Here is a 57,671-nt window from a genome sequence, read left to right as displayed (position 1 = left end):
TGAACAGCATCCGCGTGGCCGCGTACATGCCCGAATTGCCGGCCGACAGCACCGAGGTCAGGATCACCGCGTTCATGATGGTGGCCGCCGACAGCAGCCCGGCGTGCTGGAACACCAGCGTGAAGGGGCTGACGGCGATGTCCTCGACCTCGTTGCGCAGCAGCTGCGGGTCGGTATAGGGAATCAGCAGGCCGATGATCAGGATCGCCAGCACGTAGAACAGCAGGATGCGCCAGAACACATGGTTGATGGCGCGCGGCACGTTGCGGCGCGGGTTCTCGGATTCGCCGGCGGCCACGCCCACCAGTTCGGTGCCCTGGAACGAATAGGCCACCACCATGGCCACCCCGACCCAGGTGGCGACGTTGCCGACGAACGGCGCCTCGCCCACGGTCCAGTTGCGCACGCCGACCGGCGCGTCGCTGTGGATGATGCCCACCAGCATCGCCAGGCCCAGCACGATGAAGCACAGCACCGCCACCACCTTGATGATGGCGAACCAGTATTCGGCCTCGCCGAAGCTGCGCGCCGAGAAGGCGTTCAGACCGAAGGTCAGCGCCAGGAAGGCGACGCTCCAGATCCAGCCGGGGGTATCGGGGAACCAGTACGCCATCACCAGTTGGGCGGCCACCACGTCCACCGCCACCACCGTGGCCCAGCTGAGCCAGAAGTTCCAGCCCAGCGCGAAGCCGAAGCCGCCGTCCACGTAGCGCGAGGCGTAGGTGCAGAACGAGCCCGACACGGGCATGAAGGTGGCCAGTTCGCCCAGGCTGGTCATGATGAAATAGACCATCAGGCCGATCAGCAGGTAGACCGTGAGCGCGCCGCCCGGGCCGGCCTGGGCGATGGCCGCGCCCGAGGCGATGAACAGGCCGGTGCCGATGGCGCCGCCCAGGGCGATCATGGTCAGGTGGCGCGCCTTGAGCACGCGATGCAACTGGTTCTTGCCGGCCGGCGGGGTTCCCGAGTCTGTCGTCGGTGTTTTCATGGAATGCACAGGTTGATGCAAAGCCCCGCGCCGACCGCGAACGCCCCTGGGCGCCTTGTGGACACCGGGGGCAGGAGCCGGCCCGGGGGGCGCTTTGCCTAGGATTGCGTATGACGGGCATTTTACAATGGCGCTATCCAGTGCCTGTCCGGAGCCGTAGCATGGCCACTTCTTCCCCCGCATCCCCCCACGAAATCGAATTCCTGCCCGAACCCGGCATCGAGGTGCGGCAGCTGTTCATCCTGCTGCATGGCGTGGGCGGCACGCCCGACAACCTGGTGCCGCTGGCCGAGGCGGTGCGCGCAGCCTTTCCCGCGTCGGCGGTGCTGATCCCCGAGGGCTTCGAGCCCTTCGACGGCGGCGGCGCGGGCCGCCAATGGTTCTCGGTGCGCGGCGTGTCGGAGGACAACCGGCCCGAGCGCGTGGCCCAGGCCCTGCCGCCGCTGGAGGCCTACGTGAAGGCGGCCCAGGCCCGCTTCGGCCTGTTGCAGTCCGACACCGCGCTGGCCGGTTTTTCGCAGGGCGCCATCATGGCGCTGGAACTGGTGCAGGCGCACGACGGCATGGCCGGCCGCGTGATCGCCTTTTCGGGCCGCTATGCGCAGCTGCCCAAGGCCGCGCCGCAGTACACCACGCTGCACCTGCTGCATGGCGCCGACGACCCGGTCATGCCGGTGGCCTTGATCCAGGCGGCGCAGGCGCGCCTGGACGAGCTGCACGGCGATTCCACCATTGACGTGGCCACGCACGTCGGTCACGAACTGCATCCGGCCCTGATCCAGCGCGCCATCGTGCGCCTGCAGACTTGCGTGCCGCTGCGCAGTTGGGAGGCGGCGCTGGGCCTGAACCAGTCGCCGCCCGATGGCACCACGGTGCATTGAAGGCGCGCCGGTGAGTCCCGCCAAATCCTCCGCCGCCGCGCGCGACGCCGATCCGGTCGGCGGCGCGCAGAGCATCTTCCGCGTGCTGCGCATCCTCAAGTACGTGGGGGCCGCGCCCGCGCGCGGGGTCGGCCTGACCGACGTGGCGCGCGACCTGGGCCTGACGCCGCCCACCGCGCACCGCATGCTGTCGGCCCTGCTGCAGGAGGGCTTCCTGGCGCTCAATCCCAAGCTCAAGACCTACAGCCTGGGGCGGGAGTCGTACATCCTGGGGCTGGCGGCCGAAAGCCGCCATGGCATCAAGGCGATCGCCGAATCGGCGGTGCTGCGGCTGGCGCAATCGACCGGCGACACCAGCTTCCTGTCAGTGCGTTCGGGCCACGAGGCGGTCTGCGTCGACCGCAAGACGGGCGATTTCCCCATCAAGATCCTGACGCTGGAGGTCGGCCACCGCCGCCCGCTGGGCGTGGGGGCGGGCAGCCTGGCGCTGCTGGCGTTCCTGCCCAATGACGATATCGAGCGGGTGCTGGCGCGCTACGACGCCTCGGCCGCGCCCGACCTGCCGTCCACCGCGATGCTGCGCGAGGACATCGCCGCGGCCCGCAAGAATGGCTATGCGCTGAACCCGGGCCGCATCATCCCGGACATGCTGGGGGTGGGCGTGCCGGTGTACGACCGCGAGCAGCATGTGGTGGCCGCGCTCAGCGTGGCCGCGATCCGCTCGCGGCTGTCGGGGGCGCGATTGCAGGAAGTGGTCGCGGCGCTGCAGCGCGCCGCCACGGAACTGGGCGCGGAGCTGGCGCCGCGTCCGGCCTGACGCGCGGCGCCGGCCGGCCCGCTATGCCGGCTATCGCCCCGCGCAGGACTTGCCGCCGTCCACCGGCAGGCACACGCCGGTGATGTACTTCGCTTCGTCGCTCGCCAGGAACAGCGCCGCGTGCGCCACGTCCCAGGCGTCGCCCATGCGGCCCATCGGACTGGCGGCGTTGCGGCGCCGGCGCATTTCCTCCACGTCCTCGAACTGGCCCGCGATCTGCGTGTAGATCAGCGGCGTGTCCATCACGCCCGGCAGCACCGCGTTGACGCGGATGTTGTCGGGCGCATAGCGCACCGCCAGGGCGCGGGTCAGGTGGTTCAAGCCGGCCTTGGCGGCGTAGTACGAGGTATACGGGTAGGTGTTGACCTGGATCGAGGCCAGCGACGAGATGTTGACGATGCTGCCGCCGCCCTGGGCCAGCATCACCGGCAGCACGTGCTTGCAGGTCAGGAACACGCCGGTCAGGTTGGTGTCCATGACGCGGTGCCAGCTCTCCTCGCTGGCTTCGATCGGGTCGCCCATCTCGGTGATGCCGACGTTGTTGTGCAGCACGTCGATGCGGCCAGCCTCGGCCTGCATGGCCCGCACCGCCGCCAGGATCTGCGCGCTGTCGGTCACGTCGGCCGCCAGCGCGGTGCAGCGGCCGCCTTCCTCGGCGATGATGCGGCGGGTTTCCTCGGCCGATTCCACCCGCAGGTCCACCGCGAACACGTGGGCGCCTTCGCGGGCATAGAGCGCGGCGGCGGCGCGGCCGTTGCTCCAGCCCGGTCCGGACGAGCCCGCGCCGAACACCAGCGCGGTCTTGCCTTGCATGCGCTGGCCCATGTCAGTCCACCGAGATGTGCGCGAACTCGGCCACCTTCTTCCACTTGGCCACGTCTTCCTTGATCATCGCGGCGAAGGCTTCCGGCTTGTCGGCCACCACGTAGGCGCCCACGCCGGCGTACTTGGCCTGCACCTCGGGGTCGGCCAGCGCGCGGCGCGAGGCCTCGCCCAGCTTGGCCAGGATCGGCGCGGGCAGCCCGGCCGGCGCCAGCAGGCCGTTCCACATCTCCGCGTCGTAATCAGGCAGCCCGACTTCGGCGAAGGTGGGCACGTCGGGCAGTTGCGGCAGGCGCTTGCACGCGGCCACCACGATGGCGCGCAGGCTGCCGGACTGGATGTGCGCCATCGACGAGGCCGCCGTGTCCCACAGGATCGGCACCTGGCCGGCGATGACGTCATTGAGCGCCGGGCCGGTGCCGCGATACGGCACGTGCATCATGTCCAGCCCCGACAGCGATTTGTAGTATTCCATCGCCATGTGGGTGGCGCCGCCGTTGCCCGACGAGGCATACGAGTACTTGCCCGGCGCACCCTTGATCAGCGCCACGAACGAGGCGTAGTCCTTGGCCGGGAAGTCCTTGTTGACCACGATCACGCCCGGCACGCGGATGATCTGCGTGACCGGGGTGAAGTCCTTGACCGCGTCGTACGGCAGGTTCTTGTACACGGCCGAGTTGGTGCCGTTGGTGCTGGAGGTGCCCAGCAGCAGCGTGTAGCCGTCGGCCGGCGCGCTGGCCACCGCGCGCGAGCCGACCGTGCCGCCGGCGCCCCCGCGGTTTTCCACCACCACGGGCTGGCCGATCTGCTTGCCCAGCGCCTCGGCGAAGATGCGGCCGACCACGTCGGAGGTGCCGCCGGGCGGGAAGGGCACGATCAGGCGGATCGGGCGGTCGGGGTAGTTGCTCTGGGCGCCGGCGGACGGCGCCAGCACGGTGGCCAGGGCGGCGGCGGCCACGGTCAGCCAGGTACGGATCTTCATGGGGTTGTCTCCTCGCTTGGAATGTCTGTGTTGTTATTCAGGCTCAGGCGATGCGGTCGCCCGGCTTGATCTTGGCGGCGCGGCTGTCCACGCCGGGCAGCATGTGCGCGGGGTCGCGCGTGACCACCACGTCCAGCACGGTGGGGCGGTCCTTGCAGGCGTAGGCGGCGGCCAGCGCGGCGGGAATCTCGGCCGGGTCCTCCACCCGGATGCCGTTGCAGCCCAGCGCCCGCGCCACGTTGGCGTAGTTGGTCTCGGCCAGGTCGGACGACTGGTAGCTGCCGCTGCCGTACATCAGGTGCTGCAAGGCCTTGATATAGCCCGAGGCGGCATTGTTGACCACCACCAGGGTGAAGGCCAGGCCCATGCGCACGGCGGTTTCCAGTTCGCCCAGCGACATGTTGCAGCCGCCGTCGCCGGTCAGGCTGACCACCTGCCGGCCGGGGGCGGCGGCGGCCGCGCCGATGGCGCCGGGGATGCCGTAGCCGATGGACGCGAAGCCCCGGTCCGGCACGAAGCCGCGCCCGGCGCGCTTGGTGTCGAACAGCAGGCCGCCCCAGTGCGCGGCGAAGCCGCCGTCGGCCACCAGCACGCCGTCTGCGGGCAGGCTGGCGTTGATCTCGTGCATCAGGCGCGCCATGCCGATGGGCCGGTCGGCCGAGGTCAGCTTGGCGCGCACCGATTCGCGCCAGGTATGCATGGCCTGGCCGACTTCGGCGGCGTAGCCTTGCCGGCGGGCGCCGCCGTTGTCGGGCTGGGCGGCCAGGGCCTGGTCCAGCTCGGCCAGCGTGGCGCGGGCGTCGCCCCACAGCCGCAGCGTCGGCGTGGTGGTGCGGTCGAATTCCTCGGCCACGATGTCCAGGTGGATGATGGGCGCGCCGGTGGCCAGCAGGTCGTAGCGGCGCGTGGCCACTTCGCCCAGCTTGCAGCCGACCACGAACAGGCAGTCGGACTTGGCGATCAGGTCGTTGGCGATGCGGCTGTAGCGGCCGAACAGCCCCGCGTTCAGCGGATCGCCGCAGGCGATGGCGCCCTTGCCGCTCATGGTGTGGGCCACCGGGATGTTGTAGCGCCGCGCGAAATCCTGCACCGCTTCGGCGGCCTCGCTGATGTGCACGCCGCCGCCGCACAGCATCAGCGGGCGGTCGGCGCCGGCCAGCATGGCGGCGGCCTGCGCCAGCGCGTCGGCATCCGGGCGGCAGCGCAGCGCGGGCGCGCGACGGTAGGTCTCGCTGGCGTGGAAGGCATCGGCGTCGAAGGCGTGGACTTCATGCGCGATGTCCTCGGGCACGTCCAGCACCACCGGGCCGGGCCGGCCGCTGGTGGCGACCGCGAAGGCGCGCCGCACCAGTTCGGGAATGCGCTCGATCTTCTCGACCCGCAGCACGTCCTTGACCACCGGGCGCAGCACTTCCAGCTGGCGCGCTTCCTGCGTCATGTTCTTCCACGAATGCATGCGGTGCGAGTCGCCCACCAGCGCCACCATGGCGGTGCCGGCGTTGTAGGCTTCGGCCAGGCCGGTGACCAGGTTGGTGGCGCCGGGGCCGAGCGTGGCGTCGCACACGGCGGGGCGGCCGCTGACCTTGGTGTAGGCGTCGGCGGCGAACACCGCGCAGCGTTCGTCGTTGATCAGGTTGTGGTTCAGCTTCAGGCGCCGCACCGCGTCGTAGAACGGCAGCAGCTGGAAGCCGCCCATGCCGAACATCAGGCCGACGTCATGCGCGGCGAACATGCGGGCGATGGCTTCGCCGCCGGTGATTTCAAGGGTTTCCGACATGCGGAGAATGCTCCAGGTGGGTTGCGCGCCCCGCCAGCAGGGCGTCGATGAAGGATTTCAGGGGAGAGCCGACGCGGCAGCCGAGTTCGCGGGCCTGGGCGTTGGCGCACGACACCACGCCGTCCTCGTAGCAGGAGCGGGCATCGCCGATGCGGGCGCTGTGGGCCGACACCGTCAGCGCCGCGATGCCGCGCTGCTGCAACAGGGGCAGGCGGCCGATGCCGGCGCTGTCCTTGCCGATGCCGGCGTCGTTGAAGGTCACCAGCCAGGGGCGGGGGCGCACGCCGTCGGTGGCCAGGCCGGCCAGCCGTTCGCCGTGCGAGGCGGTGACGGCGATCAGGCCGTCGTCGGCCGCTTCCAGCAGCGACACCGAATCGGCGCCGATCACCCGCGGCGCGCCGTCGGCGCCTGCGGCCAGGACCGTGCGCGCTTCGTGGCGCGGCGCCGGCCAGGTCGGCGCCATGTCGGCCGCGGCCAGCCGCTGCGCGGCCTGCGCCACGGCCATGCCGGGGCGGCAGCCAAGCGCGTAGGCCAGATCGTTGACGTGGCTGATGATGCCGTGGCGCGCCATGTCGGCGCCGTCGCCGATGCGGCAGCTGCGGTAGTCGGCGGTGGCGGCGGCCACGCCCCATTGCTGCAGTTCGTCCAGCCCGGCGATGCCGGCCTGCTGCCAGCCGACGCCCGCGTCGTTCAGCACCACCGCGCGCACCCGGCCGCGGGCGGCGCAATAGGCGGCGTAGCTGCCGCCATGGGAGCCGGCGATCACCACGCGGCCGGCGTCTTCGGCGCGCAGCTTGGTGATGCTGTCCATGACGCGGGCGGGTTCGGGGTTGTTCTGTTCTTCCATATTATGGATGTTTGTCTTGATTCCTGGTGGCGCGACGGGAGGTCGCCGGGAAATCGATCTGTCTCTGCTTGAATTGGAATTATGGTGTGAGGCTGATTCTAAGAGGCCATGGGCGGCGCCAACAATCCTGCATCCATATTGTGGAAATTATTTGAAAATGAGGGGGCGGAATCCATCGGGGAGGCAGGCGCGCCGACGCGGGGCAAAGGCGCGTGGCACGGCCGCGCATCGCGGGCGCGGCGCGATCCATGCGAAGGAGGGAGGGGGAAGGGCGCGCAGCCCGGGGAAACGGGCGCGTTTGCCCCGTTCGGGGAGGTCGGCGCCACGCGCCGGAGGGAAACACAAGGCGGGCGGCGACCTGGCCGCCCGAGTATGGCCCGCCGCGCCTACTTTTCCCAGCCGCCGCCCAGCGCCAGGAACACGGCGATCTGGTCGTTGCTGAGTTCGGCCTGGCCGGCGGCCAGCGCGCTTTCATTGCTGGCCAGCGTGCGCTCGGCGTCCAGCACCGTCAGGTAATCGGTCTTGCCGTACTGGAACAACTGGCGCGCCTGCGAGGCGGCCTGCGCCGCCTGGTCGCGCGCCGCTTGCAGCGCGGCCTGGCGATCGAGCTGGCGCGCATACACCACCAGCGCGCTCTCGGTTTCCCGCAGCGCGTTCAGCACCGAGGCGTCAAAGCGCGCCACGGCGGCCTTGGTGTTGGCCTCGGCCTCGGCGATGCGCGCCTGCACCGCGCCGGTGTTGGGCAGCGTCCACGAGATCAGCGGACCGACGCTCCAGCTGAAGGTGCCGCGGTCGCCGAACATGGCGGCCGGGCCGCCCGAGGCGCCCGACAGGCCCAGCGTGATCTTCGGATACAGGTCAGCCGTGGCCACGCCGATGCGCGCGGTGGCGGCGGCCAGCGCGCGTTCGGCCTGGCGGATGTCGGGACGGCGGCGCAGCAGCGCGGCGCCGTCGCCCACCGGAATGGTTTCGCTCAATTGCGGCGCGGCGGCGCATTGCAGCAGCGTGGTCGGAATCTCGGCGGGGGTCTGGCCGGTGAGCGCCGCCAGGCGGTACAGCGCGGTGCGCTGCTGCGCCTGGAACGGCGGCAGGCCGGCGCGCAATTGCTCCAGCTGGCTGCGGGCGCGGGTGACGTCCAGCGCGGTGCCGCGGCCGGCGCGTTGCAGACGGCTGACGGCGTCCAGCGATTCCTGCTGCACCTTCACCGAATGCTCGGCCGAGGCCAGCTGCATGCCGGCCGAGCACAGGTTGGCGTAGGCGCGGGCGGTTTCGGCCGCCACCGTGACGCGGGTGGCGTCGTAGGCGGCCTGGGCCGCCTGGGCGTCGGCGCCGGCCGCTTCCACGGCGCGCCGGATCTGGCCGAACAGGTCTACCTGGTACGACATGCTGGCGCCGGCCGAGTACGACCAGCGATTGGGCGGGTCGATGCCCGGCGCCATCTCCTGCAGGCCGGAGACGTGGCCGAAGGTGGGCGAGGCATTCACGCCCAGGCTGGGCTGCTGCTGCGCCTCGGTCTCGCGCACGGCGGCCTGGGCGCGTTCGAGGTTGGCGCTGGCCACGCGCAGGTCGGTGTTGGCGGCCAGGGCCTTTTCCACCAGGCCGTCCAGCACCGGATCGTTGTACAGCCGCCACCAGTGGCCGGGCACCTGGTCGCGCTGGAACACGCCCTCCCGCGCCTCGGCGAATGGCGCCTGCGCGCCTGGCCGGGCGGCGGCCGCGTCGGCGGGCACCTGGTAGTCAGGGCCCACGGCGGCGCAGCCGGCCAGCACGGCGGACAGCATCAGCGGCAGGAAGAATCTGGTGTTCATGGCGGTTACGGCTTGGCGTTGTCTAAGAGGTTGGCGGGTTGGTGAAAGCGCGCGCTCAAGAGGGCTGGCGCGCGTCGGTCCGCGTCTGCGCGGGCGCGGCGGCGGCGCCGACCGCCACGGTGGCGGTCTGGCCGGCCACCAGGCGCACGCCGGCGGGCACCTCGTCGATCTTCACGCGCACCGGGATGCGTTGCGCCAGGCGCACCCAGTTGAAGGTCGGGTTGACGTTGGGCAGCAGGTTGGCGCCGGTGCTGCGGTCGCGGTCGGCGATGCCCAGCGCGATGCTCTCGACATGGCCGCGGATCTGGCGGTTGTCGCCCATCAGCGTGACGGTGGCCGGGTCGCCCTCGTGGATGCCGGGCAGCTTGGTTTCCTCGAAGTAGCCTTCGACGTAGAACGAGCTGGCGTCGACCAGCGCCATCACGCCGCGGCCGGCGCTGGCGTACGAGCCGGCGCGCAGGTCGAGGTTGGTGACGCGGCCGTCGGTCACGGCCAGCACGCGGCTGCGTTCCAGGTTCAGGCGGGCGGTGTTCAATTGCACCTCGGCCTGGGCCAGCGCGGCCTCGGTCTGTTGCAGCTTGGTCTGGCTCTGTTCCAGCGCCTCGGCGGCCACCAGCTGGCCCAGCGAGCGGTTGCGCTTGGCGTCGCGCAGCGCCTGTTCGCGCGCCACCTGTTGCGAACGGACCGAGGCCTGGGCCTGGTCGTAGGCCAGCTGGAAGCGGGCGCGGTCGATCTCGAACAGCACGTCGCCGGCCTTCACGTCCTGGTTGTCGTGCACCGGCACGGCGGTGACCAGTCCGGACACGTCGGGCGCCACCTGCACCACGTAGGCCTTGACGCGGCCATCGCGGGTCCAGGGTTCGACTTCATAGTGCACCCATAGTTGCCAGCCGGCGTAGACGGCGGCCGCGACCACGGCGGCGGTCAGCGCGAATTTGCCGATGGCGGCGGGGCGCAGGGCATTGGGAAGTTTCATACCTATCTCTGCAGAAAATAAGGGGAAATCAGGGAGACGCCATACAGCAGCACGATGAACAGCGCCAGGTCGAACAGCGCCGGGTGCCACACCAGGCGATACAGCCCGGCGCGCGCCAGCACGCGGCGCACGGCCCAGGCCACGCCCAGGGTGACCACGCCCAGCACCAGCAGCCAGGGGAAGTAGATGCCATAGAGGTTGAATTCGCCGATCATGGTGTTTCCAGCGTGGGATGGGCGGGTTGGTAATCGGCCGCCTCGGGGAAGAAGGCGCGGCGCAGGCCGACCAGGGCCACCACGGCGCGATCGCGCGCGGCGACGGTGCCGGGCGTGGCGCTGACGCTGGCCAGGGCGCGATCGATCTGCGCCAGCATCTCCGGCGCCTTGTCGCCGCCGCGCCAGTTCGAGCGCTCGCGGAAGAAACGCGCCAGGCTGTCGAGCACGGGCACGATGGTGGCGTCGGCCATGGGCAGGTGGCGGCGGGCGCGTTGCAGTTCGGTGATGTCGCGGCCCACGCGCAGGTCCTTGAGCGCGTCGGCGGCGACCAGGTCGTCGGGGCGCTTGGCCATCGCCAGGCGCGGTTGCAGCAGGCCGATGCGGTCTAGCATGCGGGCGGCGTAGGTGTGGCGGGCCGGGGCGCGCGGCGAACTGGCCAGCGTGGCCAGTTCGTTCCAGTTGGCGGCCTGGATGCGGCGCGCGCTCCAGTCGGCGCTGACGGTGCGGAAGATGGCGGCGATGATGGCGGCGGTGGCCACGCCCATGCATTGCGCCACCTGCGTGTCGATGAACGACACCAGGTCGGCGGTATGGGTGTCCTGCAGCGCCATGGTGCCCAGGAAGCCGAACAGCACCGCCATGGCCTTGCCGGTGGACGCCGGCCGCGCGATGAAGATGCCGAGCACGAAGGCGGTGGGCAGCATCGCCAGCGCCAGCATCTCGAACGAATGGATGGCCGGCATGATGCCCAGCAGGTACAGCGCCGACAGCGGGATCGAATACACCGTGTAGGTCAGGAACTGCATGATGCCCGGCACCGGGTTGTCCTGCGAGGCGAAGAAGCAGCTGAAGATGGCGGCCATCAGGGCGGCGGTGGCGCCGTTGCTCCAGGCCGTGCCGATCCAGAACAGGCAGACGACCGAGATGGCGACGCCGGCGGCGGCGGCCGACAGCAGCGCCATGCCGCGGTCGCGGTGCAGGGCGCGGTTGGGCGCGGTGCGGGCGGGAGCGCGCGTGGTGCGCAGCGGCGCGCCGGCCAGGCCGGCGCGGATCTCGCGGCGCAGCGCCAGGCATTCGTCATAGGTGTCGATCAGTTCGCGCAGCCGCGTCATCAGGCTGGCCAGCAGCGCGTCGCGCCAGCCGGAATGGCTGTCGATGGCGGGCGTCAGGCGGGAAACGGCGGCGCGCAGGTGCACGGCGGTTTCATGGGTGGCCTGGGCGCCCGCGTTGATCCATTCGGAGATGTCGGCCAGCACCTGCGAGACAGGCTCGGGCAGCGTCTGGCCGTCGGCCTGCAATGCGCGCATGCGGTCTTCGACGGCGGACACGGCGGGCGTGAGCGCGGCGATCTGGTCCTGCATGGCGCGCACCGCGCCGGCGGTCCAGCGCAGGTTGCCGGTATCGAACGGCACGTGGGTCGACAGCAGGCGCAGCTGGGTGATGTCGTTGGCCAGTTCGCGGCGGTCGCGGTCTTTCTGTTCGGCGGTCTTGCCGCTCAGGGTGTCGTGGATCCAGAGCTTGGCGTCGCGCACCGCCTTGTCCAGCTGCAGCGTCAGCGCCGGCGCCAGGCCGCGCGGCAGCACGATGCTGTGGACCAGCGTGGCGCAGACGATGCCCAGGCTGATTTCCTCGACCCGCGCCAGCGCGGTGTCGAACACCTGCGACGGGTCGGTGACGCTGGGAAAGCCGATCATGGCGGCGGTGTAGCCGGCCAGCATGAACAGGTATGAGCGCGGCGTGCGGTCCAGCACCGACAGGTACAGGCAGAAGCCGACCCAGGCCACCATGGCGGCGGTCATGACGACGGGCGAATTGGACAGGCGCGGCACCATGTAGACGGTCATGGCCGAGCCGCAGAAGGTGCCGACCAGGCGGTATAGCGCCTTGGAGCGCACCGCGCCCGACCAGGGCTGGGCCACGATGTAGGCGGTGGTCATGGCCCAGAACGGGCGTGGCAGGCCGATGCTGTACGAAAGATAGAGCGCCATGATGGCGCTCAGGTAGCTCTTGAGGGAGAAGATCGTCTCGCGGACGTTGGGCAGTTTCATGGCCGCGGGTCCTCCTGGGCCCCGGCGGCGCTGCGGCCCAGCGCGGCCTTGAGCGCATCGAACACCCGCAGGCAGGCTTGCAGGTCGGCTTCGCTGACGCCGTCGAACAGGCGCCGGCGCAGTTCCACCAGCACGTCCTCGACCTGCTTGCGCAGGGCGTGGCCGGCGTCGGTCAGGTGCAGGGTCTTGGCGCGGCGGTCGTGCGGGTCTTCGCGCCGTTCCATCAGGCCGGCGGCGACCAACTGGTCCAGCACGCGCACCAGCGACGGACCTTCGACCCCCAGGGCCTCGGCCAGCGCGCCCTGGCGCACGCCGTCGCCCAGCCGGCCGGCCAGGATCACGGGCCAGGCGGTGGCTTGCGACAGGCCGTAGTCGGCCAGGGCCTTGTCGGCGGCGCCGCGATAGGCGCGCGACAGCACCATCAGGTTGGCGGTGGTGGCCATGAGTTGGGAGTCGGTGGGGGTGTCCATGGAAATCGATTGTATCCTATCTATTAGCTTACTATTAATTGAAAATGGCGAAGATCTCCATTGATTTTTTCAATCGGGAAAATCAGGGGCGGGTTTTCCGTGAGTGGAAAGGTGAGGGGCGAACGGGCGGCTTTGGCGCGGCGGGGCGCGTGATGCAGGGCGGCCGGGCTGCCGCGAGCCTGGCGTCAGCCCACGCCGGCAATCATCCGTGCCTGCCATGGGCAACGAGCGCCCGGCAAGCGTTGCCGCGCCAGGCGGCAGGCGCATGCTGTCACGTCGATTTGCGGGTGGCCATGCCGGCCGCCCATAGGGGCATCAGCCGTTGCAATCGGCCCAGCAATTGGGCGTTTCGTACAGGCGCACGCGGGTCAGGCGCAGGTCGGCGCCGTAGTGGCCGTGGTAGTGCGGGGCCAGGATCTCGAAGATGATGGCGGCCAGGTTCTCGGCGGTGGGGATGCGGTCCAGCACCACGGTCTTGTGGCCGGGCATCGAGTCCAGGAAGCCGCGCACGGCGGTGTCGCCTTCGTAGACCAGGAAGGCGTGGTCCCAGACGTCGACGATGTGGGCCTTGGCGATGCGCTTGATGTCGGCGAAGTCCATCAGCATGCCGTTGTCGGACTCGCCCGGGGCCTGGACGATGTCGCCGGTCAGGGTGATTTCGAGCACATAGCGGTGGCCGTGCAGGTTGCGGCACTGGCTGCGGTGGTCGGGAATGCGGTGGCCGGCGTCGAATTCAAGCCTGCGGGTCACGGAAATCATGGAATGCCTATGTATTTATGGGTCTGCAGGCTCAGGCGCCATTGCGGGTGCTGCATGCAGTATTGGACGGCCTGTTCGGTGTTGGCCAGGCGGGCGGGGCCGTCCATGGGTTGCAGGAAGAAGTGGTCGAAGTCCAGGTGTTCGAAGCGCGGGGGCAGGGCGTTGGCCTGGGGGTAGACCAGCTTGAGTTCGTTGCCGCGTTCGATGACGACGGGGGCGGTGCCCTTGGGGCTGACGCAGATCCAGTCGATGCCGGGGGGCGGCTGGACGGTGCCGTTGGTTTCGATGGCGACGGTGAAGCCGCGCGCGTGGACGACGGCCAGCAGCGCTTCGTCCAGTTGCAGCAGCGGTTCGCCGCCGGTGAAGACGATGTAGCGGTTGGCGGTGTCGGGACCCCAGGCGGCCTCGATGGCATCGGCGAGCAGTTCGGGGCTGGCGAATTTGCCGCCGCCGTCGCCGTCGGTGCCGATGAAGTCGGTGTCGCAGAAGGTGCAGGCGGCGCTGGCGCGGTCGCTCTCGCGGCCGGTCCAGAGATTACAGCCCGCGAACCGGCAGAAGACCGCCGCGCGGCCCGCGTGGGCGCCTTCGCCTTGCAGGGTCTTGAAGATTTCTTTGGCGGTGTAGGTCATGACGGGGGGCGCCGGGCAGGCGGCGCCGGGAATGAGCAAAAACGGACTATTTTAGTCGTTACAGCTCCTCGAGGTAGCGCATGCGGAAGCGCCGGCCCTTGATGTTGCTGTTGGACAGGCGCGAGAAGGCCTGCTTGGCGATCTTGCGGTCCAGCGCCACGTAGGCGTTGAACTCGGTGATGTTGATCTTGCCGACCTGCTCGAAGGCCAGGCCGCCGTCGCCGGTCAGGGCGCCCAGCAGGTCGCCAGGGCGCAGCTTATCCTTCTTGCCGCCCTGGATGCACAGGGTCACCATGGGCGCGCGCAGCGGCCGGTCGGCCTTGGGGCGCAGCGACTTGAGGTCGCCCCAGGTCAGGGGCGCGCCCTGGTATTGCTCGATCAGGTTGGCCCAGCGCATTTCGTCGGGCGAGCACAGGCTCAGGGCCAGGCCTTTCTGGTCCCCGCGGCCGCTGCGGCCGATGCGGTGCACGTGGACTTCGGTGTCCTTGGTGACGTCGACGTTGATGACCGCGCCCAGGTTCTGGATGTCCAGGCCGCGCGCGGCCACGTCGGTGGCCACCAGCACGGCGCAGCTCTGGTTGGCGAACTGGATCAGGATCTCGTCGCGTTCGCGCTGTTCCAGGTCGCCGTTCAGCGCCAGGGCGCTGATGCCGGCGGCCTGGAGCCGTTCGACCAGGTCGTGGCTGCGGATCTTGGTGTTGCAGAAAGCCAGCGTGGAGACCGGGCGGAAGTGCGCCAGCAGCGTGGCCACGGCATCCAGGCGCTCGGCGGGGTCGATCTCGTAGAAGATCTGTTCGATGCGGCTGGCGTCGTGCTGGGCCTCGACCTTGACTTCGGCCGGGTTGCGCAAAAAGCGCGCGCTCAGCTTGCGGATGTTGTCGGGGTAGGTGGCCGAGAACAGCAGGGTCTGGCGCTTGGCCGGGCAATGCGAGGCGATCGCCACGATATCGTCGTAGAAGCCCATGTCGACCATGCGGTCGGCTTCGTCCAGCACCAGCGTGGTCAGGCCGGACAGGTCCAGGCTGCCGCGCTCCAGGTGGTCCTGGATGCGGCCGGGCGTGCCGACCACGATGTGGGCGCCGCGCGCCAGCGATTCGGCCTGCGGGCGCGCCGCGGCGCCGCCGCATAGCGTCAGGATCTTGACGTTGGCGATCTGGCGCGCCAGCCGGCGCAGCTCCTGCGCCACCTGGTCGGCCAGCTCGCGGGTCGGGCAGAGCAGCAGCGCCTGCGGCGCCAGGCGGGCGGGATCGAGCTTTTGCAACACGCCCAGGCCGAAGGCCGCGGTCTTGCCGCTGCCGGTCTTGGCCTGCGCGATCAGGTCGCGGCCTTCCAGGATCAGCGGCAGGCTCTGCGCCTGGATCGGCGTCATCTGCTCGAACCCCAGGCTTTGCAGGTTGTCGAGCAGGGCGGGCAAAAGGGGCAGGGTGGTGAAGGGCGTCTGGGTCACGGTCAGGCTCTCGCAGGAACTGCGATGAATACGGATACGGCCGACAGTGTAAGGCCTGGCGCTTCCGGAGCGGCCCGGCGCGATGGCCAGGCGCGCGCGGGCGCCGGCCGCGCCGCGCTCAGGCCGACGGTTCGTAGGTGCCCGCCAGCGCCCGCGCCGCTTCCTGCATGCGCGGCAGCCAGGCGCGCGCGCCGTCGATCGACAGCCGCGCCACCGGCGCGTGCAGCGCCACCGCGGCGATGGCGCGGCGTCCGCGCATGATGGGCACCGCCATGCAGACGATGCCCAGCAGGAATTCCTCGCGGTCGAAGCTGGCGCCTTCCTTGCGGATCGCCAGCAGTTCGCGCTCCAGCGCGGCCGTGTCGCATAGCGTGTTGGGCGTGTAGCGCGGCAGCGGCGCCGCCGCCAGCAGCCGGGCGCGGGCCTCGCGCCGCATGTGCGCCAGGAACAGCTTGCCGCTGGCGCTGCAGTGCAGCGGCACGCGCGAGCCGGGCTGCAGGTTGACGCGCAGCGGCCAGGCGGTCTCGACCCGGTCCAGGTAGATGACCTCGTCGCCGTCCAGCATGGTGCAGTTGCAGGTTTCGCCGATCTCGTCGACCAGGCTGTCGAGGATGCGATGGCGCTCGGCCCGCAGCGGCGAATTGAGCAGGGTGTCGCGCGCCAGCAGCGCCAGGCGCGGGCCGGTGATGTAGCGCTTGCCTGCCGGTTCGCGCAGCAGCATGCCGGCGTCCACCAGCCGCGACAGGATGCGCAGCACCGAGGGCTTGGGCAGGCCGGTGGCGTCGGTCAGCGCCGCCAGCGATACCGGCGCCTCGGAACCGGCGACCTGTTCCAGCAGGGTCAGCGCGCGCAGCGCCGCGGAGGATTCGTCTTTCATCTTTCAATATTTGAAGATTTGGCGAAAGGCCGCCAGGTTGGTGCGGATTCTGCAGAAAATGGAATGCTGCAGGGTGGGAAATGCGGGAGTTCTGCTGCAGTATCGGTTCACCCCGGCCAATATGCAATCCAAGCCGCGCCGGCCCGCCAGGAGAGAGACCATGAGCAGCAAACAACACATGACCCCCAGCGAAGCGTTTGTCGAGACGCTGGTGGCGCAGGGCGTCAAGGACGTTTTCGGCATCGTCGGTTCGGCCTTCATGGACGCGCTGGACCTGTTCCCCGCCGCCGGCATCCGCTTCGTGCCGACGGTGCACGAGCAGGGCGCCGCCCACATGGCCGACGGCTATTCGCGCGTCACCGGCCGCCACGGCGTCTGCATCGCGCAGAACGGCCCCGGCATCACCAACTTCGTCACCGGCGTGGCCGCGGCCTACTGGGCCCACAGCCCGGTGGTGGCCATCACGCCCGAGACCGGCACCTCCGGCATGGGCCTGGGCGGCTTCCAGGAAACCGAGCAGCTGCCGATCTTCTCGCGCATCACCAAGTACCAGGCGCACGTCAACCGGCCCGACCGCATGGCTGAATTCACCGCCAAGGCCTTCGACAACGCGCTGGCCGAGCGCGGCCCGACCCAGCTGAACATCCCGCGCGACTATTTCTACGGCGAGATCGACGTGGCGATTCCGGAGCCGCGCCGCATCCGCCGCGGCCCCGGTTCGGAAGAAGACCTGGAAGCGGCCGCCCGCCTGCTGGCCGGGGCGAAGTTCCCGGTGATCGTCGCCGGCGGCGGCGTGCTGTTCTCGGCCGGCCAGGCCGAATGCGTGGCGCTGGCCGAACTGCTGGGCGCGCCGGTGGTCACCAGCTACCTGCACAACGACGCCTTTCCGGCCAGCCATCCGCTGTGGTGCGGGCCGCTGGGCTACCAGGGCTCCAAGGCCGGCATGAAGCTGCTGTCGCAGGCCGACGTGGTGCTGGCGCTGGGCACGCGCCTGGGGCCTTTCGGCACCTTGCCGCAGCACGGGCTGGACTACTGGCCGCAGAACGCGCGCATCATCCAGGTCGATGCCGACCACCGCATGCTGGGCCTGGTGCGGCCGGTGTCGGTGGGCATCTGCGGCGATGCCAAGCCGGCGGCGGCGGCGCTGGCCGCGAAGCTGCGCGATCGCGAGGTCGCCTGCGTGGCCACCAAGGCGGCGCGCGGCGAAGAGATCGCGGCGCAGAAAAGCGCCTGGGAAAAGGAACTGGACGGCTGGTCGCACGAGCGCGACGACTGGAGCCTGGACATCATCGAGCACGGCGGCGGCCGCATGCATCCGCGCCGCATGCTGCGCGAACTGGAGCGTGCCATGCCCAAGCATGTGATGGTGTCCACCGACATCGGCAACATCTGCTCGGTGTCCAACAGCTACCTGCGCTTCGACGAACCGGATTCGATGCTGGCCGCCATGAGCTTCGGCAACTGCGGCTACGCGCTGCCCGCGCTGATCGGCGCCAAGCTGGGCCGGCCCGACCGGCCGGCGGTGGCCTACGTTGGCGATGGCGCCTGGTGCATGAGCTTCCAGGAACTGCTGACCTGCGTGCGCGAGCGCATCCCGGTCACGGCGGTGGTGTTCCACAACGGCCAGTGGGGCGCGGAAAAGAAGAACCAGGTGGACTTCTACGGCCGCCGCTTCGTCGGCAGCAACCTGCAGAACCCCAACTTCGCGGAACTGGCGCGGGCCATGGGCGCCGAGGGCATCCGGGTCGAGCATGCCGACCAAGTCGGCGCGGCGCTGCAGGCCGCGTGCAAGGCGCAGTCCGAGGGCAAGACCACGGTGCTGGAGATGATGGTGAGCCAGGAGCTGGGCGATCCGTTCCGCCGCGACGCGCTCAAGCAGCCGCTGCGCCTGCTGGACAAGTACAAGCGCTACGTCAACCAGCCGTTCCAGCCGGGCGAGGTGCCGCTGCCGATCGACCCGGTGCGCGGCTGACGCCATGGCCAGCGACCGCTTGTTCGAGCCGCTGCGGGCTGCGGCGCTGTCGGCCGGGCGGGTGCGCACGGCGGTGGCCTATCCGCTGTGCGCTTCCAGCCTGGGCGCCGCGGTGCAGGCGCGCGAAGCCGGCTACATCGAGCCGCTGCTGGTCGGGCCGGCGGCCCGGCTGGCCGACCTGATGGCCGAGCTGGGCCTGCGCGCCGGCTCGCTGGAGATCGTCGACACGCCCGACGACGAGGCGCTGGCCGCGCGCGCCGCGGCCGGCCTGGCGCGCGACGGCGCGGTCGGCATGCTGATGAAGGGCAGCCTGCACACCGACCATTTCATGTCGGCGGTGGTGGCGCGCGAATCCGGGCTGCGCACGGCCCGGCGCATCAGCCATGCCTTCGTGATGGCGGCGGCCGCGTATCCCAAGCTGTTCATCCTGACCGACGCCGCCGTCAACATCGCCCCTACCCTGCAGGAGAAGGCCGACATCGCGCAGAACGCCATCGACCTGGCGCATGCGCTGGGCGTGGCGCGGCCCAAGGTGGCGGTGCTGTGCGCCACCGAATCGGTCAACCCGGCCATGCCGGCCACGCTGGACGCGGCGGCGTTGTCGAAGATGGCCGACCGCCAGCAGATCCGCGGCGGCCAGATCGACGGTCCGCTGGCGTTCGACAACGCCATTTCGCGCCAGGCGGCCGAGCAGAAGGGCATCGTCTCGCCGGTGGCGGGCGATGCCGACATCCTGCTGGTGCCCGATATCGAGGCCGGCAACATGCTCTACAAGGAACTGACCTGGCTGGCTGGCGCGGCCACCGCCGGGCTGGTGCTGGGCACGCGCGTGCCGGTGCTGCTGACCAGCCGTTCGGACGCGGTGCAGGCGCGGGTCGACAGTTGCGCGGTGGCGGCGCTGTATGCGCGGGCGCTGGCGGCCGGCGCGCGTTGAAGCGGGTCGCCCGCCGGCCTGGCACCATCAAGTCCGGCGGTTTGGTACTAAGCCGGGACCCCCGGGTTGACTAGGCTAGCGCCATAGCCATCGTTTGAATGGCTCATGCCAACAATGCCAAGGGGTGGATGATGCGCAGCGCGACACGCGGCTTTGCCGCAATACTGACAGCATGGGCCTTGATGGCCGGCACGCACGCGGCGCGGGCCGCCGATACGCCCAAGCCGGGCGGCACGCTGGTCATCGGCTCGACCCAGGTGCCGCGGCACCTGAACGGCGCGGTGCAGTCGGGCATCGCCACGGCGCTGCCCAGCGCTCAGCTGTTCGCCAGCCCGCTGCGCTACGACGCCGACTGGAAGCCGCAGCCCTATCTGGCGCAGTCCTGGGAACTGGCGCCCGACGCCAGGTCGCTGACCCTGCACCTGCGCCACGACGCGGTGTTTCACGACGGCAAGCCGGTGACGTCGGCAGACGTGGCGTTTTCGGTGATGGCGGTCAAGCAGAACCATCCGTTCCAGAGCATGCTGGCGCCCGTCGAAAGCGTCGATACGCCTGATCCCTACACCGCCGTGCTGCGCATGAGCAAGCCGCATCCGGCGATCCTGCTGGCGCTGTCGCCGGCGCTGATGCCGGTGCTGCCCAAGCACATCTACGGCGACGGCCAGGACCTGAAGAACCATCCGCGCAATTCGGCCAACGTGGTCGGCTCGGGCCCGTTCACGCTCAAGGATTTCAAGCCGGGCCAGGAGATCGTGCTGGAGCGCTTCGACAAGTTCTTCGAAAAGGGCAAGCCCTACCTGGACCGGGTGGTGGTCAAGATCAACCCCGACGCCACCAACCTGCTGATCGGGCTGGAGCGTGGCGACATCGGCGCGCTGCCGTACATGACCGAGCCGACCATCCTGCGCCGCGCCAAGGACAATCCGCAGATCGTCATGACCGATCGCGGCTACGAAGGCATTGGCGCGCTCAGCTGGCTGGCGTTTAACACCACCCGCAAGCCGCTGGACGACGCGCGGGTGCGGCAGGCGATCGCCTACGCCATCGACAAGGGTTTCATCACCAAGGCGCTGAACGCCGGCTTCGCCAAGCCGGCGGACGGGCCCATCGTCGCGTCCAGCCCCTATGCGACCCAGGACCTGAAGAAGTACCCGCTGGACCTGAAGAAAGCCGAACAACTGCTGGACGAGGCCGGCTTCAGGAAGGACGGCAAGGGCGTGCGCATGACCCTGACGGTCGACTACATGCCCGGCAGCGACGTGCAGGGCAAGAACGTCGCCGAATACCTGCGCAGCCAGTTGAAGAAGGTCGGCATCGCGGTGCAGGTGCGCGCCTCGCCCGATTTCCCGACCTGGGCCAAGCGCATCGCCAGCCATGATTTCGACATGACCACCGATATCGTCTTCAACTGGGGCGATCCGGTGATCGGCGTGCACCGCACCTATCTGTCGAGCAATATCCGCGACATCATCTGGACCAACACGCAGTCGTACCGCAATCCCAAGGTCGATGAATTGCTGGCGCAGGCCGGCACCGAGACCGACGAGACCAAACGGCGCGCGCTGTATGCGCAGTTCCAGCAGATCGTCACCGAGGACCTGCCCATCGATTTCCTGACGGTCATTCCGTACCACACGCTGTCGTCCAAGAAGGTGCACGGCCTGCCCGATGGGATCTGGGGCCTGCTGTCGCCGCTGGACGACACGTATCTGCAATAGCGGGAGGGTGCCATGTTGCGCTATCTCGCGCGTCGGACCGGCTATGCCGCGGTGCTGCTGCTGGCCGTGGTGACGCTGAACTTCCTGTTGATCCACATCTCGCCCGGCGATCCGGTCGAGACCATCGCCGGCTCCATGGGCGGCATCAGCGAGGAACTGCGGGCCCAGTTGCGCACCCAGTACGGGTTGGACCGGCCGTTCCTGGTTCAACTGGGGCTGTATCTGTCGCAGGTGGCGCGCGGCGACCTGGGCTATTCCTACTTCTTCAACCTGCCGGTGGCGCAGTTGATCTGGGAGCGGGTGCCGGCCACGCTGCTGCTGGTGCTGACGGCGGTGTCCAGCGCCTTCCTGGCGGGCACCGCGCTGGGCACGCTGGCGGCGCGCAAGCCCAACGGGCCGTTGTCGCAGGGCATCACGCTGCTGTCGATCGTGGGCTATTCCGCGCCGGTGTTCTGGACCGGCATCATCCTGATCATCCTGTTCGCGTCGCTGCTGCCGTGGTTCCCGGTGTCGGACATGCGCTCGGCGGGCGGGCCCGAGGGCGGCTGGGCCGGCGCGCTGGACGTGCTGCACCACCTGGTGCTGCCGGCCTTCACGCTGGCGTTCGTGTACCTGGCGCAGTACAGCCGGCTGGCGCGCGCCAGCGTCATGGACGCGCTGTCGGCCGACTACATCCGCACCGCCCGCGCCAAGGGCCTGCCCGAGCGCACGGTGCTGTACCGGCACGCGCTGCGCAACGGCGTGCTGCCGGTGGTGACCATGCTCGGCCTGCAATTCGGCAACGTGCTGGCCGGCGCCATCCTGGTGGAGACGGTCTTCAACTGGCCGGGCCTGGGCCGGCTGGCGTTCGATTCCGTGCTGCGGCGCGACTATCCGACCCTGCTCGGCATCCTGCTGTTCGCGTCCCTGCTGGTGGTGGTGATGAACCAGCTTACCGACCTGGCCTACCGGCTGATCGATCCCAGGATAAAGACCTCATGAGCCACGTTCCTCCCGCCTTGTCCGGCGCGCCCGCGCCGGCGGCCGCCCGTGCGGCGCGACCATCGTACGAAGCGCTGCGCGCTTTCGCCCGCAATCCGGGCGCGCTGATCGGCTTGCTGTTGCTGGCCGCCATCCTGGCGGTGGTGCTGATCGGCCCCCTGGTGATGCCGGCCGATCCGTTCGAGATCGCCAGCGCGCCCATGGAGCCGCCCGGCGGCGAACTGCTGCTGGGCTCGGACTACCTGGGCCGCGACGTGCTGACCGGCATGATCCATGGCGGCCGCGCCACCTTGCTGGTCGGCGTGGTGGCGGCGGTGCTGTCGATGGCCATCGGCATCACCGTGGGCGCGCTGGCCGGCTACTACGGCGGCTGGGTCGATGAAACGCTGATGCGCATCACCGAGTTCTTCCAGGTGCTGCCGGCGCTGTTGTTCGCGATGGTGCTGGTGACGCTGTTTTCGCCGTCGCTGGGCACCATCGCCGTGGCCATCGGCGTGGTCAGCTGGACCGCCACCGCGCGCCTGGCGCGCGGGGAATTCCTGAGCCTGAAGCGGCGCGAGTACGTGCTGGCCGAAAGAGTGATCGGCTCCAGCAACGCGCGCATCATCTGGCGCGTGATCCTGCCCAACGCGCTGGCGCCGCTGATCGTCTCGGCCACGCTGGCCATCGGCACCGCCATCCTGTTCGAGGCGGGCCTGTCGTTCCTGGGGCTGGGCGATCCCAACGTGATGAGCTGGGGGCTGATGATCGGCAGCAACCGCCCCTACATCCTGACCGCCTGGTGGGCGGTGACCCTGCCGGGCGCGGCCATCTTCCTGACCGTGCTGGCGGTCAGCCTGATCGGCGACGGCCTGAACGATGCCCTCAATCCCAAGCTGGCCAGCAAACGGAGAAGCTGATGAGCGCCTTGCTTGAAGTCCGCGATCTCGGCGTGTCCGCCGCCCACGGCGGCCCGGCGGTGGTGCGGGGCGTGTCCTACACGGTCAACCGCAACGAAATCCTGTGCGTGGTGGGGGAGTCGGGATCGGGCAAGTCGGTCACCGCGCAGGCCATCATGGGCCTGCTGCCGCCGGATCAGTTGCGCGTGACCCAGGGCCGTATCCTGTACGACGGGCGCGACCTGGTCGGCCTGTCGGCGGCCGAATGGCAGGGGCTGCGCGGCCGCAAGTTCGGCATGGTGTTCCAGGAGCCCATGACGGCGCTCAATCCCGTCATGCGCGTGGGCCGGCAGGTGGAGGAGGTGCTGGCCTGGCACACGGACATGGACGCCGACGCGCGCAGGCAGCGGGTGCTGGAGCTGTTCGGTCAGGTGCTGCTGCCCGATCCCCGGGCCATGTACGCGGCCTATCCGTTCCAGTTGTCCGGCGGCCAGCGCCAGCGCGTGGTGATCGCGATGGCGCTGGCGCTGGAGCCGGACGTGTTGATCGCCGATGAGCCCACCACCGCGCTGGACGTCACCACGCAAGCGCAGATCCTGGCGCTGATCAAGGACATCCAGCGGCGCATGGGGATCGGCGTCATTTTCATTACCCATGATTTCGGCGTGGTGGCCGACATTGCCGACCGCATCGTGGTGATGCGCCACGGCGCGGTGGTGGAGGCGGGCGCGGCCGCCGAGATCCTGAACCGGCCGCAACATCCCTACACCCGTCAATTGATCGCGGCGGTGCCGCACAAGCCCGAGGGCAAGGACGAGGCCGCCGCCACGCCGCCGCTGATGACGGTGGCCAAGCTGTGCAAGACCTACGTCACCGGCGGCCGCCGGGTCGAGGCATTGCGGGATATTTCGCTGGAGATCCGCCAGGGCGAAACCCTGGGACTGGTCGGCGAATCGGGCTCGGGCAAGTCCACGCTGGGCAGCGCGCTGATCGGCCTGGTGGCGCCCGATAGCGGCAGCGTGCGCCTGGACGGCCGCGAACTGGTCGGCATGGCGCCAAGGGATTTCCGGCCCTACCGGCGTCAGATCCAGATGGTGTTCCAGGACCCTTACGCTTCGCTCAACCCGCGCCAGCGCGTGGTCGATTCGGTCGCGCAGGGCCCCATCGGCTTTGGCGAGAGCCGCCAGACCGCGCTGCGCGAGGCCCGCGAACTGCTGGCCCTGGTGGGACTGGGTGGCGACGCGGGCGAGCGCTATCCGCACCAGTTTTCGGGCGGGCAGCGCCAGCGGGTCGGCATCGCCCGCGCGCTGGCGCTCAAGCCGCGGCTGCTGGTGGCCGACGAGGCCGTTTCGGCGCTGGATGTGTCGATCCAGGCGCAGGTGCTGGATCTGCTCAAGACCATCAGCGGCCAGTTCGACCTGTCGGTGCTATTCATCACGCACGACCTGCGCGTCGCGGCGCAGATCTGCGACCGCATCGCCGTGATGCGGCACGGGCAACTGGTGGAGCTGGACCGCGCCGCCACGATTTTCTACCACCCGCGACACGAATACACGCGCCGCCTGATCGATTCGGTGCCGGGCAAGGCCTGGGACAAGCCCGACCTTCAGGCGCTGTCGGACATCACGACCAGGAGCAAGCAGCATGCATGACACCCCGCATCCGGCACAGGCGCAAGCCGCCGGCACCACCATTTTTGCCGCCCGCGCCATCCTGACGATGAACCCGGCCCAGCCGCGCGCCACGCACGTGGCGGTGCGCGATGGCCGCATCCTGGGCGTGGGCAGCCGCGAAGACCTGGCCGGCTGGGGACCGGCCGAGCTGGACGAGCGCTACGCCGACCACATCCTGATGCCGGGGCTGGTGGAGGGCCACTGCCATCTGCCGGAAGGCGGCATGTGGCAGTTCGCCTACGTTGGCTACTACGACCGCCGCGGGCCCGACGGCCGTATGTGGCCGGGCCTGCAAAGCTTCGAGGCGGTGGCGGCGCGCCTGCGTGAACTCGCCGCCGGCCTGGCGCCGGGGCAGACGCTGATCGGCTGGGGCTTCGATCCCATCTTCTTCGGCGGCCAGCGCATGAGCGTGCACGACCTGGACGCGGTGTCGGCCGACCGGCCGGTGGTGGTGATGCACGCCAGCATGCACCTCATGAATGTGAACACGCCGATGCTGTCCCGCGCCGGCATCGACCGCGATACGGATATCGAAGGCATCAGCCGTTTCGCCGACGGCCAGCCCAGCGGCGAGCTGTGCGAGTTCGCCGCCATGTTTCCGGTGATGCGGCTGATCGGCAATCCGTTCCGCACCGTGGGCCTGTCGGAAAGCGGCCTGCGCATGTTCGGTAAGGTGGCGCAGTGGGCCGGCGTCACCACCGCCACGGATCTCGTCAACGAGCTGGGCGACGAGGGCCTGGCGACGCTGGCGCGGGTCACGGCCGAGCCCGACTATCCGGTGCGCATCGTGCCGGCGGCGTCCGCGCTGACCTACGCCGGCGACCCGGCCGCCTGCCTGGCGAAGCTGCGCGAGGCGGGCCGGCTCAATCATGGCAAGCTGCGCCTGGGCATGGTCAAGCTGGTGGTGGACGGCTCCATCCAGGGCTTCACCGCCAGGGTGCGCTGGCCGGGCTATTACAACGGGGCGCCCAACGGCATCTGGGTCATCGCGCCGGGCGAGCTGGACGCCATGGTGCAGGCCTATCACGACGCGGGCGCGCAGCTGCATATCCACACCAATGGCGACGAGGCCACCGAACTGGCCATCGACGCCATCGACCGCGCGCTGCGCCGCAGCCCGCGACGCGATCACCGCCACACCCTGCAGCATTGCCAGATGGCGGACGCGGCGCAGTTCCGCCGCATGGCCAGCCTGGGCATGTGCGTGAACCTGTTCGCCAACCACATCTTCTACTGGGGCGACGCCCATTACGCGCTGACCATGGGACCGGATCGCGCCAACCGCATGGACGCCTGCGCCTCGGCCGCGCGCGCGGGCGTGCCGTTCGCCATCCACTCGGATGCGCCCATCACGCCGCTGGGGCCGCTGTTCACCGCCTGGTGCGCGGTCAACCGCCAGACCGCCTCCGGCCGCGTGCTGGGCGAGTCCGAGCGCATCAGCGTCGAAGCAGCGTTGCATGCCATCACCCTGGGGGCCGCCTACACGCTCCACATGGACCATCTGGTCGGCTCGATCGAGGTCGGCAAGCACGCCGATTTCTGCGTGCTGCGCGACGATCCGCTGGACGTGCCGCCGTCACGGCTCAAGGACATCGAGGTGCTGGGCACCGTCATCGGCGGCCGACCGCTGGCGCCCCAAGCAGCCTGACATGGCGCGCATTCCGCTGACCGTGGTGGGCGGCTTCCTGGGCGCGGGCAAGACCACCTTGCTGAACCACGTGCTGGCGCACGGCGCCCGCCGCGCCGCGGTGCTGGTCAACGATTTCGGACCGGTCGATATCGACGCCGGCCTGCTGGCCGAGCGCGCCGACAACGTGATCCGGCTGGCCAACGGTTGCGTCTGTTGTTCGATGGCGGGCGGCCTGGACGACGCGCTGGCGCGGGTGCTGGCGCTGGATCCGGCGCCCGGGTGGATCGTGATCGAGGCCAGCGGCGTGTCCGACCCGGGGCGCATCGCGCAGGTGGGGCTGTCGGATCCGCTGCTGCAACTGGAGGCGGTGGTGGTGCTGGTGGACGCTGGCGCCATCCGCGAGACGCTTGCCGATCCGCTGCTGGCCGACACGGCGCAACGCCAATTGCGCGCCGCCGACCTGCTGGTGCTGAACAAGACGGACCTGTTGCCCGCCGCCGCGTTGCCGGCGCTGCGCGACTGGCTGCGGACGCAGGCCGGCGAGGCGCCGGTCGTAACGACGCGCGAGGCGCGGGTGGACCTGGGCGCATTGCTTGGCGCGGGCGATCGCGGCCATGAAACCTGCGCGGCGCATTGCTGCGATCCGGCGCACCGCCACGCGGCGGCCGGACCGGCGCGCGCCATGGACGCCGACGAGCCGCAACATCCGTTCCAGAGCTGGCTCTGGTCCGCGCCCGCCATGCTGCATGCCGACCGCCTGGCCGATGCGCTGCGGCAGTTGCCGCGCCATTGGCTGCGGGCCAAGGGCTGGGTGCGCACCGAACGCCATGGCTGGGTGCTGGTGCAGCTGGCCGGACGCCGGGTGCGCTTCGATACGCGGGCGGCGCGCCCGGCCGGGGCGCGGTCGCCGTCGCTGGTCTTCATCGGCATGCGCGGCATGGCGCAAGGCGGTGAATTGCGCGCGCGGCTGGCGCCCGCCGCCACGTCAGGCGCCACGTCAGGCGCTACGTGAGGCGTCGTGAAAGCAGGCGCCGCGCCGGCGGGGCCGTTCTGGTGCAAGCGATTTGCCGCGTCTGGTTCTAGACCCTGCCCAGCCCCCCGCGTACCTTGGGCATGGAGCCTGGGCGCACGTCGCGCCCGGCGATCGAGGAGGGTAGGCAATGCAAAAGACCGTCACCGTGGACATGCTGGCCGAGTTCGCGGCCGCCTGGAACCGCCACGATATCGACGCCCTGATGTCTTTCATGAGCGAGGACTGCGTCTTCGAAACGGTGGGCGGCCCCGAGCGCTGGGGCGCCCGGCACAGCGGCCGCGAGGCGGTCCGCGCCGCCTTCGAGGCGGCCTGGAAGAACTTCCCGGATGCGCAGTGGAACAACGGCCGCCACTGGGTGGCGGGCGAGCGCGGCGTGTCGGAAAGCACCTTTACCGGCACGGCCGCGGACGGCTCGCGAGTCGAGGCCGACATGGTCGACGTCTTCACGTTCCAGGACGGCAAGATCCGCGTCAAGAACGCCTTCCGCAAGCAACGCCCGGCCTTGCCGGCCCGCGCCTGAGCCGACGCCGCCACCGGATACCGCCCCATGGATGCCGCTATGTCTTCCGATCCGTCGAATACCGCCGGTACCCTCATCGACCCCGCCGGCATGCCGGCCGCGCCGACGGCCGCCAGCCCGGCCGTCAGCGCCTACGACCCGCTCTACGATCCGCTGGTGTCGGCGCCGGGACGCGGGCAGGAGTACGCGCCGACCTACTGGGTCGCCACGGCCGGGCCGCCGCCCGCGGACGACGGACCGATCCGGGGCGACATCGAGGCCGACGTGGTCATCGTCGGCTCGGGGTTCACGGGCCTGTCGGCGGCGTTGGCGCTGGCGCGCGACTACGGCGTGCGCGCGGTGGTGCTGGAGGCCAACCGCGCCGTATGGGGCTGCACCAGCCGCAATGGCGGGCAAGGGCAGAACGCGTCGGGACGCCTGTACCGCTCGCAATGGATCGAACGTTGGGGGCTGGACACCGCGCGGCGCCTGGATGCCGAGATCCACGAAGGCTTCGACTACTGGAAGAGCCTGGTGGCGCAGATCGACTGCGACGCGCAACCCGGCGGCCATCTGTACACCGCGCATCGCGAGAAGAAGATGGCGTTCCTGCGCAACGAAGCGCGGGTCATGCGGGAGCTGTTCGGCTACGACACGCGCATGCTGACCAAGGAGGAACTGCGCGAGCGCTACGTCGATGACCACGAGGCGGTCGGCGCCCTGCACGAGCCGGACGGCATCGGCGTGCATCCCTTGAAGCTCGCCTACGGCTACATGCGCCAGGCCCGGGCGCTGGGCGCGCGCCTGCATCCGGGCAGCCCGGTGCTCGGCTGGACCGAGGAGGGCGGCGGCTACCGCCTGCAAACGCCCGGCGGCACGGTGCGCGCCAAGCGGGTCGGCTTTGCCACCGGCGGCTATACCGCGCAGGGCGTGAATCGGTTGCTGGACAACCGCATCATGCCGATCCTGTCCAATTCCATGGTGACGCGCGTGTTGACGCCGGACGAACGCGCCCGCGCCGGCATCAAGAGCACGGTATTCATCACCGACACGCGCACCCTTAGGTTCTACTACCGGCTGCTGCCGGATGGCCGCATGCAGATCGGCAGCCGCAGCGCCTTGCGCGGCGCCGACGCGCAGCACCCGCGCCACCTGGCGCTGTTGCGCGAAGGCCTGGCGCGCAAGTTCCCGTCGCTGCGCGGCATCGAGCTGGACTATGCGTGGACGGGCTGGGTCGACGTCAGCCACGACATGATGCCGCGCATCACCCAGCCGGATCCGGCGCGGCAGGTGTACTACGCCTTCGGCTATGGCGGCAATGGCGTGTCGTTCTCGGCCCATGCCGGCCGCCGCCTGGCGCAGCGCATGATGGGCCAGGACGGCCTGTCGTGGAACCTGCCGATCTACGACTCGCCGCTGCCCGGCCATCTGTTCGCGCCATTCCGCCGGCTTGGGCAGGCGCTGCTGTATCGCTGGTACTACCTGCGCGACGAAGTGCTGTAGCGGTGGCGGCGAAGGGCCAGCGCACGGGCTCCGCGCCGCCGGCGAGCCCGTCGCCAGGGGGCGATCACGCCTGCGCGGATACCTGCTTCTTCCACAGCTCCCAGGGACGGTTCATGACGCCCGCCATCATGTCGTCGGCCATGGCGGCTTCCTCGTCCGACAGATATGTGATCTCGCCGTTAAGGCCGATGGCTTTCTGCTGGAGCGCGGCGTTCATCTCCGTGTAGATGGCGCGGTAGACCGCGACCGGAATGTCGCCGCCGACCGCGACGAAACCATGTCCGCGCATCAGCGAGACCTTGCTCTGCCCCAGCGTTTGCGCCAGTTCGCGGCCATGGTCGCGGTTCCTGACGAGCATGTCGGTGTGGCCGAAGCAGCAACGGATGTCGAACACCGGCGCGCCGGCGCCAAGGAATCCGGCCATGTGGTAGATCGGGCGCAGCCGCACATTCGATCCGGCATAGGGGATGACCGACGGCGAATGGCTGTGGACGATCGCCTGCACGTCGGGGCGCGCGCGGTAGATCTCGCCGTGGATGTAGCGTTCCAGATAGGGCTTGCGCGCGTCCGCGTTGGCGGGTTCGGAGGATTCGTCGAATTCCATGATGTCCTGCGCGGTCACCAGTTCCGGCGCGAGCGAGCGCGACAGCAGGAAGTGCGCGGGATTGCCCGGGTGGCGGACGCTGACATGGCCGAAGCCGTCGAGAACGCCGAAACGCGCCAGGATGCGGTTGGCGGTGACCAGGTCGTCGATGACCTGTTGGTGCTGGATGGGTGTGCTCACGAGATTCTTCCCTTGTGTTGTGTGATGGCTACTGCTGGTCCAGCGAGATGCCCGATTTGCTGGCCAGCGCGCTGTACAGGCCGAGATCGCCGTCAAGCTGCCGCGCCATCGCGGCCGGGCCGGTCTGGACCACCTCGTAGTAGCGGTCGCGGAATTCCTGTTGCACCGCGGGGTTTTTCATCGTCTCGGCAACGGCCTGCTCGAACTTCGCTTTCACGTCCGCCGGCAGATCGCGCGGGCCGAGGATGCCGAACCAGACGGAGATGTCGAGGTCGCCGAAAGGCGCGGTCTCGGCGATGGCGGGCACGTTCGGCAGGAACGAGACCCGCTGCCTGGACGCCACCGCGATCATCCGCAGCTTGCCGGCGTCCGCGTGCGGCGCCAGGTTGGGAATGGTGCTGAACAGCACCGGCACCTGGTTGCCCAGCCCGTCGTTGATGGCGGGCGCGCAACCCTTGTACGGCACGTGGACGATGTCCAGCTTCGCCATCTGCTTGACCGATTCGCCCACGAAATGCTGGGGCGTGCCGTTGCCGCAGGACGAATAGCTCAACTTGTCCTTGTTCTGCTGGATGTAGGCGACCAGTTCCGGCACCGTCCTGGCGGGAATGGCCGGGTTCACGCCCAGCGCGACGGGAGCCGAGACCAGCAGCGAAATCGGCGCCAGGCTCTTCTTCACGTCCGGCGTGCCGCGCATCTGCAGGGCGGCGTTGATCGTCAGGGTGCTGTTGGTCAACAGGAAGGTATAGCCGTCAGGCGCCGCGCGCGCCACCTGCTGCGCGCCGATGTTGCCCGAGGCGCCCGGCTTGTTGTCGACGATGACGGATTGGCCGCCCAGCTGCTGCGGCAATTTCGCCGCCACCAGGCGGGCCACGACGTCCGCGCCGCCGCCCGCGGCGAAGGGGACGACCAGCGTGATGGGTTTGGCGGGATAGGGGGCCTGGGCCCAGGCAGGGGAAAAGCCCAGGGCGAGTGCGATGGCGGCGCCCAGCCGCAAGCGCCTCGCCATGCATGGCTTGGTCATCTTGATGTCTCCGTATGGTTTTTTTATGTGGAGCCATTATCTGGACCCGGCCATGCGAGTTCCAATGAAAAAATATTATTTTCCATACGATGTCTCGTATGGCCGCGCCGGAGCCATTGGCCACGGCATGATGCCGCGCATCACGCAGTCCGACCCGGCGCGACCGCGCTCAGAACTGATAGCGCACGCCGACCTGTCCGCTGTAATCGTGCTTGAGCTTTCCGGCGAAGCTGCTTTCGACCTGGCTATACAGCCGCCAGTTGGAAGACAGCCTGGCGTTGAGCGACAGGTTGACCAGATAGCGGCTGTCGTCGCTCATCGGCGTGCTCAACATGTCCCCGGGCACACTGTTGTTGAGAATATCGACACTGCCGCCGCGCCGCAGGTTCTGCAGCCTGAACAGCCCCACGGACAGGGCCAAGCCGTGTTGTTCATCCGACTGCTGGCTCAAGCCGGCGGCGGCGCCGATCTTGGCATAGACCGGCGTGCTGGCGTTGACCCGGACATCGATGCTGTTTTTATCGCCGTGCAAGGTGTAGGCGCTGGTGTGGCCGGTGGCTACTTCGATCGACGGTTCGATGAATGCGCGGCCATCGAACAGATTTTGCCGCCATCCCGCCTGCACGCTGGCCAGCAGCGACGTGGATCGCACACCCTGCGCGTCGATGTTCAGGTTGGCGGGGAGATGGTAGGTCTGGTTGGTTCTCAAGTACTTGGCGATCACGTCGATGAAGGGGCCGTCCTCATGGATCCAGGCATAGTAGAGGCCGACGCCGCCCGTGGTGTGCTTTTCCGAAAGACTGCCTTCCCCCTGCGCGGAGCCTCGGGTATGGCTTCCCATGATGCCGTACAGCTGCCTGCCAAGCTTGCGGTCAAGACCGAACTGCAGCGTGGTGTGCTTCAGGCGTAGTTGGTCGTAGTCCGCCTGGCCGTGGTCGGTCTTGAACCATACCCCGGCGTCCTCGTTCAACTGGCGCACATCTCCCAGCCGCTTGTTGAGCTGGTTGGTTTCGAGCACGAAGGCCACGCGCGGCAGGCTGGCGAGCGCGCTGGTGCGGACGATCTGGTTCCGCACCGCGGCAATGTGGTTGACGGTGTCGTCGTCCGCGGCGATCCCGGACTGCGCCAGCCGGTCGATGATTCCCTTGCGCGACTGCAGGGCGTCCAGGTCGGACAGTCTCAATGAGAATGGCGTGAATGGCGAAAGGCCGTCAGCGCCGTGCGCAGGAGCACCGGTGTCCGGTGGCGCGGCCGGCGCGGGGGCAGGGGCAGGCGCCGTCTCGGAGGGGGGGAGCGACAGGGTCGGTGAACCCGTGTCAGCGGGAGGCGCGGCATTGTCGGTCGGCCCGGTGTCCGTGGCGTTGCCGGGTTGGTCTGACGAGCCGCTGTCATGGCCGGCATCCGGGGTATCCGTCGATCCGGAATCCAGCGGGGGATGAGGCTTGCCGTCGGCGCCGGCATCACCCGGCGATGGCGGCGCCGGCGCGCCATCGGGCGCGGGCGCCTCGCCGGGCGGCAACGCTTCTGGAAGCTTCTTGTACGTCAATTGCCATTTTTTCTGCGTGCCGGTGCTGACGATTTCCAGGTTGGGGGAGTAGACGGTCAGCCCTTGCGTGATGGAGCCGGGCTTGAAATAGCTGTCCGCCGTGGGCAAAGGCGCGGTCGCCAACAGCAGGGCGCCGGCACTGTCCAGCGCCACGGGCTCGTGCAACAGGAGCGAGAGGTCCAGACTATTGTCGTCGCCCTGGGCCAGGGTGGTGATAAGGATGCTGTCGCTTTCCCCGCTTTGAGGTCGCGCGTTCAGGGCGAAATGCACGCCGCTGGCGATCATGGTGTCGGTTTTCAGCGTGTGCGGCGTCCAGTCCGCTTCGGGCCGAGACAACTCCACGCGTCCCGCCGTTGGCAGATGCAGCAAGTCAAACTGGCGATCTTGCGTCACGCGCCAGGGCGCATCGCCGCGCATGCTGAGCAGCCACCATTGCCGCCGGTCCGCGTCCCGGCTTACCGCAAGGCCGCCCAACCAGGGATCGCCTTGCGCCGGTGTGGCGTCGTCGTGGCTGCTTGCGAAGGCCTGATCCAACGTGAACAGGTTTGCCGGGGTGGAGGAAGGGGCGCTGAGCAGCAGGCTTTCCCTGGCCTGCACGGAAGCGGTGGTTTGAGGGAGGCCGAAATCCGCGATACGCAAGCGGTTGCCGCTGCCTTCCAACCGGGTGGCGACCGTCAACCGGTCATGCTCGCCGCTGTATGGGTCGACGCGAAAGGCAAACACGCTGTCCGATGCGGTAACGGTGTCGGCCGCCAGGGCATAGGCGATTTTTGGCGACCCGGCCTGGGGCGGAGCCAGTGGCGGCATGGAACCGGAACCTGCCTGTGTCAGGAACGTTTGGCGCGTCGCGTTCTTGTCGTCGAAACCCAGGATCGCATTGTTGGCCCGTAGCGAGTTCAGCGTTGAATCGCCCGTGATGATCCAGCGGGAATCGTGATGGATCTGCATCCCGGCCTGGGCAGCGGTCACGGCTCCGGCGTACACGGTTTGCGGCGAGGCGGTTGCACCCGCGTTGCCCAAAGTGATGACGCTTGCCGCCAGGCCGGAAACATCGCTGAATGAATGACTGCCCGGCGCCATGTGCACGCTGGCATTGGCGCCGCCCAGATTGATGCCATTGGTGAAGTAATGGGCCGGGTGAATCTCTGTCGTGGACAGGCTCGTGGTGTTGCCGGAGAGTGTGAGTGCCGCGCCGTCGGCCACCGTGATGGCGCTGTCTCCATACCAGCCGGCAGTCCCGCGCAAATGCGCGCCGGCGTGCAGCGTCAATGCGCTGGCGGTGAAGCGGCTGTAGCCCGTCAGCGCCGCCTGATCGGAAAAAACGTTGATGGCGCTGTCGCGCGCGTCAACGGCGCCTGCAAATATTTCATGGATGTCCAGCGTGGAATGATCGCTCAAGGCCACCGTTCCCTGATAGCGGCTCTTGTCGGCGTCCGTGTTGGCGATGGAGGTGCCCTTGACCGGTTCCTGGGGCAATTCTCCGCCATCGTTCCTGTTCAGGTACAGCAGCGGGCTGCCCAGGACCACCTTTGCGCGTTCTGCAACGATGTCGCCCAGCAACGTGGCGTTGCGTGACAAGCGGAAGGTAGTGTCCGACAGTGCGAGCTTCTTGATGGCGAATTTGCGCGATTCCCAATCCGGCTGGTCGAACGACACCGATTGCGTCCTGACGGAATCGTCGCCCAGGTCTAGCAGTTTCCGTGCCTCGTCGGGGGTGTTGATCGCATGGATCACCGGGTGTCCCTGCAACACCAGTTCGCCTTGCCGCTGGGTGAATGTGTTCTCGCCGAGGTCCATGCCGCCATCGGCGATGAAAACCGTTTTCGACGGGCTGGCGACGCCGACGTCGATATTGCCCCGCACGATTCCCGAGAAGATGAATTCGGTCTGCCCGGGGAAGTATTCCCGCTTGCGCTCGTTCGCCTTTTCCAGCGCAACGGCGAAGGATGGCCCCGCGTATTCCCAGTAGTCGTCGCTCGCCTGGGAGCCGTAGGTCGGGACGGCGCCAAAGCTGTCCTGCTTCAGGACGAAATAGCTGAGCCCCTGTTTGTAAAGGTCGCCCCGTTGCCCGGTGCCCGCTCTGACCGGCATCCGTATGTAATCGCTTACCGTTGGCGGCGGCACGGGCGTGAGATTGATCGTCATGGCCGCCGTTTTCGTCGCGGTATTGGTGATGGCGGCGCCATGGTCTTTTGCGTTGGCATGCAGCCGATTGAACGTGATGTCATTGCCATTGAGGTTCAACACCCCGCCGCGCGCGCCCCATTTGATATGGTCGGGATCGACCTGCCTGCCGTCGCCAAGCACGACTTCGGCGCGGCCGCTGGACAGGGTGATGCCGTCGAACGCCTGGACGTGGCCATCGTCGTCGGGTCGCTGCGACAGAATCACCTGGCCGTCGCCCACCTTCAGGCCGCCCGGATTGACGCCCTTTCCTTCGATGGTCAGGGCGCCGGGGCCGATCTTGTGCAGGTTGTCCCCGGCCACGCCGTTGACGCGCCAGACCACGGTGGCGCCTTCCCTGACGTCGATGCCGCCGCCCATCCAGGTCTGGTCGGTTTCGGGGGAAACGACGTAGCTGTCGTGGAAGGTCAGCGAACCGGCGCCCTGGTTGACGGAGTCCTGCAAGGTGATCTGGCCCACGCCCTTGCCGCCTTCGCTGCGCAAGGACAAGTTCCTGCCCGCGTCAAGACCGGCGAAGTCGAGCGCGCCATTGCCGCCCGCATAGGCCAGGCCTGGCGTCTTCTTGTAGCCATGCATCACGAACTGGCGGCCCTGCTGCGTCAGGTGGCCGGCGCCCTGTGCGCTGTCGAATGCCCATCGCAAGGGGCCGTTGCCTTCAGTGAAAACCACTTCGGGGTCGTTATCCTTGTCGAAAACGCTGTCGAGAAAGTCCGCGGGCAGGTGCGACCAATAGACGTAGCCGGCCTCGCCGGGGGGGATTTCGAGATCCGCCGCCACGCCGGCCAGGACCCAGCGCCGGTGTTCCGCATCCCAGGCAAACAGGGGCGAACCGCTATCGCCGTGCTGCACGAATGAGGGCAGCAGGCCGTTGTCCCCCCGCGCTATGACGAACGTCTCGTTCGACCAGGTCGGCGTGACGATGCCGCCCGTCGCCCATTTGTAGGCGTAGCCGAGCTCGTGCAGGCCGGGTTCGAGCGCGCCCGTCATGGGATTGTGGCCGTGTTCGGGATGGTCGCCGACGAACTGGATACCCATCCCGACTCGATAGAACAGGGGAAATTTCTTTTTCTCTTCCTCTGTCCAGAGGTCCGGGTCGCCGAGGGAAAGCAGCGGCGTCGAGGTGCGCGGCACCGGAAACGTGGCGATCGGGGCCGCGTCGGTCACCAGCTTGCCCAGGCGGGTGACGTCGAAATCCCACTCCTGGGTCCAATCCCGTTCCCGATGGTAATCCGGGTGCACGTCTCTCCGGATCTGGGAGTAGGTGGCGCCGGCAAGGCGGGTGCTGTCATGAGGACCGTTGTGCGCCACGCCAACGGTATATTGCGGCGCGACCAGCGTTCCGATCGCGTTGTTGTCGCTGACGCTGGAGAAATCAATGAAGGGGATGACGTCGCTCAAGGTGCCGCGCAGACTGCCGGACTTGTCATAAATCGGAATGCCCAGCGCGCCGGGCCGGAACGCCCCTTTGTTTTCGGCGAAGTCCCGATACGTCTGGTAGGGAATCTCGATGCTGGCGTAGCCTGCGCGGGCGGTGCCGGGGAGCGCGGCGGCAATCAACAGGGGCAGGGCGGTCGATAGCTTGCGGATCGGCGATCCCTGGCGGGGCGGCCGGGCCCCGGCTGTCGTCGAGCCGGGCTGGAGTCTGCCGCATGATCTGAAATACCGCGATCAACGGGCGCTGGGGGTTGTGCTTGGGCTGCTTGGGCGTGTGAATCTTGTTCATGATGGGACATGCGCCCAAGGGTCGCCCATCGGATTCAGGCGGCTGGGCATTGCTTCAATCGCAGCGGGCGGCGTTCGCCGGGCTGCGCGTGGGGATACAGCAAGCGCGCAAGCAGGATTTCCAAGGGAATCCCGCTTGCGCGCGCTTGCTGAAATCTGATTGAAGTCGAGTTTGGTGAGCCCGGCGTTAAATCAGCCGATAAATGGGACTGATCCCGTCTCAGCGCCTTTTCAAGCCGCCGCCCGCAAACGGAAACGGCGCACCACCTGGGCCAGTTTCTCTATGCCCGGGCCGATATGCTCGGCGCGGATCGAGGTGAAGCCGACGCGCAGGAAGTTGCGCGGCGCGCCGCTGGCGTCCATGAAGAACACCTGCCCTGGTTCGACCACCACACCTTCGGCCAGCGCGGCCTGCGCCAGCTCGGTGGCGTCCAGCCATGCCGGGCCTTCGAGCCAGCAGGAGGACGAGCCCGTGATGGGCACGGCGGTGAAGTCGGGCAGCGAGCGCGCCAGCGCCTGCGCCAGTTCCGCGCCGCGCTTTTGATAGGCCTGCGATTGCCGCCGCAGTAGCGAATGGTGGTGGCCCAGCGAGATGAACAGCGAGAACGCGCGCTGGATGTAGGCGGACGGATGGCGCAGCATCAGGCGGCGCAGCGCACGCAGCTCGGCGGTGAGTTCGCGCGGCGCGACGATATAGCCGATGCGCAGGCCGGGCGCGAACGACTTGGCCAGGCTGCCGACGTAGATCACGCGGCCGTCGCGGTCCAGGCTCTTGAGCGCCGGGATGGCGCCGTCGCCCCAGCGGCTTTCGCTTTCGAAATCGTCTTCGATGATCAGGCTGTCGGCCTGGCGCGCCAGCGTCAGCAGTTCCTCGCGCCGCGCGGGCGACAGGGTCACGGTGGTGGGGCACTGGTGGCCGGGCGTGACGAACACGTAGTCGCAGCCCAGCAGGTGAGTGCCGGTGCGCAGGCCCTGGTCGTCCACGGGCAGCGGCAGCAGGTGGCGCGTATGGCTGGCGAAGATGTTGCGCGCGTCGGGATAGCCGGGGTCTTCCATGCCGACCACGGTGTCCTCGTTGACCAGCAGGTCGGCCAGCAGATAGAGCGCGTGCTGGGCGCCGACGGTGATGACGATTTCCTCGGCATCGGCCCAGACGCCGCGGCGCGGCAGCACCTGGGTGCGGATCTGCTCGATCAGGGCGCTGTCGTCATGCGTGATGAGGTCGGGCGCCCAGCTGCGGATATCCAGCACCGACAAGGCCTTGATGCAGCATTCGCGCCATTCGGCGGTGGGGAACAGGTCCTGGTCGAACTGGCCGTAGACGAAGGGGTAGGGCTGTTTCTGCCAGTCGCGCGGCTTGACGATGTTGCGCTGGCGGCTGGGGCGAAAGCGCAGCCGCTCGTCCCAGCGTACATGGTCGGCGGATGGCGCCGCATCCGCTAGCGCGGCGGGCGGCGCGGCGCGTCCTTCCAGCACGCCGTCATGGACAAAATGGCCGCTGCGCTCGCGCGATTCCAGGTAACCCTCGCTGACCAGCTGCTGGTAGGCGAACACGACGGTGTTGCGGGCGATGCGCAACTGGTCCGCCAGATAGCGGCTGGACGGCACCGGCGCGCCCGGCGGCAGGTGACCGCTGAGGATCGCCGACACCAGCATCTGCCGCACACGGCCCTGCAGGCTGAGGTTGGGGGCGCTTTCCCGTTCGAACAGGCGTTCCCACAACACAGGCTTGAGCATCGAGGCCTGGCTGGACATGGCGGCTCCTTGTAGTGGCGGCGCGTCCCGGCCGGCGCGGGCGCGAAGGCCGGGGCGACACCAGGGACAGAGTCCCAGGATAGAGGAGCGGCGGCGGCCGAAGGAATGCGGGATTGCCCTGCCGGCGCACGCCATTGGCGCGCGGCAGGCAGGAAATGGAACGGTTTGCCGTGGGTGTCGGACGGTTTTCGCCGGGACGGAATGCGGGCGCGGCCTCGTTGCCAAGGTTTCGCCGCCGTGTCTACAATAACGAGAATCGTTCCACATTCATTCCAAACCGGGCCAGGCCAAGCTGCGCGGGCCGGAAAATCCGCCGTGCCGCAGACCGTCCACACCCTCTATACGCATCATTACAGCTGGTTGCGCGGCTGGCTCCTCCGTAAGCTGGGCAACGCGTTCGACGCCGCCGACCTGGCGCAGGACGTGTTCCTGCGGGTCCTGGCGCGGCGCGAACGCGCGGCCGAGGCGGCCATGCGCGAGCCCCGCGCCTACCTGCGCACCATCGCGCACGGCCTGGTGGTGGACCATTGGCGACGGCGCGACCTGGAACAGGCCTGGCTCGAGGCGCTGGCGGCGCAGCCCGAGGCGCTGGCGCCGTCACCCGAATTGCAGCTGGAACTGCTGCAAGCGCTGGTCCAGATCGACCGCATGCTGGATACGCTCAAGCCCGCGGCCCGCAAGGCTTTCCTGATGGCGCAACTCGATGGCCTGAGCTGCCCGCAGATCGCGCTGCGCCTGGGCCTGTCGTTGGCAACGGTCGAACGCTACATCGCCCGCGCTTTGCGCGCCTGCTATGCCTTGCAGTTCGAACAATGAACCGCGGGGTCGAACTGCCGGCCGGGGTGATCGATGCGGCCATCGCCTGGGCCGTCAGGGTCGATTACGGCGAGCCTTCCGATGAAACCCGTCGCGCCTTCACGGCGTGGCTGAATGCGGACGAGCGCCACGCCCAGGCGTGGCGGCATCTCACTGCCTTGAAAACCCCGTTCTCCACGGTCGCGGCGCAGCATGGCGCCGTGGCCGGACAGGCGCTGGATGGCGCGCGGGCGCGCCAGGCCCGGCGGCGCGCGCTCAAGCTGCTGGCGTTCTCCGGCGCCGGCCTGGCCAGTGGCGCGACCGGCTGGCTGGCCTATGCCGAGGCGCCGTGGCAACGACTGCTGGCCGATGCCAGCTCAGGCGCGGGCGAGCGCCGCGCGCTGTTGCTGGATGATGGCACGCGCCTGGTGCTCAACGCCGACACGGCCGTGCGCACGCGCATGGACGCCCTGGCGCGCACGGTGACGCTGATGCGCGGGGAAATCCTGGTCGAGACCGGCGCCGACGCCGGCCTTGCGGCGCGCCGCGAATTCTGGGTCGACACGCCGGCCGGCCGATTGCAGGCATTGGGCACGCGTTTCGTCGTCCGGCTCGCTGGCGAGCGTGCGCGTGTCAGTGTGCTGGAAGGCTCGGTGGCGCTGCATCCCGCCGACGCGCCGGCGATGCGCGTGGTGGCGCTGGCGGGCGACAGCCGCTGGCTGGCCCGGCGCGGCGTCGAACCCACGGAGCAGGCCGGGTATGCGCCCGACGCCTGGGTCGATGGCATGGTGGCCGGCCGCGACATCCGCCTGGCGGACCTCGCCGCCGAACTGGAACGCTACACGCATGGACGTATCCGCTGCGACCCGGCGGTGGCGGAATTGCGGATTTCCGGCGTCTTCCACCTCGACCGGCCAGAGCAGACCTTGCGCTTCATCGAGCAATCGCTGCCCGTGCGGGTATCCCGCCTGGCGGGCTACTGGATCCGGATCCTGCCGGCCGGCGCGTAGACGGGCCGACGGCGCCGTGGCGGCGCTGTTACAACTTTTCCGCATTGCGACTGAGGGGATTGCGGGGTCTCGTTCGGCAAGAGAGATAGAAGACCCGCGCCTGGCGGGTCCGATACGACCGAATCGAGCAACCCATGACCATACCGTTCCGCCCCGTCCCAATCGTTTCCTCATGCCGCCGCGCCTGGCCCATGGTGCTGCTGGCCTTGGCCGGCGTTGCCGCCGACGGCATGGTGGCCGGGGCCGCGCGGGCCCAGACGCCGCCGGCGGGAGTGGCCGCCCGGCACCAGTACGATATCGCGCCGGGGCCGTTGGATCAGGCCTTGGCCCGCTACGGCCGCATCGCTGGCGTCAACCTGAGCTATGACGCCGCGTTGGTGGCGGGCGCGCACAGCGCAGGGCTGTCGGGCAGCCATGACGACGAGCAGGCCCTGCGCCTGTTGCTGGCCGGCAGCGGCATCGAGGCCGTGGCCCGGCCGGGCGGCTATGCCCTGCGCCGGGCCACCCAGCCGGGGGTCGTCACGTTGCCCGCGACCACCGTGCGGGCCTCGTCAATGGCGCTGGCGCAGGAACTGCCGCCTGCGTTCGCCGGCGGCCAGGTGGCGCGCGGCAGCCGCCTGGGCATGCTGGGTTACGGCGATGTGTTCGACACGCCGTTCGCCACCAAATCGTTCACCAGCGAACTCATCCGCAACCAGGGCGCGCGCACGATGAACGATATCGTGGCCAACGATCCGTCCATCCGCACCAGCCTGTCGGCCACCTCGCCGCTGGACCAGAGTTCGATCCGAGGCTTCCTGACCAATAGCGATGCCTACCTGTTCGATGGACTGGAGGGCCTGTTCGCCTACAGCAACATCCCGATCCAGCACTACGAGCGCGTGGAGATCCTCAAAGGCCCCGCCGCCGCCCTGATCGGCGGTTCGGGCTACGGCAGCACCGTCGGCGGCACCTTCAACCTGGTGCCCAAGCGCGCCATCGATACCCCGGTGCGCGTCGTGTCCGCCTACGCCACCGACAAGGCCCTGTTCGGCACGCACCTGGATATGGGCGAGCGCCTGGGCGAAAACCGGCAATGGGGGATCCGGGTCAACGCCACCGCCGAAAACGGCAAGCGCTACGACGACGCGCGACGGCGCCTGGACGCGATGCAGGTGGCGCTCGATTACCGCGGCGCCAATGTGCGCGCCACGCTTGACGCCGGCTACACGCGGCGCCGCTCCACGCCCATGTTCAATCATTGGCTGCTGGCGCCAGGCGCCAGCGTGCCGTCGGTGCCCGACCCCGACATCCATCCCAAGCCCTCCTGGGAGGTCCTGGACGTGCGCCAGCGCTTCGGCGTGGTGGGCGGCGAATGGGACTTCACGCCGGGCTGGACGGCCTACGCCCGCTACGGCAAGCTCAAGGAAAGCGCGCCGACTCGCTACTACATCGACCAGACCACCATCGACGGCGAAGGACGCTACCGTTATGCCAGCGCCACCAGCATGCTGTGGGACCAGGTCAACGAGGTCGGCGACCTGGGCGTGCGCGGCGAGGCCCGCATCGGGCCGACCTCGCATCGCCTGGCCTTCAGCATGGTGCGGCAGCGGCAGCAATTGCGGAATCTGCGCGAGGTGTCGCGCCGGCTGGCCACGCCGGTCGTGGGCACCATCTACGAGCAGGTCGACGTGCCGGATCCGTTTGCCGACGGCGCGCCGCACGTGCCTGGCGTGGACAGCCCCGCGCAGTACCTGAACAGCGTTGCCGCGGCCGATACCATCGGCCTGTTCCAGGACCAGCTGCTGGTCACCGTCGCCGCCCGCCACCAATCGTTGAAGAAGGGCAGTTACGACGAGTCGCGCGTGGTGCCCACCTACGCGGCCTTGTACAAGCTGGGCGGCGGCCTGTCGGTCTATGGCAATTATGCCGAGGCGTTGACGCGTGGCGACACCGCGCCCGCCGGCGCGCGCAATGCCAGCGCGCAACTGGCGCCCTACATCTCGCGCCAGCACGAGATCGGCCTGAAGTGGGATCGCGGAGAATACGGGCTGACGCTGGCCTACTTCGACATCCGCAAGACCAGCGCCTTCCTCGACGCCGACAATGTGTTCAAGGCGGCGGGGCGCCAGCGCAACCGCGGCGTCGAACTGGAGGCGTTCGGCGAAGTGGCGCCGGGGACGCGCGTGCTGGGTGGCGTTGCCTGGATCGAGGCGAAGATGCTGAAGACGGCCAACGGCGTCAACGATGGCCATCGGGCCATTGGCGTGCCGCAGCTCAACGTCAATCTGGGGGTGGAGCATGACCTGGCCGCGGTTCCAGGCCTGACGCTGACCGGCCGCATGATCCATACCGGGGCGGCCTACGTCGACCTGGCCAACACCCAGCGCATCGGTTCATGGCGGCGCTTCGATGTCGGCGCGCGCTACGCCACCCGCGTGGCGGGTTACGACGTTACCTTCCTGGCCAGCGTCAACAATGTGCTGAACGATCATTACTGGACGATCTCTGGGCGCAACTTCATCTCGTCGGCGGCGCCGCGTACCTGGATGTTGTCGAGCACGGTGGCGTTTTGATTCGGGTTCGGCGTTTCACGGATGGATCGGAGTTGGCGCCGCGCGGATTTTCCGTATATCCATGATATGAACGGCGGGCGAGGGCCGGCATTGCGCAAGCATGCCGGCCTTTTTGCATGTGCGCGTGCCGTGTGCCCAGCACGCATGTTGCCCGATCGTGACAGCGTTTCCCGTGCTACGTCGGATTTTGTCATGGGGCTTTCAATTGCCTTTCGTATTATCTCCGACCTTATACATGCGCTCGCTTGTGCGTGTAAATGATCGCGAGAGGCGGGGCGTTGCAGAAGCTAAAAAGAATTCTCAAGAAAATCGGCAGCAAGAACGGCGTGCGGCTGATGTTTCTCCTCGGGTATCTTCTCGCTTTCGGTATCCCATTTGCCTATGCCTATCTGGCCAAGCCTCCGGCAGAGAGCGACATGCGCGTTTCGGAAGGGACGGCGCATTTTCAGTACCGCATCAAGCGAGGTTACATGCTTATGGTGGATGGGCATGACTACACCTGCGGAGGGCAATATCTGAACGCCAACCCCGACTGCTTCAATGATGGACGCACAAGGCATGTTCATCTTGAGGGGAAGACGGTCAAGGTCGTCTGGTTCGCACAAGCTGCCCCGGTGTTTGGGGAGGTCAGGCGAGTGGCGGACATATTGCACGAAGGAGTCAGTCAACTTCCGCCGGGATACTTGAAAAGAACACTTGAATATGAACGGACCAGTGCAACGGAGGATGCGCTGATAACCTTCACCGTAATGCTGCTCATACTTCTGTTCTGTGAGTGGATGGATCGGATAAGGATCAGAAACGAGCGCAGATTCGGTTAAGACCGCCCTAAATCCGCCCCTTCCACGGAATCGCGAATTTCTCCAGATACCGCACCAGCAGATCAAAGGTAAAAGCGAACACGCCGATCACGATGATGCCCATGATGACCGTGTCGCTGGCCAGGAACTGCGCCGCGTTCAGCACCATGAAGCCCAGGCCGCGATCCGCTGCCACCATCTCGGCGGCGACCAGCGTGGTCCAGCCCACGCCGATGCCGATGCGCATGCCGGTGAAGATCTCGGGCATGGCGGCCTTCAGGATCACGTGCCAGACGATCTGCATGCGGCTGCCGCCCATGGCGTAGGCGGCGTGGATCTGCTCGATCGACACCGAGCGCACGCCGGCGCGCGCGGCGATCGCCATGGGCGCGAAGATAGCCAGGTAGATCAACAGGATCTTGGGGAATTCGCCGATGCCGAACCAGATGATGATGAGCGGCAGATAGGCCAGCGGCGGCAGCGGGCGGTAGAACTCGATCGGCGGATCGAAGATGCCCCGGGCGTAGCGGTTCACGCCCATCAGGATGCCGACCGGAATGGCCGTGGCGCAGGCCAGGAAGAAGGCCGAGAACACCCGCGTCAGGCTGGCCATGGCGTGCTCGGCCAGGGTCGAGTTGGCTACGCCCTCGGTCATGGCCGACACGAACTTGCCGTACACCGCCTGCGGCGATGGCAGGAACAGCGGCTTGACCCAGCCGGCATTGGTGGCCAAAAACCACAGCGCCAGCAGCGCGATGCTGGTCAGCAGGCTGATGTGGCCGCTGTAGCCGGCGCCCGGCGCGCCATACACCTTGCCGGGCGCGGCGGGCCGGCGGCCGCCCAGGCCGCTAGGCATGGACGGCCTGCGCGTCGGAGGCGGCAAACTCGTCGCCATAGATGATGCCGAGGACTTGCTCGCGCATCGCGATGAAGTCGGGACTTGATTTGATGCCGCGGCCATCGCGCGTCTCCAGGTAGCGCCGGTTGAAGTCCGGCTGGAAGGTGTGGGTGATGCGTCCCGGGCGCGGCGACATGACGATCAGCCGCGAGCCCAGGAACAGCGCCTCTTCCACGCTATGGGTGATGAAGAAGAACATCTTGCCGGTCTGGCGCCAGATATCCAGCAGCAGCTCCTGGATGGTCTCGCGCGTGAGCGCGTCGAGCGCCGCCATCGGCTCGTCCATCAGCAGCATGGCCGGATCGCAGGTCAGGGCGCGGGCGATGCCCACGCGCTGCTGCATGCCGCCGGACAGCTGGTAGATCATGTGGCGGTGAAAGTCCTTCAGGCCCACCAGCTCCAGGTTGCGGCGCGCGCGGGCGCGGCGCGTCTCCTTGTCCACGCCCTGCAGCTTGAGGCCGAATTCGGTGTTCTCCAGCACGTTCAGCCAGGGCAGTAGCGCATGCTTCTGGAACACCACGCCGCGGTCGGCGCCAGGGCCGATGATGGGGCGTCCGCCCAGCGTGATCTCGCCGTCGGTGGGCGACAGGAAACCGGCCAGCAGGCTCAGCAGCGTGGTCTTGCCGCAGCCCGAGGCCCCCAGCGCGACGACGAATTCGCCGGGCTCGATGGTCAGGTTGACGTCCTGCAGCGCGATCACCGGTCCGCTGTCGTGCAGGCCGGGGTAGGTGACGCTGACGTGGTCCGCGCGCAGGGCCTGCGCGGCGGGCGTGGCGGGAGAGGTCATGCGAGGTCCCCTTGCATGGTGCGGCGCCCGCGGGCCAGGCGGGGGCGCCGGGACCGGACGCGGCTTGCGGCGCGCGTCCGGCGCGTGGCCGCGGCTATTTGGCGGCCGCTTTGGCGTATTGGTCGGTGACGTGGGCGCTGTAGTCGGCCAGCGCCTTGTCGATCTGCTTCTGGTCCTTCAGGAATTTCGCGCTGGCGGCGAAGGCGCGCGCCGCGCCCGATTCCTTGCCGCCGCCCAGCCATTCGGGCGAGGCCTGTTCCTGGGCGGTGGGGAAGGTCAGCAGCTTGAGCGCGGTGGCGACGTCGTCGGGCTTGCCGCCGATCAGCTTGACGATGCTCTTGACCTGCGCCGAGTCGGCGGTCCAGGCGGCGGGGTTGGCGCGATAGGCGGCGTACGACTTGGCCAGCACGGCGGTGAAGGCGGCCATGAACTTGGGGTTCTTGGCGGCCCAGGCGCGGTCGACCACCAGGCCGTCGAAGGTCGGCACGCTGGCGTGGCCGATGGCTTCGGAGTCGGCGATGACCTTGCCCGTCTTCTCGATCTCGGTCAACGCGGGCGGCCAGACGTAGGCGGCGTCGATGTCGCCGCGCTGCCAGGCGGCCACGATCTGCGGCGGCTGCATGTTCAGGATGCGCACGTCGCGCGGGTTGATCTTCCAGACCTGTTCCAGCCCCACCAGCAGGTGGAAGTGCGAGGTCGACACGAACGGCGTGGCGACGCGCTTGCCCTTCAGGTCGGCGGTGCCGTTGATGCCCGAGCCGTTGCGCGCCACCAGCGCTTCCGACTTGCCGATGTTGTCCAGGATCCAGAACAGTTGCAGGTCGACGCCGCGGGTGGCGGCCGAGGTGATGCCGGTGGAACCGAGCACGCCGACCGGCACGTTGCCCGAGGCCAGCGCGGTGGAAATGTCGCCGCCGGAGGTGAACTGGCGCCAGTCGACCTGGTAGCCGGCGTCTTTCAGGGCGGCATCGAAGCTGCCGTCGGCGATGGCGGTCAGGAAGGGGCCGACGATGAGCTGGTAGCCCACGGTCAGGCGGGTCTGGGCGTGGGCGGGCGCGGCCAGCAGGGTGGCGGCCAGGCCGGCCAGGATGCCGCGGCGGATGAGGCGGTATAACGCGTTCATGGTGATCTCCGGGAGAGAATGGGCCGCGCCCCGACGCGACCGGCTTGTGCCGGTGCGGCCTGTGGTGCCAGTTTGCCCGGATGGGGCCACAGCGCTAGGGCCAGATGCCGTATTCGATAGGAGCCAAGGGGGCTGCCCCGCCTTGGGGCGGCGGCCCGGGCGTCCTACGTCTTTCGGGGGAGAGCGGGCGGAAAAGGGTGCGAGCCGGGCGGACCCTTGCCGGCAGGTCTCGCCGTGGCCGGCGATCCCGCTCGTCGCGCTAGAGCCTGAAATGCCGCCGCAGGGTCTGTTCCAGCAGGTCGGTGGCCGGGGCGGTTTGCGCCGAGGCCGCGCGCAGCAGAACGATCTCATGCGCGGCAATGGCCGGCAGCGTGTCCAGCACCCGCATGGCGCTTGTCACCCGCGAGCGATCGATCAGGCTGACGGCCAGGCCCGACTCGACGCAGGCTTCGACCGCCTGGCTCGACGGACTGCTCAAGACCGTCCGCCAGGCCAGGCCCGCGCGATCCAGGCTGGTGGTCATTGCCTCCCGGTAGGGGCAGTGCGCCGCGTGCAGGGCCAAGGGCAGGGGATCGGGCAATGGCGTCCCCAGCCTGGCGCTTCCCGCCCACACCGGCGTGGGCCAGGCCAGTGAATGCGGGTCCGGCCGCCGGGCCATCGCTTGCGCCGCCAGCGCCAGATGCAGGCGACCGCGGCCGACCTGGTCGCGCAGCGCCAGGCTGGGCGCCGTCGTCACTTCCAGCACGACGCCCGGCCAGTCCGCGGCGAACAGTGGCAGGATGTCGCGGATGACGTGGGCCGCGTACTCGTCGGGCAGGCCCAGCTTGATACGCCCGGCAAGCGCCGTCCCCTGGATGCCGCCCAGTACCCGGTCGTGCACGCGCAGCAGCTCGGCCGTGCCGCCCAGTACGCGCTGGCCCAGGGGCGTCAGCGTCACCGACTGGTTGTCGCGCTCCAGCAGCCGGCCGCCGACCACGGCCTCCAGCCGCTGGATGTGGACGCTGACCGCCGCCGGACTGCGGTGGACGTGCTCGGCCGCGGCGCGGAATTGTCCCAGCCGGGCCACGGCATGGAACGTGCGCAGCAGGTCGATATCCAGTGATTGGTTCATGATTTCGATTTTGTGAACGAGGCGGCAAATATATTTTGATTTATTTGATTATGGCCTGGCCTTAAGGTCAAGGTCATGAGAAAACCATCGATGCCCCACCTTGCCATGCCCCGCGGGGATGCCTGCAACGCCGCCTCCGCGCCAATCGCGGTTCGGCGGACCGCCCCGGCCGCCGTGCCGCTGTTGGCGCTGGAGGCCGCGTTGGTCGTGACCTGGAGCTCGGGGTTCGTCGGCACGCGCTTTTCCATCGACCACGGCTCGGCCTTCCTGGTCGTGTTCTGGCGCTGCGTGTTGGTCGCGCTGGCGCTGTTGCCCTGGGTGGCGGGTCCGTTGCGGCGCACGCCGGCGGCGCTGCTGTTGCGCCACGCCGGCATCGGCCTGCTGGCGATGGCCGGCTACCTGGCGGGCGTCGCCAAGGGTATCGAATACGGCGTGCCGGCGGGGTTGGCCGCGCTGATCGCCGACCTCTTGCCGATCGGCACGGCGCTGCTGGGCGCCGGGCTGCTCGGCCAGCGCCTGAACAGGCGCGCCTGGCTGGGCTTGCTGCTGGGATTGCTGGGCGTGATCCTGGTCACGCGCGATGCCCTGGCCTGGGGCGGGACGCCGCTATGGACCTACGGCCTGCCGTTGCTGGGCATGCTGTCGCTGGCGCTGGCCACCCTGTGGCAGAAGCAGGCCGATTCCCCCGCGTCCATGGGGCTGCTGTCCAATCTGTGGGTGCAATGCGCGATTTCGGCGGTGGCCTTCGCCGCGCTGGCGGGCAGGGAAGGCAGCCTGCTGCCGGTTGCCAGCGCCGGGTTCGCGCTCAGCGTGCTGTGGACAGCGGCGCTGTCGACGCTGGGCGGCTACGGCCTGTATTGGATCTGCCTGCGGCGCTCGTCTCCCACCCGTGTCGCCAGCGTGCTGTACCTGAGCCCGGCGGTTACCCTGGTGTGGGCCTGGGCCATGTTCGGCGAGCCGCTGTCCTGGCTGATGCTGGTGGGCACGGCCGTGTCGGCGTGCGGCATCTGGATGGTCGTGCGGAACGAACCGCGCTAGCGCTTGCTTCGCGCGCCGACAAAAAAGCCGGCCCCGGAGGGGCCGGCCATTCCCGGGCGGCGCCAGGCGCGCTTCAGCGGATCAGGCTGAGGAACTCGGCGCGGGTCGACGGGTTGTCGTGGAATTCGCCCAGCATCACCGACGTGACCATGGACGAATTCTGCTTTTCGACGCCGCGCATCATCATGCACATGTGCTGGGCTTCGATGACCACGGCCACGCCGGCGGCGCCGGTGACGGACTGCACCGCCTCGGCCACCTGGCGGCTGAGGTTTTCCTGGATCTGCAGGCGGCGGGCGTACATCTCGACGATGCGCGCCACCTTGGACAGGCCCAGCACCTTGCCGTTGGGCAGGTAGGCCACATGCGCCTTGCCGATGAAGGGCAGCATGTGGTGCTCACAGAGCGAATACAGCTCGATGTTCTTGACCAGCACGATCTCGCGCGTGTCGGAGGTGAACAGGGCGCCGTTGACGATCTCTTCCAGGTTCTGGTTGTAGCCGCGGCACAGGTGGCGCATGGCCTTGGCCGCGCGCGCCGGCGTGTCCGCGAGGCCTTCGCGGGATGGGTCTTCCCCCAGTGCTTCGAGAATGGCGGTGTAGTGACTTTCCAATGACATGGGAACTCCTGGGGGCTGCGCGCCGGCGATGGCGATGAACACGCAAGTCTACTCCAGCGCGGGCCGGCTTCGCAGCCGGAAACCCGACGGATGGAGGGGTTATACGCCGCGGTTCTCGACCGCGTACTTGATCAGTTCGGCCTGGCCGTCGATGCCCAGCTTGCGCTTGATGTTCAGGCGATGGGTTTCGACGGTGCGCACCGACAGGCCCAGCGCCTGGGCGATCTGCTTGTTGGCGTGGCCGCTGGCGATGTGGCGCAGCACGTCGCGCTCGCGCTGGGTCAGCAGGGTGGCCGGCGCGCTGGCCTGCGACAGGCGCAGCGACACGGCGGCGCTGAAGTAGGTGCGGCCGGTCATGACAGCGTCGATGGCCGCCAGGATCTCCTGGGCCGGCTCGTCCTTGAGCAGGTAGCCGCGGGCACCGGCGCGCACCGCCTGCACCATGTATTCGGCGTTGTCGTGCATCGACAGCACCAGCACCGCGATCTGCGGATAGCGTTCATGCAGTTGCGCGGTCAGTTCCAGCCCGCCCACGCCCGGCATGTTCAGGTCCATCAGCACCAATTGCGGCAGGGTGCCGCCCAGCGGGTCCTCCGCCAGGCAGGCCTGCAGGAAGGCCAGGGCGGCGGCGGCGTTGCCGGCTTCGCCCACCACTTGCAGGTGCGGCACGGTCTCAAGGCGCAGGCGCAGGCCGTCGCGCACCAGCGGGTGGTCGTCGATCAGCAGCAGTCGGATGGGGGAGCCAGGGTCGGTCATGCGGGTCTGGAAACGTCGGGGGTGGGCGGCGGCAAGGGCAGCCAGGCCTGCAGGGTGGTGCCCTGGTCGGAGGTATGGAAACTGAGGCTGCCGGACAGCGCGGTCATGCGTTCGCGCATGTTGCGCAGGCCGATGCCGCGGCGCGGATCCTGCTGCACTTCGGCGTAGTCGAAGCCGCGGCCGTCGTCATGGATGGTCAGGCGCAGGTCGCGTTCGGTGTATGCCAGCGTCAGGTCGGCGCGGCGGGCGCCGGCGTGGCGCACGACGTTGGTCAGGGCCTCCTGGGTAACGCGGAACAGGGCGGTGGCGTAGGCGTCGGGCAGCTTGACGGGGCGGCCCTGCGTGGCCAGCCGCACCGTCAGGGGCGCCGCGCCATCCTGGCTGGCGCCGGCGAATTCCCGGCCCAGGTGCTCCAGCGCGGCCGGCAGGCCCAGGTCATCCAGCAGGGTCGGGCGCAGGTTGTGCGAGATGCGCCGCACTTCGCCCACCGCGGTATTGAGGCGATCGAGCGCGCTGCCCAATGGCGTGTCGATGTGCGCCAGCGCGCGCGGCTCGGCCCCCAGGGCCTGGCGTACCCGTTCGCGCGCGGCTTCCAGCGCCAGCTTGATCGACACCAGCACCTGGCTGATGCCATCGTGCAGCTCGCGCGACAGGCGGGCGCGTTCGTCTTCCTGCGACCGCACCAGCTGCTGCGCCATCAGCCGCAGCTTGGCGTCGGACTGACGGTGGTCGCTGATATTGAGCGCCAGGCCGCAGGCGGCCACGCCCAGGATCGAGACGGCGGCGATGCCGGCGACCCAGGCGAACATGTTGCGGATGTTGGACTGGGCGGCGGCGTCGATGTGCGCCAGGGTCTGTTCGACGTCGTCCAGGTAGATGCCGGTGCCCAGCATCCAGCCCCAGCGTTCCAGCACCACCACGTAGCCGAGCTTTTCCACCATCTGGTGGGTCGAGGGCTTTTCCCACTGGTAGTGCACCGCCTCGCCCTGGCTGCCGCCGCGGCGGGCGGCCGTCAGCAGGTTCTGGATCACCGGCTGGCCGTGGGTGTCGCGCAGGTTCCAGAGGTCGCGGCCGACCAGTTCGGGCTGGCGCGGGTGCATCAGGTTCCGCCCTTGCAGGTCGTAGACGAAGAAATAGCCGTCGTGGCCGAATTCCATCTGCGCCAGCAGCGCCAGCGCGCGCTCGCGGGCGGCGTCGCCGTCGCTGGCGTCCTGCAGCGGGGCGATGGCGCTGTAGGCCAGGCTGACATAGTGGCGCAGCTCGCTTTCCTTGCTGCCCAGCCAGGCGCTTTCCACCACCTCTTTTTCGCGCTGCGCCAGTTGCAGGCCCTGCACGTAGACGGCCACGGCAATGGCCGCCAGCGCCACCAGCAGGGGGACGGCGGCCAGCAGCAGGATTTTCAGACGCAGCTTCATCAGGGGATTTGTATCAGCGCGGATTGCGCGTGTTGCGGTGCATCAAGAGAATGGGGCCACGCAACTCATGCGGGTTTGCGGTCGATTTTACGATCGCGGCGGCAAATATGCTGCGGCGCATTCGGTAGTAATACGTAGAGGGCTTGCGTAGTTTCGCGCTTGTTGCGGCCAGGCCAAACCGAAATACTAACGCCCGCGTCGACCGGACGCCGCGCGGACGCCTGCGTCCGCCACCCTACAACAACGAGTCTGCCCACCCGCGGGACGAAAAAAGCGTTGCACGCCAAAAGCATGGCGGGAGGCAAGAGGAGCACTTATGCATACCAGCAGTAAGGGACTGGGTCAGCACCTGGTCTGGCTGGCGGTTGCGGTATTGGGCGCGTTCGCGCTCGGCACCGTGGCGCTGGCCAGGGGTGAGACCATCAACGCGCTATGGGTGGTGATCGCCGCCGTCTGCGTGTACTTGATCGCATACCGCTATTACAGCCGCTTCATCGCCAACAAGGTGTTCAGCCTTGACCCGACGCGCATGACGCCGGCCTGGAAGTACAACGACGGCCTGGACTACGTTCCGACCAACAAGCACGTGCTGTTCGGCCACCACTTCGCCGCCATCGCCGGCGCCGGCCCGCTGGTCGGCCCCGTGCTGGCCGCGCAGATGGGCTACCTGCCGGGCATGCTGTGGATCCTGGCCGGCGTGGTGTTCGCCGGCGCCGTGCAGGATTTCACCATCCTGTTCATCTCGACGCGCCGCGACGGCCGTTCGCTGGGCGACCTGGTCAAGTCAGAGCTGGGCAAGGTCCCGGGCGTGATCGCGCTGTTCGGCGCCTTCATGATCATGGTCATCATCCTGGCGGTGCTGGCGCTGATCGTGGTCAAGGCGCTGACGCACTCGCCGTGGGGCACCTTCACGGTGGCCGCCACCATTCCCATCGCGCTCTTCATGGGCGTGTACCTGCGCTACATCCGTCCGGGCAAGATCGGCGAGGTCTCCATCATCGGCTTCGTCGGCCTGATGGCGGCAATCACCTTCGGCCAGGACGTGGCCGCGCATCCGGTCATCGGCCCGATGTTCGACTTCGACGGCAAGGGCCTGACCTGGATCCTGATCATCTACGGTTTCATCGCCTCGGTGCTGCCGGTGTGGCTGCTGCTGGCCCCGCGCGACTACCTGTCGACCTTCCTGAAGATCGGCACCATCGTCGGCCTGGCCATCGGCATCGTGGTGGTCGCGCCCGAGCTGAAAATGCCGGCGCTGACGCAGTTCGTGGACGGCTCCGGTCCGGTGTGGTCGGGCAACCTGTTCCCGTTCCTGTTCATCACCATCGCCTGCGGCGCGGTGTCGGGCTTCCATGCCCTGATCTCCTCGGGCACCACGCCCAAGCTGATCGAGAACGAAACCCAGGCCCGCTACATCGGTTACGGCGGCATGCTGATGGAATCGTTCGTCGCCATCATGGCGCTGGTGGCCGCCTGCGTCATCGAGCCGGGCATCTACTACGCCATGAACAGCCCGGCCGCCGTCATCGGCACCACGCCCGACCAGGTCGCCCAGGTGGTGTCCAGCTGGGGCTTCGTGATCACCCCGGCCGACCTGGTGCAGACCGCCAAGGACGTCGGCGAAAGCACCATCATCTCGCGCGCCGGCGGCGCGCCGACGCTGGCCGTGGGCATGGCGCACATCCTGCACCAGGCCATCGGCGGCCCCAGCATGATGGCGTTCTGGTACCACTTCGCCATCCTGTTCGAGGCGCTGTTCATCCTGACGGCCGTGGACGCCGGCACCCGCGCGGGCCGCTTCATGCTGCAGGACCTGCTGGGCACCTTCGCGCCGTCGCTCAAGCGCACCGAGTCGCTGCCCGCCAACCTGATCGCCACCGGCCTGTGCGTGGCGGCCTGGGGCTATTTCCTGTACCAGGGCGTGGTCGACCCGCTGGGCGGCATCAACACGCTGTGGCCGCTGTTCGGCATCGCCAACCAGATGCTGGCCGCGATCGCGCTGACGCTGGGCACCGTGGTGCTGTTCAAGATGAAGCGCGACCGCTACGCCTGGGTCACCGTGCTGCCGACGCTGTGGCTGCTGGCGTGCACCCTGACCGCAGGCTGGCAGAAGGTGTTCCACGCCGACCCCAAGGTCAGTTTCCTGTCGCACGCGGCCAAGTACAACGCCGCCATCGCCGAAGGCAAGGTGCTGGCGCCGGCCAAGTCGCTGGCGGAAATGTCGCGCGTCGTGATGAACGACTACATCAACGCCGGCCTGTGCGCGATCTTCATGTTCGTGGTGATCAGCACGGTGCTGTTCGGCATCCGGTCGGTCATGCGCGCCCGCGCCGAGAACCAGCCGACCGCGCGCGAGACGCCCTACGAAACCCTGCCGGCCGCCGCGGCCGCCGGCGCGGACTGAGCCCGGGAGGCGCCGCCATGCTGTTTTCCAACATGACCTCGGCGGCCGGCGCCGCCGGCCGCTACCTCGGCCAGACGCTGCGCTTGATGGTCGGCGTGCCCGACTACGAGAACTACGTCGAGCACATGCGGCGCACCCACCCCGACCAGGAGCCGATGAGCTACGAGGCGTTCTTCCGCGAGCGCCAGGATGCCCGCTACGGCGGCAAGAAGCGCATCGGCTGCTGCTGAGGGGACGCGCGCCGCTTGCGGCCGCCATGCAAAAGGCGCCGGCTTTGTCCGGCGCCTTTTTCTTTGGCCAAGTGTGTCTGCCGCCCCTGTCTGCCGCCCAGGTTCCGCCGACCGCGTCTTGCCGGCAGTGGCCGCGGGCGCGGCTGCCACTGGCGAGTCGTGGCCGCCGGGGGCGGCGCCAGCGGCTAGCGCGCGTGCTTCTTGGCTCCGGCCACGCAGATCACGGCGGCCAGCGTCACCAGCAACATGCTCCAGCTGACCTGTTCGTGCAGCAGCAGCGCCGCCAGGCCCAGGCCCATGAACGGCTGGAACAACTGCAGCTGGCCCACCGCGGCGATTCCGCCCTGGGCCAGCCCGCGGTACCAGAACACGAAGCCGATCAGCATGCTGAACAGCGACACGTAGGCCAGGCTGATCCAGCCGGCCGCGCTGACATGGGCGAAGGAGGGCGGCAGGGTGAACAGCGCCAGCGGCAGCATCACCGGCAAGGACAGCACCAGGGCCCAGCTGATGACCTGCCAGCCGCCCAGCGTGCGCGACAGCTTGGCGCCTTCGGCGTAGCCCATGCCGCAGACCACGATGGCCGCCAGCATCAGCAGGTCGCCCTTGAGCGAAACAGCCAGGCCGCCCATCAAGGCGTAGCCGACCACGAAGGCCGCGCCCGCCACCGAGAACATCCAGAACGCCGGCCGCGGGCGTTCACCGCCGCGCAGTACCGCGAAAATGGCGGTGGACAGCGGCAGCAGCCCCAGGAACACGATTGAATGGGCCGAGGTGACGTGCTGCAGCGCCAGCGCCGTCAATAGCGGAAAGCCCAGCACCACGCCCAACGCCGTCAGGGCCAGCGCGGGCAACTGGGCGCGCCCAGGCCGCGGCTGGCGCAGCAGCCACAGCAGGGTCCAGCCCAGCACGGCGGCAATGGCGGCGCGGGCGCAGGTCAGGAAGATGGGGTCCAGTTCCGCTACCGCCACCCGCGTCGCGGGCAGCGAGCCCGCAAAGATCGCCACGCCGATGAAACCATTGATCCAGCCGCTTGTTGCCTTGTCCATGTACCGCTCCGGTCAAAACGCCAGTGAAGCATTTCCTGCTCGTTTTCCCTATAGACAGTCCAGTACAATTCAAAATAACTGTTATGCAATACGGTCCAGTACGGTGGAAGGGGAAGCCATGAAACAAGGCGGCACGCGGATCGAGGCGGTCATGGCGCAGGTGCGCTCGCGCATCGCGGCGCGCGCCTATCTGCCGGGCGCGCGCCTGCCGTCGGTGCGGGCGCAGGCGGGCGCCATGGGGGTGTCGGTATCGACGGTGGTCGAGGCGTATGAACGCCTGGCGGCGGAAGGCAGCATCACGTCGCGGCCCGGCTCGGGCTTTTACGTCGCCGGCCCGGTGGCGCCGCTGGCGCTGACCGAGATCGGCCCGCGGCTCGACCGCGAGATCGATCCGCTGTGGGTGTCGCGGCAGTCGCTGGAGGCCGCGCCCGACGCGCTGCGGCCCGGCTGCGGCTGGCTGCCGAGCGCCTGGATGTACGAGGCGGGCATCCGCCGCGCATTGCGCGCCCTGGCCAAGGCCGATTCCCTGGCGCTGACCGAGTACGCCACGCCCCTGGGCCACCCGGGCCTGCGCCAGGTGCTGTCGCGGCGCCTGGCCGCCGCCGGCATCGAGACCACGCCCGAACAGGTCATGCTGGCCGAGTCCGGGACCCAGGCCATCGACCTGATCTGCCGCTTCCTGCTGGAGCCGGGCGATACCGTGCTGGTGGACGATCCCTGCTATTTCAACTTCCATGCCTTGCTCAAGGCGCACCGCGCCCGCGTGGTCAGCGTGCCCTATACGGCGCAAGGCCCCGACGTGGCGCGCTTCGAGGCGGCGCTGCGCGAGCATGCCCCGCGCCTGTACATCACCAACTCGGGCATCCACAACCCCACCGGCGCGACGCTGTCGCCGCTGGTGGCGCACCGCTTGCTCAAGGCGGCCGACGGCGCCGGGCTGGTGATCGTGGAAGACGACATCTTCGCCGACTTCGAGAACGCGCCCGCGCCACGGCTGGCGGCCTTCGACGGCCTGTCGCGCGTGATCCAGATCGGCAGTTTCTCCAAGACGGTGTCGGCTTCGCTGCGCTGCGGCTTCATCGCGGCGCGGGCCGACTGGATCGACAGCCTGGCCGACCTGAAGATCGCCACCACCTTCGGTGGCGGGCGCCTGGCGGCCGACGTGGTGTTCCGCACGCTGACCGACAGCGGCTACCGCAAGCACATGGAATGGGTGCGCCAGCGGCTGGCCGAGGAACGCGAGCGGACCACCGCGCGCCTGGCAGCCCTGGGCATCGTGCCGTGGCTCGCGCCCAAGGCCGGCATGTTCCTGTGGTGCCGCCTGCCGGCCGGCGTCGACGCGGCGACGGTGGCGCGCGCCTGCTTGCGCGAAGGCGTGGTGCTGGCGCCGGGCAACGCCTTCAGCGTGTCGCTGAGCGCCGGGGACTGCCTGCGGTTCAACGTCGCGCAGTCCGGCGATCCGCGCGTGTTCGAGACGCTGGCGCGGGCGCTGGAGGGCAGCCGGGCGGGCTGAGCGGTCCGGGCGGTTCGCGCCGCGCGGCTGCCCGACGCGGGCCCGGCCTCAGGCCGCCCGCGCGCGCTTTTCCGCCGCCAGCACCAGCGGAATGGCGCAGGCCGCGCACAGCGCCATCACCAGGAAACCGCCCGGCGCGTAGGCGCGATACAGCGCGCCGCCCAGCTGGATGCTGCCGAACATGAACACGCCGCCCGACAGCAGCGCGTACAGCGCAATGGCCGAGGTCTTGCAGGCCGCCGGCACGCGGCGCGCGATGTACCACATGATGGCGGCGTTGTTGCCCGCCAGCGTGAAGCATTGCAGCAGCTGCAGCGCGGCGATCCAGGCCGGGTCGGTGGTGGCCGACAGGCCGGCCCAGCGCAGCGCCGTCATGGCGGCCGAAACCAGGATCAGCCACTGCGCGCCGACCCGCGCCAGCACCTTGGGCGCGAGGAAGAAAAACAGCACTTCGCTGGCCACGCCCACCGCCCACAGCATCGAGATCAGCGCCGTCGACAGGCCGCGATCGGTCCAGTAGAGCGTGGAATACGAATACAGGAAGCCGTTGCTGGCCTGCACCAGCGAGGCGGCGCCGATGCACAGCAGCAGCGGCCGGTCGCGCAGGATCTCGCGCATCGGCAGCCGCACGCGCTCGGCGGGCGCCTCGTCGGCGGCGGGACGGGCCGCCCGGGGCAGCAGGCGCACGCAGGCCAGGCAGGCCACGATCAGCAGCATCGACAGCCACATCACCCAGTCGGCGCCGAAGGTCTTGATGAGGTAGCCGCCGGCCACCGTCACCAACGCGAAGCCGAGCGAGCCGCAGGCGCGGATGATGGTGTAGGAGTTGCCCTGGCCGCGGCCGCTGGCGATCGCCATGCGGTCCAGCAGGGGCAGCACCGCCGGGAACACGGCGTTCAGCAACAGCGTGACGCCGAACAGCCAGGCGGGCGCCTGGCTGAACGGATAGCAGATGAACAGCGCCAGCGAGGCGGCCAGCGCGGCGAAGATCAGGCCATGCGCGCCGCCGCGCTGGTCGGCGACGTGCGCCACCACCGGGGTGGACAGGATCTTGGGCAGGAACGAGGTCGCCACGATCAGGCCGATCAGCGCCGGATCGAGTCCGCGGCCGGCGAACCACAGCGGAAGAAAGGGAATGCTGACGCCCTGCAAGCCGTAGTACAGGAAGTAGAACCCATGCAGGGCGATAGCGCCTTGCCGGGCGTCGGGGTTGCCGCGCATAGCGATGTGACGGGAGTGTGGCCGTTGTGAAGCGCCGTAGCATACTCCTTCCGCCGGGCCGGCTTGGCGGCGCCGGCGATCCCTCCCGCCCGGGGCGCGGCGGCGCTACCAGGGCAGGGGCGCCGCCTCGCCGTTGGCGTGCTCGCCGTAATAGAGCGACGGCAGGAA

Annotated in this window: 48 protein-coding genes (2 of these 48 only partly in view); 20 read left to right on the top strand and 28 right to left on the bottom strand. The window is 68.8% G+C overall.

Translation table 11 applies throughout. The annotated features are described in order from the left end of the window. Positions 1-988: the 5' portion of an amino acid permease gene (locus AT699_RS15600; RefSeq protein ID WP_045953172.1), read on the bottom strand. It extends 554 nt beyond the left edge of the window; the window shows 988 of its 1,542 coding nt (coding positions 1-988); it begins with the start codon at positions 986-988; its stop codon lies beyond the left edge, outside the window. Positions 989-1,149: 161 nt separating this feature from the next. On the opposite strand from AT699_RS15600, the gene ypfH reads away from it, so the two are divergent. Together ypfH and AT699_RS15590 are read left to right on the top strand one after the other, a co-directional pair. Beyond that, entirely contained in the window at positions 1,150-1,869 is a 720-nt protein-coding gene (gene ypfH / locus AT699_RS15595; RefSeq protein ID WP_024069031.1) for an esterase, read from the top strand. Positions 1,870-1,879: 10 nt separating this feature from the next. Then, complete coding sequence (locus tag AT699_RS15590; RefSeq protein ID WP_020927921.1) at positions 1,880-2,686, top strand: IclR family transcriptional regulator; 807 nt, start codon at positions 1,880-1,882, stop codon at positions 2,684-2,686. A 30-nt stretch (positions 2,687-2,716) separates the two neighbouring features. Here AT699_RS15590 and AT699_RS15585 read toward each other — a convergent pair whose 3' ends face one another. From AT699_RS15585 to AT699_RS15525, 13 genes are all read right to left on the bottom strand, one after another. After that, positions 2,717-3,511 carry an SDR family NAD(P)-dependent oxidoreductase gene (locus AT699_RS15585; protein ID WP_024069030.1) on the bottom strand — a complete coding sequence of 265 codons (795 nt, stop codon included), beginning with the start codon at positions 3,509-3,511 and terminating at the stop codon, positions 2,717-2,719. Between the two features lies 1 nt (position 3,512). Further along, a complete protein-coding gene (locus AT699_RS15580) occupies positions 3,513-4,490 on the bottom strand; it encodes a Bug family tripartite tricarboxylate transporter substrate binding protein (RefSeq protein WP_024069029.1) in 978 nt (325 codons plus the stop codon). Between the two features lie 43 nt (positions 4,491-4,533). Then, positions 4,534-6,267, bottom strand: coding sequence for a thiamine pyrophosphate-binding protein (locus AT699_RS15575; protein ID WP_006385004.1), 1,734 nt, complete (start codon positions 6,265-6,267; stop codon positions 4,534-4,536). Beyond that, positions 6,251-7,114, bottom strand: a complete 864-nt coding sequence (locus AT699_RS15570) for a hypothetical protein (protein WP_024069028.1) — start codon at positions 7,112-7,114, stop codon at positions 6,251-6,253. The genes AT699_RS15575 and AT699_RS15570 overlap by 17 nt, the downstream gene beginning before the upstream one ends. Positions 7,115-7,500: 386 nt before the next feature. Next, positions 7,501-8,922 (bottom strand): efflux transporter outer membrane subunit, encoded by a 1,422-nt coding sequence (locus AT699_RS15565; protein ID WP_024069027.1) that lies wholly within the window; start codon positions 8,920-8,922, stop codon positions 7,501-7,503. A 55-nt stretch (positions 8,923-8,977) separates the two neighbouring features. Further along, the gene (locus tag AT699_RS15560) at positions 8,978-9,898 is read right to left on the bottom strand and encodes an efflux RND transporter periplasmic adaptor subunit (protein WP_024069026.1); all 921 of its coding nucleotides are present in this window, start codon (positions 9,896-9,898) and stop codon (positions 8,978-8,980) included. 2 nt (positions 9,899-9,900) lie between these two features. After that, a complete protein-coding gene (locus tag AT699_RS15555; RefSeq protein WP_020927916.1) occupies positions 9,901-10,113 on the bottom strand; it encodes a DUF1656 domain-containing protein in 213 nt (70 codons plus the stop codon). Then, entirely contained in the window at positions 10,110-12,161 is a 2,052-nt protein-coding gene (locus AT699_RS15550) for an FUSC family protein (RefSeq protein ID WP_024069025.1), read from the bottom strand. The genes AT699_RS15555 and AT699_RS15550 overlap by 4 nt, the downstream gene beginning before the upstream one ends. Continuing rightward, positions 12,158-12,631, bottom strand: a complete 474-nt coding sequence (locus AT699_RS15545; RefSeq protein ID WP_006387237.1) for a MarR family winged helix-turn-helix transcriptional regulator — start codon at positions 12,629-12,631, stop codon at positions 12,158-12,160. The genes AT699_RS15550 and AT699_RS15545 overlap by 4 nt, the downstream gene beginning before the upstream one ends. Before the next feature lie 315 nt (positions 12,632-12,946). Further along, positions 12,947-13,390 carry a 6-carboxytetrahydropterin synthase QueD gene (queD, locus tag AT699_RS15540; RefSeq protein WP_006387236.1) on the bottom strand — a complete coding sequence of 148 codons (444 nt, stop codon included), beginning with the start codon at positions 13,388-13,390 and terminating at the stop codon, positions 12,947-12,949. Beyond that, on the bottom strand, positions 13,387-14,019 hold the full coding sequence (gene queE, locus AT699_RS15535; protein ID WP_006387235.1) for a 7-carboxy-7-deazaguanine synthase: 633 nt from the start codon (positions 14,017-14,019) through the stop codon (positions 13,387-13,389). The genes queD and queE overlap by 4 nt, the downstream gene beginning before the upstream one ends. Positions 14,020-14,077: 58 nt before the next feature. Next, positions 14,078-15,466, bottom strand: a complete 1,389-nt coding sequence (gene dbpA, locus AT699_RS15530) for an ATP-dependent RNA helicase DbpA (protein WP_006387234.1) — start codon at positions 15,464-15,466, stop codon at positions 14,078-14,080. Between the two features lie 118 nt (positions 15,467-15,584). Next, positions 15,585-16,343: an IclR family transcriptional regulator gene (locus AT699_RS15525; protein WP_024069024.1), complete on the bottom strand. Its 759-nt coding sequence runs from the start codon at positions 16,341-16,343 to the stop codon at positions 15,585-15,587. Positions 16,344-16,503: 160 nt separating this feature from the next. On the opposite strand from AT699_RS15525, the gene xsc reads away from it, so the two are divergent. The 10 genes from xsc (at position 16,504) to AT699_RS15475 (ending at position 29,164) form a co-directional block, all read left to right on the top strand. After that, positions 16,504-18,315 (top strand): sulfoacetaldehyde acetyltransferase, encoded by a 1,812-nt coding sequence (xsc, locus tag AT699_RS15520; RefSeq protein ID WP_035182904.1) that lies wholly within the window; start codon positions 16,504-16,506, stop codon positions 18,313-18,315. A 4-nt stretch (positions 18,316-18,319) separates the two neighbouring features. Continuing rightward, entirely contained in the window at positions 18,320-19,249 is a 930-nt protein-coding gene (locus tag AT699_RS15515; RefSeq protein ID WP_024069022.1) for a bifunctional enoyl-CoA hydratase/phosphate acetyltransferase, read from the top strand. 98 nt (positions 19,250-19,347) lie between these two features. Further along, positions 19,348-20,967 carry an ABC transporter substrate-binding protein gene (locus tag AT699_RS15510; RefSeq protein WP_006387230.1) on the top strand — a complete coding sequence of 540 codons (1,620 nt, stop codon included), beginning with the start codon at positions 19,348-19,350 and terminating at the stop codon, positions 20,965-20,967. A 12-nt stretch (positions 20,968-20,979) separates the two neighbouring features. After that, entirely contained in the window at positions 20,980-21,948 is a 969-nt protein-coding gene (locus AT699_RS15505) for an ABC transporter permease (RefSeq protein ID WP_006387228.1), read from the top strand. Beyond that, entirely contained in the window at positions 21,945-22,847 is a 903-nt protein-coding gene (locus tag AT699_RS15500; RefSeq protein ID WP_006387226.1) for an ABC transporter permease, read from the top strand. Before AT699_RS15505 ends, AT699_RS15500 begins: the two co-directional genes overlap by 4 nt. Beyond that, on the top strand, positions 22,847-24,478 hold the full coding sequence (locus AT699_RS15495) for a dipeptide ABC transporter ATP-binding protein (RefSeq protein WP_006387224.1): 1,632 nt from the start codon (positions 22,847-22,849) through the stop codon (positions 24,476-24,478). Before AT699_RS15500 ends, AT699_RS15495 begins: the two co-directional genes overlap by 1 nt. Further along, entirely contained in the window at positions 24,471-26,147 is a 1,677-nt protein-coding gene (locus AT699_RS15490; RefSeq protein WP_024069019.1) for an amidohydrolase, read from the top strand. Before AT699_RS15495 ends, AT699_RS15490 begins: the two co-directional genes overlap by 8 nt. Position 26,148: 1 nt before the next feature. Further along, positions 26,149-27,141, top strand: a complete 993-nt coding sequence (locus tag AT699_RS15485; RefSeq protein ID WP_024069018.1) for a CobW family GTP-binding protein — start codon at positions 26,149-26,151, stop codon at positions 27,139-27,141. A 148-nt stretch (positions 27,142-27,289) separates the two neighbouring features. Next, positions 27,290-27,682, top strand: coding sequence for a nuclear transport factor 2 family protein (locus tag AT699_RS15480; protein ID WP_024069017.1), 393 nt, complete (start codon positions 27,290-27,292; stop codon positions 27,680-27,682). 90 nt (positions 27,683-27,772) lie between these two features. Further along, positions 27,773-29,164, top strand: a complete 1,392-nt coding sequence (locus tag AT699_RS15475; protein WP_111727713.1) for an NAD(P)/FAD-dependent oxidoreductase — start codon at positions 27,773-27,775, stop codon at positions 29,162-29,164. 64 nt (positions 29,165-29,228) lie between these two features. Here AT699_RS15475 and AT699_RS15470 read toward each other — a convergent pair whose 3' ends face one another. From AT699_RS15470 to pdxR, 4 genes are all read right to left on the bottom strand, one after another. After that, positions 29,229-29,948 (bottom strand): class II aldolase/adducin family protein, encoded by a 720-nt coding sequence (locus AT699_RS15470; protein WP_020927901.1) that lies wholly within the window; start codon positions 29,946-29,948, stop codon positions 29,229-29,231. 28 nt (positions 29,949-29,976) lie between these two features. Continuing rightward, the gene (locus AT699_RS15465) at positions 29,977-30,972 is read right to left on the bottom strand and encodes a tripartite tricarboxylate transporter substrate binding protein (RefSeq protein WP_006387218.1); all 996 of its coding nucleotides are present in this window, start codon (positions 30,970-30,972) and stop codon (positions 29,977-29,979) included. A gap of 169 nt (positions 30,973-31,141) precedes the next feature. Continuing rightward, the gene (locus AT699_RS15460; protein ID WP_024069015.1) at positions 31,142-36,259 is read right to left on the bottom strand and encodes a S6 family peptidase; all 5,118 of its coding nucleotides are present in this window, start codon (positions 36,257-36,259) and stop codon (positions 31,142-31,144) included. Between the two features lie 396 nt (positions 36,260-36,655). Next, a complete protein-coding gene (pdxR, locus tag AT699_RS15455; protein WP_024069014.1) occupies positions 36,656-38,179 on the bottom strand; it encodes a MocR-like pyridoxine biosynthesis transcription factor PdxR in 1,524 nt (507 codons plus the stop codon). Between the two features lie 315 nt (positions 38,180-38,494). On the opposite strand from pdxR, the gene AT699_RS15450 reads away from it, so the two are divergent. The 4 genes from AT699_RS15450 (at position 38,495) to AT699_RS15435 (ending at position 43,360) form a co-directional block, all read left to right on the top strand. Next, positions 38,495-38,995: a sigma-70 family RNA polymerase sigma factor gene (locus tag AT699_RS15450; RefSeq protein ID WP_006387214.1), complete on the top strand. Its 501-nt coding sequence runs from the start codon at positions 38,495-38,497 to the stop codon at positions 38,993-38,995. Next, complete coding sequence (locus AT699_RS15445; protein WP_024069013.1) at positions 38,992-39,984, top strand: FecR domain-containing protein; 993 nt, start codon at positions 38,992-38,994, stop codon at positions 39,982-39,984. Before AT699_RS15450 ends, AT699_RS15445 begins: the two co-directional genes overlap by 4 nt. Positions 39,985-40,118: 134 nt before the next feature. Continuing rightward, on the top strand, positions 40,119-42,539 hold the full coding sequence (locus AT699_RS15440; protein WP_053497454.1) for a TonB-dependent receptor: 2,421 nt from the start codon (positions 40,119-40,121) through the stop codon (positions 42,537-42,539). A gap of 278 nt (positions 42,540-42,817) precedes the next feature. Next, positions 42,818-43,360 carry a hypothetical protein gene (locus tag AT699_RS15435; protein ID WP_131728527.1) on the top strand — a complete coding sequence of 181 codons (543 nt, stop codon included), beginning with the start codon at positions 42,818-42,820 and terminating at the stop codon, positions 43,358-43,360. Positions 43,361-43,367: 7 nt separating this feature from the next. On the opposite strand, the gene AT699_RS15430 is transcribed toward AT699_RS15435, so the two are convergent. The 4 genes from AT699_RS15430 to AT699_RS15415 all read right to left on the bottom strand — a co-directional run bounded on the left by AT699_RS15430 (position 43,368) and on the right by AT699_RS15415 (position 47,258). Continuing rightward, a complete protein-coding gene (locus tag AT699_RS15430) occupies positions 43,368-44,195 on the bottom strand; it encodes an ABC transporter permease subunit (protein WP_024069011.1) in 828 nt (275 codons plus the stop codon). After that, the gene (locus AT699_RS15425; RefSeq protein ID WP_024069010.1) at positions 44,188-45,024 is read right to left on the bottom strand and encodes a taurine ABC transporter ATP-binding protein; all 837 of its coding nucleotides are present in this window, start codon (positions 45,022-45,024) and stop codon (positions 44,188-44,190) included. Before AT699_RS15425 ends, AT699_RS15430 begins: the two co-directional genes overlap by 8 nt. Before the next feature lie 94 nt (positions 45,025-45,118). Next, complete coding sequence (gene tauA / locus AT699_RS15420) at positions 45,119-46,147, bottom strand: taurine ABC transporter substrate-binding protein (RefSeq protein WP_006387208.1); 1,029 nt, start codon at positions 46,145-46,147, stop codon at positions 45,119-45,121. Between the two features lie 259 nt (positions 46,148-46,406). Continuing rightward, positions 46,407-47,258 carry a LysR family transcriptional regulator gene (locus tag AT699_RS15415; RefSeq protein ID WP_024069009.1) on the bottom strand — a complete coding sequence of 284 codons (852 nt, stop codon included), beginning with the start codon at positions 47,256-47,258 and terminating at the stop codon, positions 46,407-46,409. A 90-nt stretch (positions 47,259-47,348) separates the two neighbouring features. Here AT699_RS15415 and AT699_RS15410 point away from each other — a divergent pair, with 90 nt between their 5' ends. Next, on the top strand, positions 47,349-48,296 hold the full coding sequence (locus tag AT699_RS15410; protein WP_232254227.1) for a DMT family transporter: 948 nt from the start codon (positions 47,349-47,351) through the stop codon (positions 48,294-48,296). 73 nt (positions 48,297-48,369) lie between these two features. Here the strand turns inward: AT699_RS15410 and folE are convergent, their stop codons facing one another. The 3 genes from folE to AT699_RS15395 all read right to left on the bottom strand — a co-directional run bounded on the left by folE (position 48,370) and on the right by AT699_RS15395 (position 51,086). After that, entirely contained in the window at positions 48,370-48,915 is a 546-nt protein-coding gene (gene folE, locus AT699_RS15405; protein ID WP_026383761.1) for a GTP cyclohydrolase I FolE, read from the bottom strand. A 99-nt stretch (positions 48,916-49,014) separates the two neighbouring features. Next, complete coding sequence (locus AT699_RS15400; RefSeq protein ID WP_006387204.1) at positions 49,015-49,671, bottom strand: response regulator; 657 nt, start codon at positions 49,669-49,671, stop codon at positions 49,015-49,017. After that, entirely contained in the window at positions 49,668-51,086 is a 1,419-nt protein-coding gene (locus AT699_RS15395) for a cache domain-containing protein (protein ID WP_024069007.1), read from the bottom strand. Before AT699_RS15395 ends, AT699_RS15400 begins: the two co-directional genes overlap by 4 nt. Before the next feature lie 316 nt (positions 51,087-51,402). Here AT699_RS15395 and AT699_RS15390 point away from each other — a divergent pair, with 316 nt between their 5' ends. Further along, positions 51,403-53,490 (top strand): carbon starvation CstA family protein, encoded by a 2,088-nt coding sequence (locus tag AT699_RS15390; protein ID WP_020927887.1) that lies wholly within the window; start codon positions 51,403-51,405, stop codon positions 53,488-53,490. Between the two features lie 17 nt (positions 53,491-53,507). Then, positions 53,508-53,720: a YbdD/YjiX family protein gene (locus tag AT699_RS15385; protein WP_006387201.1), complete on the top strand. Its 213-nt coding sequence runs from the start codon at positions 53,508-53,510 to the stop codon at positions 53,718-53,720. A 185-nt stretch (positions 53,721-53,905) separates the two neighbouring features. On the opposite strand, the gene AT699_RS15380 is transcribed toward AT699_RS15385, so the two are convergent. Beyond that, positions 53,906-54,769 carry a DMT family transporter gene (locus tag AT699_RS15380; RefSeq protein ID WP_006387200.1) on the bottom strand — a complete coding sequence of 288 codons (864 nt, stop codon included), beginning with the start codon at positions 54,767-54,769 and terminating at the stop codon, positions 53,906-53,908. A gap of 118 nt (positions 54,770-54,887) precedes the next feature. Between AT699_RS15380 and AT699_RS15375 the strand changes: the two genes are divergently transcribed. Continuing rightward, positions 54,888-56,282 carry an aminotransferase-like domain-containing protein gene (locus tag AT699_RS15375; RefSeq protein WP_006387199.1) on the top strand — a complete coding sequence of 465 codons (1,395 nt, stop codon included), beginning with the start codon at positions 54,888-54,890 and terminating at the stop codon, positions 56,280-56,282. 48 nt (positions 56,283-56,330) lie between these two features. On the opposite strand, the gene AT699_RS15370 is transcribed toward AT699_RS15375, so the two are convergent. Together AT699_RS15370 and AT699_RS15365 are read right to left on the bottom strand one after the other, a co-directional pair. Beyond that, positions 56,331-57,503 carry an MFS transporter gene (locus tag AT699_RS15370; protein ID WP_024069006.1) on the bottom strand — a complete coding sequence of 391 codons (1,173 nt, stop codon included), beginning with the start codon at positions 57,501-57,503 and terminating at the stop codon, positions 56,331-56,333. 105 nt (positions 57,504-57,608) lie between these two features. Further along, positions 57,609-57,671, bottom strand: partial view of a DAPG hydrolase family protein gene (locus tag AT699_RS15365; protein WP_024069005.1) — the 3' end only. It continues 639 nt past the right edge of the window; the window shows 63 of its 702 coding nt (coding positions 640-702); its start codon lies beyond the right edge, outside the window; its stop codon occupies positions 57,609-57,611.

This window comes from Achromobacter xylosoxidans (assembly GCF_001457475.1).
GTDB classification, from domain to species: Bacteria; Pseudomonadota; Gammaproteobacteria; order Burkholderiales; family Burkholderiaceae_B; genus Achromobacter; species Achromobacter xylosoxidans.
This window is presented reverse-complemented; position numbering and strand designations above follow the sequence as displayed.

Coding starts and splice junctions, on each gene's coding strand:
- xsc (WP_035182904.1), top strand. CDS start 16,504: ATGAGCAGCAAACAACACATGACCCCCAGCGAAGCGTTTGTCGAGACG.
- AT699_RS15445 (WP_024069013.1), top strand. CDS start 38,992: ATGAACCGCGGGGTCGAACTGCCGGCCGGGGTGATCGATGCGGCCATC.
- AT699_RS15480 (WP_024069017.1), top strand. CDS start 27,290: ATGCAAAAGACCGTCACCGTGGACATGCTGGCCGAGTTCGCGGCCGCC.
- AT699_RS15440 (WP_053497454.1), top strand. CDS start 40,119: ATGACCATACCGTTCCGCCCCGTCCCAATCGTTTCCTCATGCCGCCGC.
- AT699_RS15495 (WP_006387224.1), top strand. CDS start 22,847: ATGAGCGCCTTGCTTGAAGTCCGCGATCTCGGCGTGTCCGCCGCCCAC.
- AT699_RS15485 (WP_024069018.1), top strand. CDS start 26,149: ATGGCGCGCATTCCGCTGACCGTGGTGGGCGGCTTCCTGGGCGCGGGC.
- AT699_RS15580 (WP_024069029.1), bottom strand. CDS start 4,490: ATGAAGATCCGTACCTGGCTGACCGTGGCCGCCGCCGCCCTGGCCACC.
- AT699_RS15575 (WP_006385004.1), bottom strand. CDS start 6,267: ATGTCGGAAACCCTTGAAATCACCGGCGGCGAAGCCATCGCCCGCATG.
- AT699_RS15510 (WP_006387230.1), top strand. CDS start 19,348: ATGGCTCATGCCAACAATGCCAAGGGGTGGATGATGCGCAGCGCGACA.
- AT699_RS15560 (WP_024069026.1), bottom strand. CDS start 9,898: ATGAAACTTCCCAATGCCCTGCGCCCCGCCGCCATCGGCAAATTCGCG.
- AT699_RS15525 (WP_024069024.1), bottom strand. CDS start 16,343: ATGAAAGACGAATCCTCCGCGGCGCTGCGCGCGCTGACCCTGCTGGAA.
- AT699_RS15465 (WP_006387218.1), bottom strand. CDS start 30,972: ATGACCAAGCCATGCATGGCGAGGCGCTTGCGGCTGGGCGCCGCCATC.
- tauA (WP_006387208.1), bottom strand. CDS start 46,147: ATGAACGCGTTATACCGCCTCATCCGCCGCGGCATCCTGGCCGGCCTG.
- AT699_RS15430 (WP_024069011.1), bottom strand. CDS start 44,195: ATGCCTAGCGGCCTGGGCGGCCGCCGGCCCGCCGCGCCCGGCAAGGTG.
- AT699_RS15505 (WP_006387228.1), top strand. CDS start 20,980: ATGTTGCGCTATCTCGCGCGTCGGACCGGCTATGCCGCGGTGCTGCTG.
- AT699_RS15410 (WP_232254227.1), top strand. CDS start 47,349: ATGCCCCACCTTGCCATGCCCCGCGGGGATGCCTGCAACGCCGCCTCC.
- AT699_RS15545 (WP_006387237.1), bottom strand. CDS start 12,631: ATGGACACCCCCACCGACTCCCAACTCATGGCCACCACCGCCAACCTG.
- AT699_RS15555 (WP_020927916.1), bottom strand. CDS start 10,113: ATGATCGGCGAATTCAACCTCTATGGCATCTACTTCCCCTGGCTGCTG.
- AT699_RS15570 (WP_024069028.1), bottom strand. CDS start 7,114: ATGGAAGAACAGAACAACCCCGAACCCGCCCGCGTCATGGACAGCATC.
- AT699_RS15395 (WP_024069007.1), bottom strand. CDS start 51,086: ATGAAGCTGCGTCTGAAAATCCTGCTGCTGGCCGCCGTCCCCCTGCTG.
- AT699_RS15500 (WP_006387226.1), top strand. CDS start 21,945: ATGAGCCACGTTCCTCCCGCCTTGTCCGGCGCGCCCGCGCCGGCGGCC.
- AT699_RS15400 (WP_006387204.1), bottom strand. CDS start 49,671: ATGACCGACCCTGGCTCCCCCATCCGACTGCTGCTGATCGACGACCAC.
- AT699_RS15390 (WP_020927887.1), top strand. CDS start 51,403: ATGCATACCAGCAGTAAGGGACTGGGTCAGCACCTGGTCTGGCTGGCG.
- AT699_RS15585 (WP_024069030.1), bottom strand. CDS start 3,511: ATGGGCCAGCGCATGCAAGGCAAGACCGCGCTGGTGTTCGGCGCGGGC.
- AT699_RS15475 (WP_111727713.1), top strand. CDS start 27,773: ATGCCGGCCGCGCCGACGGCCGCCAGCCCGGCCGTCAGCGCCTACGAC.
- AT699_RS15415 (WP_024069009.1), bottom strand. CDS start 47,258: ATGAACCAATCACTGGATATCGACCTGCTGCGCACGTTCCATGCCGTG.
- AT699_RS15550 (WP_024069025.1), bottom strand. CDS start 12,161: ATGAAACTGCCCAACGTCCGCGAGACGATCTTCTCCCTCAAGAGCTAC.
- AT699_RS15385 (WP_006387201.1), top strand. CDS start 53,508: ATGCTGTTTTCCAACATGACCTCGGCGGCCGGCGCCGCCGGCCGCTAC.
- AT699_RS15375 (WP_006387199.1), top strand. CDS start 54,888: ATGAAACAAGGCGGCACGCGGATCGAGGCGGTCATGGCGCAGGTGCGC.
- ypfH (WP_024069031.1), top strand. CDS start 1,150: ATGGCCACTTCTTCCCCCGCATCCCCCCACGAAATCGAATTCCTGCCC.
- queD (WP_006387236.1), bottom strand. CDS start 13,390: ATGATTTCCGTGACCCGCAGGCTTGAATTCGACGCCGGCCACCGCATT.
- AT699_RS15425 (WP_024069010.1), bottom strand. CDS start 45,024: ATGACCTCTCCCGCCACGCCCGCCGCGCAGGCCCTGCGCGCGGACCAC.
- AT699_RS15380 (WP_006387200.1), bottom strand. CDS start 54,769: ATGGACAAGGCAACAAGCGGCTGGATCAATGGTTTCATCGGCGTGGCG.
- AT699_RS15565 (WP_024069027.1), bottom strand. CDS start 8,922: ATGAACACCAGATTCTTCCTGCCGCTGATGCTGTCCGCCGTGCTGGCC.
- AT699_RS15490 (WP_024069019.1), top strand. CDS start 24,471: ATGCATGACACCCCGCATCCGGCACAGGCGCAAGCCGCCGGCACCACC.
- AT699_RS15515 (WP_024069022.1), top strand. CDS start 18,320: ATGGCCAGCGACCGCTTGTTCGAGCCGCTGCGGGCTGCGGCGCTGTCG.
- AT699_RS15370 (WP_024069006.1), bottom strand. CDS start 57,503: ATGCGCGGCAACCCCGACGCCCGGCAAGGCGCTATCGCCCTGCATGGG.
- pdxR (WP_024069014.1), bottom strand. CDS start 38,179: ATGTCCAGCCAGGCCTCGATGCTCAAGCCTGTGTTGTGGGAACGCCTG.
- folE (WP_026383761.1), bottom strand. CDS start 48,915: ATGTCATTGGAAAGTCACTACACCGCCATTCTCGAAGCACTGGGGGAA.
- queE (WP_006387235.1), bottom strand. CDS start 14,019: ATGACCTACACCGCCAAAGAAATCTTCAAGACCCTGCAAGGCGAAGGC.